This window comes from Bradyrhizobium sp. TM233, assembly GCF_036247965.1.
Lineage (GTDB): Bacteria > Pseudomonadota > Alphaproteobacteria > Rhizobiales > Xanthobacteraceae > Bradyrhizobium > Bradyrhizobium ottawaense.
Genome location: NZ_BTIG01000001.1, coordinates 1,170,216 through 1,227,768 on the forward strand (window position 1 = coordinate 1,170,216; position 57,553 = coordinate 1,227,768).

At 64.5% G+C, this 57,553-nt stretch carries 50 protein-coding genes; 22 read left to right on the forward strand and 28 right to left on the reverse strand.

Annotated elements, in window-relative coordinates; genetic code table 11:
* Nucleotides 1–8: 8 nt before the first annotated feature.
* From urtD to urtA, 4 genes are all read right to left on the reverse strand, one after another.
* Nucleotides 9–764, reverse strand: coding sequence for an urea ABC transporter ATP-binding protein UrtD (gene urtD / locus AABA86_RS05510; RefSeq protein ID WP_128928475.1), 756 nt, complete (start codon nt 762–764; stop codon nt 9–11).
* Between the two features lie 65 nt (nt 765–829).
* Nucleotides 830–1,972 carry an urea ABC transporter permease subunit UrtC gene (gene urtC, locus AABA86_RS05515; RefSeq protein WP_338306039.1) on the reverse strand — a complete coding sequence of 381 codons (1,143 nt, stop codon included), beginning with the start codon at nt 1,970–1,972 and terminating at the stop codon, nt 830–832.
* Nucleotides 1,973–1,989: 17 nt separating this feature from the next.
* Nucleotides 1,990–2,916 (reverse strand): urea ABC transporter permease subunit UrtB, encoded by a 927-nt coding sequence (gene urtB / locus AABA86_RS05520; RefSeq protein WP_212243792.1) that lies wholly within the window; start codon nt 2,914–2,916, stop codon nt 1,990–1,992.
* A 131-nt stretch (nt 2,917–3,047) separates the two neighbouring features.
* The gene (urtA, locus tag AABA86_RS05525; protein ID WP_212243791.1) at nt 3,048–4,307 is read right to left on the reverse strand and encodes an urea ABC transporter substrate-binding protein; all 1,260 of its coding nucleotides are present in this window, start codon (nt 4,305–4,307) and stop codon (nt 3,048–3,050) included.
* Nucleotides 4,308–4,477: 170 nt separating this feature from the next.
* Here urtA and AABA86_RS05530 point away from each other — a divergent pair, with 170 nt between their 5' ends.
* Nucleotides 4,478–7,849 carry a hybrid sensor histidine kinase/response regulator gene (locus AABA86_RS05530; protein ID WP_212243790.1) on the forward strand — a complete coding sequence of 1,124 codons (3,372 nt, stop codon included), beginning with the start codon at nt 4,478–4,480 and terminating at the stop codon, nt 7,847–7,849.
* The gene (locus tag AABA86_RS05535) at nt 7,833–8,759 is read left to right on the forward strand and encodes a response regulator (RefSeq protein WP_212243789.1); all 927 of its coding nucleotides are present in this window, start codon (nt 7,833–7,835) and stop codon (nt 8,757–8,759) included. Before AABA86_RS05530 ends, AABA86_RS05535 begins: the two co-directional genes overlap by 17 nt.
* A gap of 244 nt (nt 8,760–9,003) precedes the next feature.
* Here AABA86_RS05535 and AABA86_RS05540 read toward each other — a convergent pair whose 3' ends face one another.
* A complete protein-coding gene (locus AABA86_RS05540; RefSeq protein WP_212243786.1) occupies nt 9,004–10,506 on the reverse strand; it encodes a flavin-containing monooxygenase in 1,503 nt (500 codons plus the stop codon).
* A 124-nt stretch (nt 10,507–10,630) separates the two neighbouring features.
* Nucleotides 10,631–11,377: a S1 family peptidase gene (locus tag AABA86_RS05545; protein ID WP_212243785.1), complete on the reverse strand. Its 747-nt coding sequence runs from the start codon at nt 11,375–11,377 to the stop codon at nt 10,631–10,633.
* 110 nt (nt 11,378–11,487) lie between these two features.
* Between AABA86_RS05545 and AABA86_RS05550 the strand changes: the two genes are divergently transcribed.
* Nucleotides 11,488–12,123, forward strand: coding sequence for an HAD-IA family hydrolase (locus AABA86_RS05550; protein WP_338306042.1), 636 nt, complete (start codon nt 11,488–11,490; stop codon nt 12,121–12,123).
* Nucleotides 12,124–12,235: 112 nt separating this feature from the next.
* Here the strand turns inward: AABA86_RS05550 and mtnA are convergent, their stop codons facing one another.
* The 3 genes from mtnA to AABA86_RS05565 form a co-directional block, all read right to left on the reverse strand.
* The gene (gene mtnA / locus AABA86_RS05555) at nt 12,236–13,342 is read right to left on the reverse strand and encodes an S-methyl-5-thioribose-1-phosphate isomerase (protein WP_338306044.1); all 1,107 of its coding nucleotides are present in this window, start codon (nt 13,340–13,342) and stop codon (nt 12,236–12,238) included.
* Between the two features lie 18 nt (nt 13,343–13,360).
* Nucleotides 13,361–14,236: an S-methyl-5'-thioadenosine phosphorylase gene (locus AABA86_RS05560; protein WP_338306045.1), complete on the reverse strand. Its 876-nt coding sequence runs from the start codon at nt 14,234–14,236 to the stop codon at nt 13,361–13,363.
* A gap of 275 nt (nt 14,237–14,511) precedes the next feature.
* On the reverse strand, nt 14,512–14,784 hold the full coding sequence (locus tag AABA86_RS05565; protein ID WP_338306047.1) for a phosphopantetheine-binding protein: 273 nt from the start codon (nt 14,782–14,784) through the stop codon (nt 14,512–14,514).
* Nucleotides 14,785–15,141: 357 nt separating this feature from the next.
* On the opposite strand from AABA86_RS05565, the gene AABA86_RS05570 reads away from it, so the two are divergent.
* The 7 genes from AABA86_RS05570 (at nt 15,142) to AABA86_RS05600 (ending at nt 24,902) form a co-directional block, all read left to right on the forward strand.
* On the forward strand, nt 15,142–16,359 hold the full coding sequence (locus AABA86_RS05570) for an acyl-CoA dehydrogenase family protein (protein WP_338306049.1): 1,218 nt from the start codon (nt 15,142–15,144) through the stop codon (nt 16,357–16,359).
* Between the two features lie 39 nt (nt 16,360–16,398).
* Complete coding sequence (locus tag AABA86_RS05575; RefSeq protein ID WP_212243775.1) at nt 16,399–17,379, forward strand: amino acid--[acyl-carrier-protein] ligase; 981 nt, start codon at nt 16,399–16,401, stop codon at nt 17,377–17,379.
* 114 nt (nt 17,380–17,493) lie between these two features.
* Nucleotides 17,494–18,369 (forward strand): acyl-CoA acyltransferase, encoded by an 876-nt coding sequence (locus tag AABA86_RS05580; protein ID WP_212243774.1) that lies wholly within the window; start codon nt 17,494–17,496, stop codon nt 18,367–18,369.
* A 325-nt stretch (nt 18,370–18,694) separates the two neighbouring features.
* Entirely contained in the window at nt 18,695–21,562 is a 2,868-nt protein-coding gene (locus AABA86_RS05585) for a PAS-domain containing protein (protein WP_338306052.1), read from the forward strand.
* A gap of 206 nt (nt 21,563–21,768) precedes the next feature.
* Nucleotides 21,769–22,746: a tripartite tricarboxylate transporter substrate binding protein gene (locus AABA86_RS05590; RefSeq protein WP_212243772.1), complete on the forward strand. Its 978-nt coding sequence runs from the start codon at nt 21,769–21,771 to the stop codon at nt 22,744–22,746.
* 157 nt (nt 22,747–22,903) lie between these two features.
* A complete protein-coding gene (locus AABA86_RS05595) occupies nt 22,904–23,389 on the forward strand; it encodes a tripartite tricarboxylate transporter TctB family protein (RefSeq protein ID WP_338306054.1) in 486 nt (161 codons plus the stop codon).
* Between the two features lie 4 nt (nt 23,390–23,393).
* Nucleotides 23,394–24,902 carry a tripartite tricarboxylate transporter permease gene (locus AABA86_RS05600; protein WP_212243770.1) on the forward strand — a complete coding sequence of 503 codons (1,509 nt, stop codon included), beginning with the start codon at nt 23,394–23,396 and terminating at the stop codon, nt 24,900–24,902.
* A 105-nt stretch (nt 24,903–25,007) separates the two neighbouring features.
* On the opposite strand, the gene AABA86_RS05605 is transcribed toward AABA86_RS05600, so the two are convergent.
* On the reverse strand, nt 25,008–26,702 hold the full coding sequence (locus tag AABA86_RS05605) for a bifunctional diguanylate cyclase/phosphodiesterase (protein ID WP_338306056.1): 1,695 nt from the start codon (nt 26,700–26,702) through the stop codon (nt 25,008–25,010).
* Nucleotides 26,703–26,925: 223 nt separating this feature from the next.
* Here AABA86_RS05605 and AABA86_RS05610 point away from each other — a divergent pair, with 223 nt between their 5' ends.
* Nucleotides 26,926–27,186, forward strand: a complete 261-nt coding sequence (locus tag AABA86_RS05610; RefSeq protein WP_212244123.1) for a hypothetical protein — start codon at nt 26,926–26,928, stop codon at nt 27,184–27,186.
* 6 nt (nt 27,187–27,192) lie between these two features.
* Here the strand turns inward: AABA86_RS05610 and AABA86_RS05615 are convergent, their stop codons facing one another.
* The 3 genes from AABA86_RS05615 to mtgA form a co-directional block, all read right to left on the reverse strand.
* Entirely contained in the window at nt 27,193–27,837 is a 645-nt protein-coding gene (locus AABA86_RS05615) for a hypothetical protein (RefSeq protein WP_212243768.1), read from the reverse strand.
* Between the two features lie 143 nt (nt 27,838–27,980).
* Nucleotides 27,981–28,163 (reverse strand): 50S ribosomal protein L32, encoded by a 183-nt coding sequence (gene rpmF, locus AABA86_RS05620; protein ID WP_007598106.1) that lies wholly within the window; start codon nt 28,161–28,163, stop codon nt 27,981–27,983.
* A 168-nt stretch (nt 28,164–28,331) separates the two neighbouring features.
* A complete protein-coding gene (gene mtgA / locus AABA86_RS05625; RefSeq protein WP_338306058.1) occupies nt 28,332–29,006 on the reverse strand; it encodes a monofunctional biosynthetic peptidoglycan transglycosylase in 675 nt (224 codons plus the stop codon).
* A 161-nt stretch (nt 29,007–29,167) separates the two neighbouring features.
* On the opposite strand from mtgA, the gene AABA86_RS05630 reads away from it, so the two are divergent.
* Together AABA86_RS05630 and AABA86_RS05635 are read left to right on the forward strand one after the other, a co-directional pair.
* Nucleotides 29,168–30,091, forward strand: a complete 924-nt coding sequence (locus AABA86_RS05630) for a polyprenyl synthetase family protein (protein WP_097668290.1) — start codon at nt 29,168–29,170, stop codon at nt 30,089–30,091.
* A 9-nt stretch (nt 30,092–30,100) separates the two neighbouring features.
* Nucleotides 30,101–30,793: a DUF1345 domain-containing protein gene (locus AABA86_RS05635; protein WP_338306062.1), complete on the forward strand. Its 693-nt coding sequence runs from the start codon at nt 30,101–30,103 to the stop codon at nt 30,791–30,793.
* Nucleotides 30,794–30,838: 45 nt separating this feature from the next.
* Here AABA86_RS05635 and AABA86_RS05640 read toward each other — a convergent pair whose 3' ends face one another.
* Nucleotides 30,839–32,686, reverse strand: coding sequence for a caspase family protein (locus AABA86_RS05640; RefSeq protein ID WP_338306064.1), 1,848 nt, complete (start codon nt 32,684–32,686; stop codon nt 30,839–30,841).
* 162 nt (nt 32,687–32,848) lie between these two features.
* Nucleotides 32,849–33,277: a GFA family protein gene (locus AABA86_RS05645; RefSeq protein ID WP_338306065.1), complete on the reverse strand. Its 429-nt coding sequence runs from the start codon at nt 33,275–33,277 to the stop codon at nt 32,849–32,851.
* A 95-nt stretch (nt 33,278–33,372) separates the two neighbouring features.
* Here AABA86_RS05645 and AABA86_RS05650 point away from each other — a divergent pair, with 95 nt between their 5' ends.
* From AABA86_RS05650 to AABA86_RS05660, 3 genes are all read left to right on the forward strand, one after another.
* Nucleotides 33,373–33,747, forward strand: coding sequence for a nuclear transport factor 2 family protein (locus AABA86_RS05650; protein WP_212243760.1), 375 nt, complete (start codon nt 33,373–33,375; stop codon nt 33,745–33,747).
* A 170-nt stretch (nt 33,748–33,917) separates the two neighbouring features.
* The gene (bla, locus tag AABA86_RS05655) at nt 33,918–34,787 is read left to right on the forward strand and encodes a class A beta-lactamase (RefSeq protein WP_338306067.1); all 870 of its coding nucleotides are present in this window, start codon (nt 33,918–33,920) and stop codon (nt 34,785–34,787) included.
* 48 nt (nt 34,788–34,835) lie between these two features.
* A complete protein-coding gene (locus AABA86_RS05660; protein ID WP_212243757.1) occupies nt 34,836–36,443 on the forward strand; it encodes a Na+/H+ antiporter in 1,608 nt (535 codons plus the stop codon).
* 151 nt (nt 36,444–36,594) lie between these two features.
* Here AABA86_RS05660 and AABA86_RS05665 read toward each other — a convergent pair whose 3' ends face one another.
* The 3 genes from AABA86_RS05665 to AABA86_RS05675 form a co-directional block, all read right to left on the reverse strand.
* The gene (locus AABA86_RS05665) at nt 36,595–37,410 is read right to left on the reverse strand and encodes an N-acetylmuramoyl-L-alanine amidase (protein WP_338306068.1); all 816 of its coding nucleotides are present in this window, start codon (nt 37,408–37,410) and stop codon (nt 36,595–36,597) included.
* A gap of 3 nt (nt 37,411–37,413) precedes the next feature.
* On the reverse strand, nt 37,414–37,578 hold the full coding sequence (locus AABA86_RS05670) for a hypothetical protein (RefSeq protein ID WP_338306070.1): 165 nt from the start codon (nt 37,576–37,578) through the stop codon (nt 37,414–37,416).
* Between the two features lie 196 nt (nt 37,579–37,774).
* Entirely contained in the window at nt 37,775–38,671 is an 897-nt protein-coding gene (locus AABA86_RS05675) for a TauD/TfdA dioxygenase family protein (RefSeq protein ID WP_338306072.1), read from the reverse strand.
* A gap of 134 nt (nt 38,672–38,805) precedes the next feature.
* On the opposite strand from AABA86_RS05675, the gene AABA86_RS05680 reads away from it, so the two are divergent.
* Both AABA86_RS05680 and AABA86_RS05685 read left to right on the forward strand, forming a co-directional pair.
* On the forward strand, nt 38,806–39,195 hold the full coding sequence (locus tag AABA86_RS05680; RefSeq protein ID WP_338306073.1) for a DUF7662 domain-containing protein: 390 nt from the start codon (nt 38,806–38,808) through the stop codon (nt 39,193–39,195).
* Nucleotides 39,188–39,610 carry a type II toxin-antitoxin system VapC family toxin gene (locus tag AABA86_RS05685; RefSeq protein ID WP_338306074.1) on the forward strand — a complete coding sequence of 141 codons (423 nt, stop codon included), beginning with the start codon at nt 39,188–39,190 and terminating at the stop codon, nt 39,608–39,610. The genes AABA86_RS05680 and AABA86_RS05685 overlap by 8 nt, the downstream gene beginning before the upstream one ends.
* Nucleotides 39,611–39,620: 10 nt before the next feature.
* Here AABA86_RS05685 and ispG read toward each other — a convergent pair whose 3' ends face one another.
* The 3 genes from ispG to AABA86_RS05700 are packed head-to-tail and all read right to left on the reverse strand — an operon-like array spanning nt 39,621 to nt 42,400.
* Nucleotides 39,621–40,904, reverse strand: a complete 1,284-nt coding sequence (gene ispG, locus AABA86_RS05690) for a flavodoxin-dependent (E)-4-hydroxy-3-methylbut-2-enyl-diphosphate synthase (RefSeq protein ID WP_212243751.1) — start codon at nt 40,902–40,904, stop codon at nt 39,621–39,623.
* Between the two features lie 12 nt (nt 40,905–40,916).
* On the reverse strand, nt 40,917–41,870 hold the full coding sequence (locus tag AABA86_RS05695) for a DMT family transporter (RefSeq protein WP_212244121.1): 954 nt from the start codon (nt 41,868–41,870) through the stop codon (nt 40,917–40,919).
* Between the two features lie 35 nt (nt 41,871–41,905).
* Nucleotides 41,906–42,400 (reverse strand): Fur family transcriptional regulator, encoded by a 495-nt coding sequence (locus AABA86_RS05700; RefSeq protein ID WP_212243748.1) that lies wholly within the window; start codon nt 42,398–42,400, stop codon nt 41,906–41,908.
* 155 nt (nt 42,401–42,555) lie between these two features.
* Here AABA86_RS05700 and AABA86_RS05705 point away from each other — a divergent pair, with 155 nt between their 5' ends.
* The 3 genes from AABA86_RS05705 to AABA86_RS05715 are packed head-to-tail and all read left to right on the forward strand — an operon-like array spanning nt 42,556 to nt 45,768.
* Nucleotides 42,556–43,038, forward strand: a complete 483-nt coding sequence (locus AABA86_RS05705) for a MarR family winged helix-turn-helix transcriptional regulator (RefSeq protein WP_212243746.1) — start codon at nt 42,556–42,558, stop codon at nt 43,036–43,038.
* Entirely contained in the window at nt 43,031–44,194 is a 1,164-nt protein-coding gene (locus AABA86_RS05710) for an HlyD family secretion protein (RefSeq protein WP_212243744.1), read from the forward strand. Before AABA86_RS05705 ends, AABA86_RS05710 begins: the two co-directional genes overlap by 8 nt.
* A 17-nt stretch (nt 44,195–44,211) precedes the next feature.
* The gene (locus tag AABA86_RS05715) at nt 44,212–45,768 is read left to right on the forward strand and encodes an MDR family MFS transporter (protein ID WP_338306076.1); all 1,557 of its coding nucleotides are present in this window, start codon (nt 44,212–44,214) and stop codon (nt 45,766–45,768) included.
* Nucleotides 45,769–45,943: 175 nt separating this feature from the next.
* On the opposite strand, the gene AABA86_RS05720 is transcribed toward AABA86_RS05715, so the two are convergent.
* The 6 genes from AABA86_RS05720 to pcaF all read right to left on the reverse strand — a co-directional run bounded on the left by AABA86_RS05720 (nt 45,944) and on the right by pcaF (nt 52,667).
* The gene (locus tag AABA86_RS05720; protein ID WP_338306078.1) at nt 45,944–47,038 is read right to left on the reverse strand and encodes a phosphotransferase; all 1,095 of its coding nucleotides are present in this window, start codon (nt 47,036–47,038) and stop codon (nt 45,944–45,946) included.
* Between the two features lie 48 nt (nt 47,039–47,086).
* A complete protein-coding gene (locus AABA86_RS05725) occupies nt 47,087–48,775 on the reverse strand; it encodes a methyl-accepting chemotaxis protein (RefSeq protein ID WP_338306080.1) in 1,689 nt (562 codons plus the stop codon).
* Between the two features lie 255 nt (nt 48,776–49,030).
* On the reverse strand, nt 49,031–49,633 hold the full coding sequence (gene pcaG / locus AABA86_RS05730; protein ID WP_212243730.1) for a protocatechuate 3,4-dioxygenase subunit alpha: 603 nt from the start codon (nt 49,631–49,633) through the stop codon (nt 49,031–49,033).
* The gene (gene pcaH / locus AABA86_RS05735; RefSeq protein ID WP_338306083.1) at nt 49,634–50,335 is read right to left on the reverse strand and encodes a protocatechuate 3,4-dioxygenase subunit beta; all 702 of its coding nucleotides are present in this window, start codon (nt 50,333–50,335) and stop codon (nt 49,634–49,636) included. It lies immediately after the preceding gene.
* A gap of 92 nt (nt 50,336–50,427) precedes the next feature.
* Complete coding sequence (locus AABA86_RS05740) at nt 50,428–51,321, reverse strand: dioxygenase family protein (RefSeq protein ID WP_338306084.1); 894 nt, start codon at nt 51,319–51,321, stop codon at nt 50,428–50,430.
* A 137-nt stretch (nt 51,322–51,458) separates the two neighbouring features.
* Entirely contained in the window at nt 51,459–52,667 is a 1,209-nt protein-coding gene (pcaF, locus tag AABA86_RS05745) for a 3-oxoadipyl-CoA thiolase (protein WP_063199236.1), read from the reverse strand.
* Nucleotides 52,668–52,883: 216 nt separating this feature from the next.
* Here pcaF and mutS point away from each other — a divergent pair, with 216 nt between their 5' ends.
* Nucleotides 52,884–55,622 (forward strand): DNA mismatch repair protein MutS, encoded by a 2,739-nt coding sequence (gene mutS, locus AABA86_RS05750; protein WP_338306085.1) that lies wholly within the window; start codon nt 52,884–52,886, stop codon nt 55,620–55,622.
* A gap of 111 nt (nt 55,623–55,733) precedes the next feature.
* Here mutS and AABA86_RS05755 read toward each other — a convergent pair whose 3' ends face one another.
* Nucleotides 55,734–57,410, reverse strand: a complete 1,677-nt coding sequence (locus tag AABA86_RS05755) for a methyl-accepting chemotaxis protein (protein ID WP_338306087.1) — start codon at nt 57,408–57,410, stop codon at nt 55,734–55,736.
* Nucleotides 57,411–57,553: the final 143 nt, after the last annotated feature.

The following is a 57,553-nucleotide window of genomic DNA, read 5'->3' on the forward strand; positions in this document are numbered from 1 at the left end:
AGCGCTCCTTAGTGACCGAGGTACACTTCGACGACCTTGGGATCGTTCTTGACCTTCTCCATGGTGCCCTCCGAGAGGATCTGCCCCTGGTGCAACACAGTGACCTTGTGGGCGATGTCTTCGACGAACTTCATGTCGTGCTCGATCACGAGCACCGAGCGGTTCTTGATGATGCGGTTGAGCAATTCGGCGGTCTTGGCACGCTCGGACACGCTCATGCCGGCGACGGGCTCGTCGAGCATCAACAAGTCCGGATCCTGGATCAGCAGCATGCCGATCTCGAGCCATTGCTTCTGGCCGTGGCTGAGCTCGTCGGCGTAAGTATTGAGCTTGTCCTTGAGGAAGATCATCTCCGCGACCTCCTCGACCCGATCCTTCACGAGCTGGTCGCGCTGAAAGGTCAGCGAGCCGAATACGGTGCGGCCGCGTGGAAACGAGATCTCGAGGTTCTCGAACACGGTGAGATCCTCGAACACCGATGGCGTCTGGAATTTGCGCCCGACGCCGGTTTGCACGATCTCGTTCTCCTTCATCTTCGTGAGCTCCTTGCCACGAAACTGGATCGAACCCGAGGTCGCCTTGGTCTTGCCGCAGATCAGGTCGAGCACCGTGGTCTTGCCGGCGCCGTTGGGACCGATGATGACGCGGATCTCGTTCTCCTCGACGTAGAAAGAGAGATCGTTGACCGCCTTGAACCCGTCGAACGAGACGGTCAATCCGGAGACAGCGAGCAGGAATTCCTTGGGCTGATGACCGACGAGCATGATCTACCTCCTCACTGCCTGCGTGGCATCGGCATCGTGATGACCGACGAGCATGACCTATCTCCTCACTCTGCCGGTGCGCCGTCGGCGACCGAATTGTCGTTCCAGCCCGGCTTCCGCTTGCGCGAGGCGAACAGCCGATCGATGCGCGGCTGGACGTAGTCGGCCCACAGCCCGGACAGACCGTTCGGGAAGGCGAGCACGACCGCGATGAACAGCGCGCCGAGGCCGAACAGCCAGAGTTGCGGGAAGGATTCCGACAGGCTGGTCTTGGCGAAATTCACCAGGATAGCGCCCCATATCGCGCCGAAGATCGACATCCGCCCGCCGACCGCGGTGTAGATCACCATCTCGATCGACGGCACGATGCCGACGAAGGACGGCGACATGAAACCGACATTGAGCGCGAACATGGCGCCGCCGATCGCGGCGAACACCGCCGCCATGCAGAAGGCAAAGATCTTGAAGTTGGCGACGCTGTAGCCGGAGAAGCGGACGCGGTCCTCCTGTTCGCGCATCGCCACCAGGATGCGGCCGAGCTTGGTCAGCCGGATGAACTGCGCGATGCCGATGCAGGCGAACAGCAGCACCACCTCGACGAAGTACAGGATGACCTTGGCGTGGTCGGGCCGGATGTCCCAGCCCTTGAGGGTGCGCAGATCGGTCATGCCGTTGATGCCGCCAGTATAGCCCTGCTGCCCGACGATCAGGATGGTGAGGATGGCGGCGACGGCCTGGGTGATGATCGCGAAATAGGTGCCGCCGACACGGCGCTTGAACATCGCGGTGCCGATGATCAGGGCGAAGATGCCGGGGACCAGGATGATGGCGAGGATGGTGAAGGTGAGGCTGTGAAATGGCTGCCAGAACAGCGGCAGCGACGTGATCTGATTCCAGTCCATGAAATCGGGGATGCCGGGCGTCGACTGGATCTTCGTGTTCTCGACGCTGGAAGCCTCCAGCTTCAGGAACATCGCCATGCAGTAGCCGCCGAGACCGAAAAACACGCCCTGGCCGAGGCTCAAGATGCCGCCATAGCCCCAGCACAGCACGAGGCCGAGCGCGACAAAGGCGTAGGTGAGGTATTTCGCGACCAGGTTGAGGCGGAACACATCCAGCGACAGCGGCAGGATCACGAACAGCACGGCGGCCAGAACGATGAAGCCGATGAGCTCGGACCGGTTGAAGAAGCGTGAGTTGATGATCATGACTTGCCTGCTTCTCGTTACTTGCGGACTTTGAGGGCGAAGAGACCCTGCGGCCGCAGCATCAGGATGCCCACGACAGCGAGCAGCGTCAGGACCTTGGCCATCGAGCCCGACATGAAGAATTCGAGCGTCGATTGCGTCTGCGAGATCGAGAACGCGGAGGCGATGGTGCCGAGCAGGCTCGCGGCGCCGCCGAATACGACGACCAGGAACGTGTCCACGATGTAGAGCTGTCCGGAGGTCGGCCCGGTCGAGCCGATCATGGTGAAGGCGCTTCCGGCGATCCCGGCGATGCCGCACCCGAGCCCGAACGTGTAGCGGTCGACCTTCTCGGTGTTGATGCCGACTGCGCCGGCCATGATGCGGTTCTGCACCACCGCACGGACCTGGCGGCCCCAGCGCGACATGTACATGACGTAAGCGACCGAGAGCGTGATCAGCACGGTGAGACACATCACGAAGACGCCGTTGATCGGCACTTCGATGCTGTCAGTGACGTGCAGCGATCCCAGCATCCATTGCGGCAACTCGACGCCGACCTCACGCGCGCCGAACACGGAACGATAGGCCTGCTGCAGCATCAGGCTGAGGCCCCAGGTGGCGAGCAGCGTATCGAGCGGGCGCTTGTAGAGATGCCGTATCAGCACCCATTCCACCAGCATCCCCAATGCGCCGGATGCGACAAAGGCCAGGATCATCGCAAGGAAGAAATACCCGCTGAAGAAGCCAGGCAAATAGGACTGGAAGACATTCGAGGTCATCCAGGTGACGTAGGCCCCCAGGATCATGAACTCACCATGGGCCATGTTGATGACACCCATCTGGCCGAAGATGATGGCAAGCCCGAGCGCCATCAGGACGTAGACCGAGAACAGGATCAGTCCTGCAAAGCCTTGCATGACGAAGATGGAGCCAAGGTCACCAAGCGAATAGTCGCCGAACATCGATGTTCTCCGTCAGGGAAAGGGTCCCGCGTCGCGAGCAGGTTCGCGACGCGGGGGTCTTGGGCGTGGATTTGCTGTCCACGCCAGGGAGAGGCTTGGTGTTTGGAAGAAAGCGCGACTGCGAGCGCTTCCTACTGGTAGCCCTTCGGGAACGGATCCGGCTCGACGAGATCGGCGGTCTCGTAGATCAGCTCGAACTGACCATCGAGCTTGGCGCGTCCCACCCGGGTCTTCGACCAGAGGTGATGGTTCTCGTGGATGCGCACATAGCCTTCCGGCGCGCCCTTGAACTCGACGCCGGGCGAAGCCGCTGCGATCTTGTCGACATCGAAGGAACCCGCCTTCTCCACCGTCAACTTCCACAGCCACGGGCCGAGATAGGCAGCCTGGGTGACGTCTCCAATCACCGTCTTCTCGCCCCACGCCTTCTTGAACGCCGGCACGAATGCCTTGTTGTTCGCATTGTCGAGCGACTGGAAGTACTTCATGCAGGCATAGGCGCCCGCGATGTTCTCGCCGCCGATGCCGTCGATCTCGTCCTCGGTCACCGAGATCGTCAGCAGCGCCTGCTTGGAGAGGTCGATGCCGGCGGCCTTGAGCTGCTTGTAGAAGGCGACGTTCGAGCCGCCCACGACGTCGGTGAAGATGACGTCGGGCTTGGTCAGCTTGATCTTGTTGATGACCGAGTTGAACTGGGTGTTGCCGAGCGGATAGTATTCCTCGCCGACCACCTTGCCCTTCAGCACGTTCTCGACGTGCTTGCGCGCGATCTTGTTCGAGGTACGCGGCCAGATGTAGTCGGAGCCGATGAAGAAGAACGACTTCGCGCCCTTTTCCTTGGCGATCCAGTTCAGGCCCGCGAGAATCTGCTGGGTCGCTTCCTGCCCGGTGTAGATGACGTTCTTGGACTGCTCGAGGCCTTCGTAGAAGGTCGGGTAATAGAGCATGCCGTTATACTGCTCCATGACGGGCAGCACGGCCTTGCGCGAGGCCGAGGTCCAGCAACCCATGATCGCCGCGACCTTGTCGTTGACCAGCAGCTTCTTGGCCTTTTCGGCGAAGGTCGGCCAATCGCTGGCGCCGTCTTCCTGGATGAACTTGATCTTGCGCCCGAGCACGCCGCCGGCGGCATTGATCTGCTCGATGGCAAGCTTTTCGGCCTCGATCGACCCGGTCTCGGAGATGGCCATGGTGCCGGTCGCCGAATGCAGGATGCCGACCGTGACCTCGGTGTCGGTGACCGCAAGGCCCGTGGTGTTGACCGCCGAGGTTGCCGGAGCCTGCGCAAAAGACGCCCGCGGCAGCATCGTGATGGCCGGCACGGCGGCCATCCCCATCAATAGTTTGCGCCGGAGCGGCGACAAAAGGCCCTTGGTTGGTTCGTCTGACATGAGCACCCCACTTTTGTTCGAGGACACGCGATTGGTGCCGTGAGGATGGCTCGGATCTGGGCGGCGGAAGCATACGCAAGATCGCGTATACTGCACCGCAAAATGCCGACGTAGGCTTTTGGTACGGAATTTGCGAGGGATCCGGGTTCGTATCGGGAGTGGGGTAAAGCGTGGCAGGGCGGCAGCGAATAGACCGCGTCAGGCGCCAGTACAACCAGTGGGTCGCCAACCAGACGCTGGAGGACTATGCGCTGCGATTCACGGCCAAGAGCGCGCGCCGCTGGTCCGCCGCCCGGGTCGCCAACACGGCGCTGGGCGCGATCTCGTTCCTGGCGATGGAGGCGATCGGGGGCACCATCACCCTGAACTATGGCGTCACCAACGCGGCCGCCGCCATCCTCGTGGTCTCGACCATCATCTTCTGCTGTGGCGTGCCAATCGCCTACTATGCCGCCAAATGCGGCATCGACATCGACCTGCTCACGCGCGGCGCCGGCTTCGGCTACATCGGCTCCACCGTCACCTCGCTAATCTACGCGTCCTTTACTTTCATCTTCTTTGCGATCGAAGCCGTGATTCTCGCCTCCGCGCTCGAGATGTGCTTCGGGATTCCGCGGCCGATCGGCTACCTCATCAGCGCCGTCGTCATCATCCCGCTGGTGGCCTACGGCATCACGCTGATCAGCCGCTTCCAATTGTGGACGCAGCCGCTGTGGATCGTGCTTCACATCATTCCGTTCGCGGCGATCGCCTGGCACAACCCGCATTCCTTTACGGAATGGCGCAAGTTCTCAGGCGAGCACGGCGACCTCAACGGGCATTTCGACCTGTTGCTGTTCGGGGTTGCGGCCTCGGTGGTGTTCTCGCTGGTGGCGCAGATCGGCGAGCAGGTCGACTTCCTGCGATTTTTGCCGCGCGACCGGCGCGCCTCCAGGGCGTCGTGGTGGGTGGCGATGATGAGCGCAGGGCCAGGCTGGATCGTGCTTGGCGCCCTGAAGCTCCTCGCGGGTTCGTTCCTCGCCTTCTTCGCGCTCAGCCACGGCGTGCCGCCCGAGGAGGCGGCCGAGCCCGCGCATATGTATCTCGAAGCGTTCCGCTATGTGCTGTCGCAGCCTGACCTCGCGCTGGCATTGACCGGCACGTTCGTGATCCTGTCCCAGGTCAAGATCAACGTCACCAACGCCTATGCCGGCTCGATCGCCTGGTCGAACTTCTTCTCGCGCCTGACCCACAGCCATCCCGGCCGCGTCGTCTGGCTGGTCTTCAACGTCATCGTGGCACTGCTGTTGATGGAGATCGGCGTCTACAAGGCCCTGGAGCAGACGCTGGCTCTGTATTCGAACGTCGCGATCGCCTGGGTCGGCGCGCTGGTCGCCGATCTCGTCGTCAACAAGCCGCTTGGATTGCGGCCACAGCAGATCGAATTCAAGCGCGCGCATCTCTACGACGTCAATCCGGTCGGCGTGGGTGCGATGACGATCGCGACCATTGTCTCCATCAGTGCCTTTTACGGCCTGTTCGGGCCGACCGCGAAGGCGCTGTCGGCCTTCATAGCGCTGGCCGTTGCCTTCCTCACCGCACCGTTGATCGCGTGGGCCACCGACGGCAAATACTACATCGCACGCAAGCCGAAGCGGAGCTGGCAGAACATCGAGTCGATCCAGTGCTGCATCTGCGAGCACGCGTTCGAGCCGGAGGACATGGCCTCCTGCCCTGCTTACGCCGGGCCGATCTGCTCGTTGTGCTGTTCGCTGGATGCCCGCTGCCACGATCTCTGCAAGCCGCACGCGCGGATCCAGGCGCAGGTGTCGGAGACGTTGGGCAAGCTGATGCCGCAGCCGATCTACGCACGGATCAACTCGCAGCTCGGCCACTATATCGGCGTGTTCGCGGTCTCCGCCGGCCTCGTCGCGCTGGTGCTGGGCCTGATCTATCTGCAGACCTCGGCGAGCGTGCACGGCGAGAACACGCTCGTCTCCGACGTGCTCTGGAAGGTGTTCTTCTCCCTCAGCATCATCATCGGCGTGGTGGCGTGGCTGTTCGTGCTGGCGCAGCAGAGCCGCCGCGCCGCCGAGGAGGAGACGCGGCGGCAGACCGCGCTGCTGATCCAGGAGATCGACGCGCACAAGCGTACCGACGCCGAGCTGCAGCGCGCCAAGGAGGTTGCCGAATCCGCCAACCTCGCCAAGAGCCGTTATGTCGTCGGCCTGAGCCACGAGCTGCGCTCACCGCTGAATGCGATCAGCGGCTATGCCCAGCTGCTGGAGCAGGATACGACGCTGAGCACGAAGCCGCGCGACCAGGTTCGCGTCGTCCGCCGCAGCGCCGACCACCTCTCCGGCCTGATCGACGGCATTCTGGACATCTCCAAGATCGAGGCGGGACGGCTGTATCTGTCGCGCGACGAGGTGCGCCTCAGCGAGTTCCTCGACCAGCTTGTCGGCATGTTCCGCCTTCAGGCCGCTGCCAAGGGCATCGACTTCGTGTTCAGGCGGCCGGCGTATCTGCCGCTGGTGGTCTATGCCGACGAGAAACGGCTGCGCCAGGTGTTGATCAATTTGCTCTCCAACGCCATCAAATTCACTCAGACCGGCAGCGTGCAGTTCGTCGTGCACTATCGCAGTCCCGTTGCCGAGTTCGAGGTGATCGACACCGGTCCCGGCATCCAGGGCGACGATCTCGAACGCATCTTCGCGCCCTTCGAGCGCGGTGCGCTCGGCGTCTCGCAGCCGCAAACCGGAACGGGACTCGGCCTGACCATCAGCCGGCTGCTCGCCGGCGTGATGGGCGGCGACATCAGGGTGATGAGCACGGTCGGTACCGGCTCAACGTTCAAGGTCAAGATCCTGCTCTCGGAGGTCACCAATCCCCAGCGCATCGCGCCGGTGGAGGCTCCCATCTCCGGCTATCACGGCGCGCGCAAGACCATTCTCATCACCGACGATGATCCCGTCCATCGCGATCTCTTGCGCGAGGTGCTGACGCCGCTCGGCTTCATCCTGCTGAGCGCCCCCGACGGCCCCGGCTGCCTCGCGCTGGCTCAGCATTGCCGGCCCGATTTGTTCCTGCTCGATATCTCGATGCCCGCCATGGACGGCTGGGCCGTCGCGGAGGCCCTGCGCGCGAGCGGCCATCACCAGGCGCGCATCCTGATGGTATCGGCCAGCGCGATCGAGGCCCACGGCGCGCCGCTGGCGCAACCTTTCCACGACGGCTATTTGATGAAGCCGATCGACATCCCGAGGATTCTGGAGACGATCCGCCAGCTCCTCAGGATCGAATGGCAATATGGCTCGGACGAGATTCCCGTGTCATTCTGGCGCCCCGAAAGCGGATCGAGGCCGCCGGCGCGGCACATCGAGGCCCTGATCGGGCTCGGCCGGATCGGCTACGTCAAGGGCATCCAGTTGAAGCTGGACGAGATCGGCAGCGAGCATCCGGAACATGCCGATTTCGTCGCGCAGATGCGGTCGCTGGTCGACCGCTTCGATCTCGAGCAGTACATGGCCACATTGAAGACGTTGCATGCGCATGAACATTGAGTCGAAAAAGCGCGACGTCGCGCTCGTTGTCGATGACTCTCCCGAGACGCTGCGGCTGCTCACCGACGCGCTCGACGGCGCCGGCATGACGGTGATGGTGGCGCTCGACGGCGCGGCGGCAATACGCATCATCGACCAGATCACGCCCGACATCGTTCTGCTCGATGCCGTGATGCCCGGCATCGACGGCTTCGAGACCTGCCGCCGGCTCAAGCGCGATGCGGGACTTGCCAATGTCCCTGTGATCTTCATGACAGGGCTCGCTGAAACCGAGCATATCGTTCGCGGGCTCGAGGCCGGCGGCGTCGATTACGTGACAAAGCCGATCGTGATCGAGGAGATGCTGGCGCGCATCCGCGTCCATCTCGGCAATGCCCGCCTGACCCAGAGCGCGCGCGCAGCGCTCGACGTCTCCGGCCGCTTCCTGTTCGCGGTCGATCGCCAGGGCCATGTGCTGTGGGCGACGCCGCAGGCGCAGAAGCTGCTGTCCGATCATCACGGCGCACAGGCCGACGACTTCGTCCTCCCGCCATCGCTACTGCAATGGCTGGAGCAGGCCAGAGCCAAGGGCAGCTCGAAGTCCCAGGCGGCTTCCTTACCCGACAACCTCCAGCTTCGGCTCTATTACATGGGCGAAACCGCGCCGAACGAGTTTTTGTTGCGGCTCTCCAGGGAGTCCGGCACCGCGCTGCCTCCGGAATTCACCAGCGAGCTCGGCCTCACCACCCGCGAGGGCGAGGTGCTGGCCTGGCTCAGCAAGGGCAAGACCAACCGCGACATCGCGCAAATCCTGGGCCTCAGCCCGCGCACGGTCGACAAGCATCTCGAGCAGATCTACGCCAAGCTCGGCGTGGAAAACCGCACGGCCGCCGCGGCGATTGCGGCGAATGCGACGCGAAGGAATTCGTGAGCTGCGGTGTGGATGAGTTGGCGCGCCGTTGATCCAACAATCGATGTCGTCCCGGACAAGCGAAGCGCCGATCCGGGGCCCATAACCACAGGAAGATGTTTGGCGCAGACTTGGAGTTACCTGCTCGCTCCATAACCACTCCCTGTGGTTATGGATCCCGGGTTCGCTTCGCGCCCCGGGACGACGGCGGAGTGTGGTGTGAGCGTCGCCGCCCCCTCACATGAACCCGCACCCACGAACTTCCTCACCCGTACACAAACGCCTTGTCATCCAGATCCGTCTTCGGGATCTCGTCCTTTTCGGTCCAGTAATCCTGGCTGTGCTGCCATTCCGGCTTGTCGCCGCGCTTGGGCAGCAGGTTCATGTTTCGCATCATGTAGCCGGGATTGAAGTTTTCCGGATCGATCCAGGGCAGGATCGGCATGTTGTGGTCTTCGGGTCGCAGCTTGACCTCGACCTTCTTCGCGCCTTTGTCCTTCATGTGGCCGAGCAGCCGGCAGACGAAGTCGGCGACGAGATCGACGCGCAGCGTCCAGCTGGCGCGGAAATAGCCGAACACCCAGACCATGTTCGGAACGCCCGTGAACATCATGCCGCGATAGGTCACGGTGTCGCCGAAGGCGAGCGGCTTGCCGTCGATCTCGAAGGCGATGTCGCCGAGCGCCGCGAGATTGAAGCCGGTCGCGGTGACGACGACATCGGCTTCGAGCAGCTTGCCGGATTTGAGCTGAATGCCGTTCTCGACGAAGCATTCGATCTCGTCGGTGACGACGGAGGCCTTGCCGCTGGCGATACCCTTGAACAGATCGGCATCGGGCACGAAGGCGATGCGCTGCCGCCACGGCCGGTAAGTCGGCGTGAAATGCGTCTCGACGTCGTAGTCGGGACCGAGCACCGCGCTGATCTGGCCGATCAGGTCCTTCTTGACCTGTTCTGGCTTGGACACGCAGAGTTTCGTGAAGGCATCCTGCTCGAACAGGATCTTGCGCCGAACGATCTCGTGGATCCAGGCCTCGTCGACCTGAAGCCGGCGCAGCTCCTCGGCGATCTCGATGGCATTGCGGCCGAGGCGAAAGTAGGTCGGCGAACGCTGCAGCATGGTGACATGCGCGCAACTGTCCGCGATGTTCGGGACCAGCGTTGCCGCGGTGGCGCCCGAGCCGATCACGACGACCTTCTTGTTCGTGAGGTCGAGATCTCCAGGCCATGTCTGCGGATGGACGATGCGGCCCTCGAAGCGATCGGTGCCCTTCCATTCCGGCGTGTAGCCCTCCGAATGGCGGTAATAGCCCTGGCACATCCAGAGGAAGTTCGCGGTGAACGTCTTTGCTTCACCGGTATCGGTCGTCGTTGCCTCGATGGTCCAGAGATTCTGCTCGCTCGACCAGCTGGCGGAATTGATCTTGTGCCCGTAGCGGATGTGCCGGGCGATATCGTTGTCGTCGATCACCTCGTTCATGTAGGCGAGGATCTCTTCGGCAGTCGCGATCGGCGGGCCGACCCAGGGCTTGAAGCTGTAGCCGAACGTGTGGAGGTCGCTGTCGGAGCGGATGCCGGGATAACGATGCGTGCTCCAGGTGCCGCCGAACGTCGCCTGCGTTTCCAGGATCACGTAACTCGTGCCCGGAAGTTGCTTGTTGATGTGATAGGCGCTGCCGATGCCGGAGATGCCGGCGCCGACGATCAGCACGTCGAAATGTTCCGAAGCCTGTTTGGCCGTGGCGTGACTGCGAACAGCGACATTCATTGTTGCTTCTATGCCTTGCTTGTTTTTGTGGCCGCCCTTGGTGGACGACGCGTTTCCTCCGCGGCAGGCATGATCACCCGCCGCGCTTCCGCTTCAAAATGACATAGATCAAGTCGCGGTCAAATCACAGTGCCGCACCCCAGCTCCGCGCGGTCTGCAAGATCCAGTCGCGGTAGAGCGTGAGCGGCGTGACGCCGGTCAAACCGCCGCAGCCATCGCCGGCGTTCGGTCCCGTCGCCCAGCTGATGACACCGACAAGCACGGTGCCGTTCGGCTTGTCCTCGAACACGGGACCGCCGGAATCGCCGGTACAAGCGCCAATTCCGTCGCGAACACCGTTGGTTACGGGATCGACCAGGCGGATCTGAAGCATGCCGGGCTGGCCCGTGACGACAAGGCCCGCGACGCGCGTGGCCCCGCCGCTCCTGCCATCACCGCGCACGGTGACACCGGTACCGGCAATGACGAAACGGCTACCGACCTGGATTGGAATATTCGGCGCGCCGATCGGTACCGTCGATTTTCCCTTGAGTGGAATTTCCAGTTGCAACAGCGCCACGTCTGCGCCGGCGCGATGGACCTGCGCCTTGTAGCCCGGATGGATCGCGATGGTGCGCACGTTCAGCAATTGCGGTGCGCCACCGCTGCGATCGACGATCTTGTAGTCCGCGCCCGGCGGCACGCAGTGAGCGCCGGTCAATACGATCCTGGGCGCGATCAGAGTGCCGGTGCAGGAATTGCCGCGCGAGCCGACGATGGTGACGACGGCAAGTGCCACGCCATCGGCCTGCGGCGTGCCGCCGCCAACGATGGCATGAGCGGGCGTGGCGAGTAGCAGAGTGACCGCGGCGAATGTCGCGATTGCCTTCATAGGGAACATATCTTGTCAGCCGGTTCGGGGAGCGCCTGATTTGCTTCGGACTGGTCCTTGCCGATAGCGCATGCTAGCCCTCTTGGAAAGGAATTGACGAGGGCAGGATAGTGGCGATCGAAGCTGTGATCTTTGATTTTGGCGGCGTGCTGACGAGCTCGCCGTTCGAGGCTTTCGCGCGGTTCGAGACCGAGCGTGGCCTGCCGGTCGACATCATCCGGCGCACCAACGCCGCCAACCACCTGGAAAACGCCTGGGCCAAGTTCGAGCGGGCCGAGGTCGATATCGACACATTCGACGAATTGTTCGCCGCGGAATCGCTCGCACTCGGCGCGGAGGTGCGCGGCCGCGACGTGCTGCCGCTGCTGCAGGGCGATCTGCGCCCCGAGATGGTCGAGGCATTGAAGCGCATCAAGGCGCAATTCAAGACCGGCTGCATCACCAACAATCTGCCTGCCAACGCCATCGGCAGCCTCACCGGGCGCTCCCTCTACATCGCCGAGGTGATGGTGCTGTTCGATCATGTCATCGAGTCCGCCAAGATCGGCTTGCGCAAGCCCGATCCACGCATCTACCGGCTGATGGTCGAGACGTTGAAGGTCGATCCGAACAATTGCGTCTATCTCGACGATCTCGGCGTCAATCTGAAGCCCGCGCGCGAGATGGGCATGACCACGATCAAGGTGACGAGCGGCGCTCAGGCGATCGCCGAGCTCGAGAAGGCGACGGGGCTGAAGCTGATATAGTTCGCAAATGCCGCAGGGTGGGCAAAGCGAAAGCGTGCCCACCAAAACTGGCGCGGCGGAGATGAAGGTCGTGGGCACGGCGCTTTCGCGCCTTTGCCCACCCTACGAGCGCCTACTTTGCCGCCGCCGCGATCCGCTCCGGAAACGCTGCCGCCAGCTCGTCGCGATCCGGCTTGAGCACGCCGCGCTCGGTGATGAGGCCGGTCACGAGTCGCGCCGGCGTGACATCGAAGGCGTAGTTCGCGACCGGCGATCCCTCAGGCACGATCCGCACCGTCTCCAGCCTTCCATCGGCGGTGCGGCCGGTCATGTCGGTGACCTCAACGCCGCTGCGCTGCTCGATCGGGATGTCGCGGATGCCGTCATGGACGGCAAAATCGATCGTCGGCGACGGCAGCGCGACATAGAACGGCACGCCGTTGTCGTGGGCGGCGAGCGCCTTCAGGTAGGTGCCGATCTTGTTGCAGACATCGCCATTGGCGGCGACGCGGTCGGTGCCGACGATGGCAAGATCGACCATGCCGTGCTGCATCAGGTGCCCGCCGGTGTTGTCGGGGATCACCGTGTGCGGCACGCCGTGATGGCCGAGCTCCCAGGCGGTGAGCGAGGCGCCCTGGTTGCGCGGACGGGTCTCGTCGACCCAGACATGGATCTTGATGCCGCGCTCATGCGCAAGATAGATCGGCGCCGTCGCCGTGCCCCAGTCGACGGTCGCGAGCCAACCGGCGTTGCAATGGGTCAACACGTTGACGACCTCGCCCCGCTTCTTCGATGCGATTGCCTCGATCAGCTTCAAGCCGTTGCCGGCGATGCCGCGGTTGATCTCGACATCCTGCTCGACGATCTCGTCGGCACGCGCATAGGCCGCTTCCGCCCGTTCGATCGGGTCGATCGGCGCGAGCGCCATGCGCATCTCGTCCAGCGCCCATTTCAGATTGATCGCGGTCGGCCGCGCTACTATGAGCGTGTCGTAAGCGCGCTTCAGGCCGGCGTCGGAGGCGTCCTCGCGCATGGCGAGCGCCATGCCATAGGCCGCGGTGGCACCGATCAGCGGCGCGCCCCGCACCAGCATGTCGCGGATGGCGACGGCTGCGTCTTCGGACGATGTCAGCTTCGCGACGACGAACTCATGCGGCAGGCGGCGCTGGTCGATCGCACCGATGGACCAGCCGTCATGCTCGCGCCAGATGCTGCGAAAATGCTTGCCGTCGACCTTCATGGCATTCTGCCTTTCACTTCACGCGCGCAGGATGCGCCCGGCCACCGCGTCGAGCTTCTTCAGAAGCTCGGGATCGCGCGCCTCGGGGGCCGTGATGAGCGCGGTGTCGAGCGCGCGATCCGAGCCGATCGGACAGGGCTCATGCTCGCGCGGAAAGTCCTTTGCCAGCCGCGCCACCAGCGCCTTCGCCTTGTCGGCGTTCGAGGTCAGCACGCGGATGATGTCCTGCACGGTGACGGCATCGTGGTCGGGATGCCAGCAATCGAAATCCGTCACCATCGCCACGGTCGCGTAACAGAGCTCCGCCTCACGCGCGAGCTTCGCCTCCGGCATGTTGGTCATGCCGATCACGGAATAGCCCTGCGTCTTGTAGGTCATGCTCTCCGCATAGGTGGAGAATTGCGGCCCCTCCATGCAGACATAGGTGCCGCCGCGCGCGATTGCGATGCTCTCGGCTTCAGCGGCCGCGGCAAGATGAATGCGCAAACGTGGAGAGACCGGATGCGCCATCGACACATGCGCGACACAGCCCCGCCCGAAGAACGAGCTTTCGCGCTTGTGGGTGCGGTCGACGAACTGATCGACGAGAACGAAGGTGCCCGGCGGCAGTTCCTCCCTGAAGGAGCCGCAGGCCGACAGCGAGATGAGGTCGGTAACGCCGGCCCGCTTCAAGACGTCGATATTGGCGCGGTAATTGATGTCGGAGGGCGACAGCCGGTGCCCCTTGTCGTGACGCGGCAGGAATACGATCGGCAGCCCAGCGATGGTTCCGCGGCGCACGGGTGCCGACGGCTCGCCCCAGGGGCTCTCGATCACCTCTTCGCGCGCACCCTCGAGGCCCGGCAAGTCGTAGATGCCCGAGCCACCGATGATGCCCAATACCGCCTGCGTCATGCCTGCTCCACCCTGTTCGCCACGTGCGACATGGTTAAGCTATGCCAGTTTTACGGCGGTTTTGGAACGGGGTGCGCGGTGATGCCGGTGCTGTGAGGCGCAAAATGCTCAACTCACACTCGACGTCGTCACGGCGAACGCCGGGACCCATACCGCGGAATCTATCTAGGATGGCCGGTCGCAATCCCGAACGACCAGTCTTCGCACAACTACGGCCTGGGGTTATGGGCCCCTGCGTTCGCAGGGGCGACCCGTGGAAAATTTGCTGCGCCTGACTAAGCCGCGGTCGCCAGCTGCAGCTGGGTCGCCACCATCCGCTCCAGCGTCTCGACGGACTGGAAGTTCTCCGGCGTGATCTCGGCTTGCGGGATGGTGAAGTCGAACTCGGCTTCGACGCCGAGCATCAGATTGACCATGTCCATCGAGGTCAGACCGACATCGACGAGCTTGGCGGACGGCGAGACGTCAGCGACGAGCGAATTCTGCTCGAGGATGCCCTTCACCAGCTTGATGATGCGATTGCGTACGTCGGTATCAAAGGCTTGCATCGGCAAATTCCCGTCTGTCTGTCAAAGGTCGGACCGGCTTGCCGCTACGATGGGCACGGCCTGCCGGTCCCGCAATGGGCGACACCAATACTTCGCGTTTCTTAGTAAACGATGACTCAGATTGTCTGGAATTCGGGCTTCTTCCAGATTCCTAACGCGATGCCGGAAAAGCGGGTGATGCAAACAACCGGACCTTAACTGTTCGTTCGGAATTGGGCTTTGTTTACCCTCTATTTCATCGACGAATTTGAATTAAATCCGTAGCCTCGTCTCACAAGCAAAGATGGCCGGAGGATCGCTTACGCGCATCGCGAATGATGCGGGCGATCTCGAACGGCAAACCGGAGGCGGACGAGTATGAACGTGCGTGAAGCAGTCCTCACTGTCGATGAAACGCAGACGGGCCTCCTCGAGCAGGGTCCCTCCCTGATTGAGCGCGCCGCCCGGACCGCCGCAGCTGCCGCGTCCGAAGCAGACGCGGTCGATCGCGACGCTCGTTTCCCGCACAAGGCATTCGAGGTCGCACGCGAGCAGAAGCTGCTCGGCGTCATGATCCCGGTCGAGTTCGGCGGCTTCGGTGCCTCCATCTACGACGTTACCGACATCTGCTACACGCTCGGGCGCGCCTGCGCCTCGACCGCAATGATTTACGCGATGCACCAGACCAAGGTTGCCTGCATCATCAGGCACGGCCACGGCATCCCCTGGATGGAAACCATGATGCGGCGGGTCGCCCGCGACCAGTGGCTGCTCGCCTCCTCTACCACCGAAGGTCAGAACGGCGGCAACATACGGGCCAGCGCCGCTGCCGTCGACCACGCTGGCGATACCGTTTCGCTGGTGCGCGACGCCACCGTGATCTCCTACGGCGCGGAAGCCGACGGCCTCGTCACCATCGCCCGCCGCGCCACCGAGGCCGCCGCCTCCGACCAGGTTCTGCTGGCGCTCGCCAAGGACGATTATTCGCTGAAGCGGACGCTGGGCTGGGAAACGCTCGGCATGCGCGGCACCTGCTCGACCGGTTTCGAGCTGAAGGTCGATTGCCCCGCCGACCGCGTCTTCCCGGAATCCTATGACAAGATCCACGCCCAGACCATGACGCCGTTCGCGCATCTGTGCTGGTCGTCGGCCTGGGCCGGCATCGCCGCCGCAGCCGTGACCCGCGCGCAGGCCTTCATCCGCAAGGCGGCCCGCACCTCCGGCGGCCAGATGCCGCCGGCCGCGGCGCATTTCACCGCCGCCAAGATGTCGCTGGCGAAGCTGCGCGCGCTGCTGTCGGCCAATATCGACGCCTTTGCCCGCGCCGAGCATGACGAGCGCGCGCTCGGCTCACTCGACTTCCAGTCCTCGATCACGCTGCTGAAGGTGCAGGCTTCCGAGCTCGCGGTCGAGACCGTGATGCATGCGATGCGCACGGCCGGCCTCTCCGGCTACCGCAACGACGGCGAGTTCACCATGGGCCGGCACCTCCGCGACGTGCTGTCGTCCCCGATCATGATCAACAACGACCGTATTCTGGCCAATGCCGCGACATCGACGCTGATGAGCGGCGTGCCGACAAGCCTTCACGACTGAATCAACAATAACAATTTTGAGATAGCAGGACATCGCGCCATGAATATTGCCATCCTTCCCGACTCACCCGCGACCGCGCCGCAGATGATCGATCCGCTCGATCATCTCGCCGACAAGCTGTTCCACCGCATGGGCGCCGACGGCGTCTACGCCCGCACCGGGCTGTATGAAGGCGTCGTCGAGAAGCTCGCCGCGCTGATCACGAGCCATCGCGAGAGCGGCACCGAGGTGATGCGCTTCCCGCCGGTGATGAGCCGGGCTCAGCTGGAGAAATCCGGCTACCTCAAGAGCTTTCCGAACCTGCTCGGCTGCGTTTGCGGCCTGCACGGGACCGAGCGCGAGATCAACGCCGCGGTGAGCCGCTTCGATGCCGGCGGCGACTGGACCACCTCGCTGTCTCCCGCCGACCTCGTGCTGTCGCCCGCCGCCTGCTATCCGGTCTATCCGATTGCGGCGAGCCGCGGGCCGTTGCCGAAGGGCGGCCTGCGCTTCGACGTTGCCGCCGACTGCTTCCGCCGCGAGCCGTCGAAGCATCTCGACCGGCTGCAATCGTTCCGGATGCGCGAATATGTCTGCATCGGCAGCCCCGACGACGTCGCCGATTTCCGCGAGCGCTGGATGGTGCGCGCGCAGAAGATCGCGACCGACCTCGGCCTGACCTTCCGCGTCGACTATGCCAGCGATCCCTTCTTCGGCCGCGTCGGCCAGATGAAGGCGGTGAGCCAGAAGCAGCAGCAGCTCAAGTTCGAGCTGCTCATTCCGCTGCGCTCGGAAGAGCAGCCGACCGCCTGCATGAGCTTCAACTATCACCGCGAGCATTTCGGCACGACCTGGGGAATTCAGGATGCCGGCGGCGAGCCGGCCCACACCGGCTGCGTCGCCTTCGGCATGGACCGGCTGGCTGTCGCCATGTTCCACACCCACGGCACCGACCTTTCCGCCTGGCCCGCCAGGGTGCGGGACGTCCTGGGCCTGCAGCCGCAGGTCACGGCCGACGCCCATGTCGAAGGCTGGCGCTAGCAGCATGATCCCGATCCGAAGGACCGAGTCAGCGAAAAGTGCGAAGCGGTCTTCCGAAAACATGCTGAAGCAATAGACCAAACGAGGCCTGTCATTTCCACGGGTAAGACGAGCGTGATTCACACCAAGGTGCGATGCCGCGAGATCACCGAGTCCGACGCCGAAGCGGTCGCGGACCTGCTGACGCGCGGCTTCGTCGGCCGCTCGCGGAACTATTGGATTCAGGGTCTGCGCCGGCAGGCCTTCCGGTCTGTCCCGGAGGGCTATCCGCGCTTCGGCTACATGCTCGAGAGTGACGGCACGCCGGTCGGCGTGCTGCTGCTGATCTACACGGCGCGGAAGGACGGCGCGGAGACCGCCATCCAGTGCAATCTGTCGAGCTGGTATGTCGATCCGGCCTACCGCAACTATGCCCCACTGCTGACCAAGATCGCGCAGCGGCACAAGGACGTGACCTATTTCAACATCAGCCCGGCGCCGTGGACCTGGCCGATCATCGAGACGCAGGGCTTTCGCGCCTATTGCCGCGGCATATTCTTCTCGGTGCCTGCCCTGGCGCGCCCCCCGCGCTGGAGCGAGATCGAGGTCATCTCGCCTCACGCCAAGACGATCGAGGGGCTTTCCGAAGCCGAGACCGAGCTTCTGACGCGGCATGCGCGCTACAATTGCCTCAGCCTCGTCTGCCGCACACCGAAGGGAACATTCCCCTTCATCCTGCAACCGGTCCGCATCCGCCGCGGCTTCCTTGCGCCCCCGGCGATGAAGCTGATCTATTGCCGGAACGCCGCGGAATACGCCGCCTGCGCAGGCCGCATCGGCCGGCTGCTGCTTCGGCTCGGCAAGATCGCGGTGGCGATCGATTCCAATGGGCCGATTCCCGGCCTTGTAGGTATTTATACCGAGCGGCGCGGTCGCAAATACTTCAAGGGCCCGCACCGGCCGCAGCTCGGCGATCTCACCGACACGGAACTCGTGTTGTACGGACCGTAATAGGACCCGCAGCCAGCATTCCAGCACCGTCATCCTGAGGTGCTCGCCGCGCGCAGCGTGGTGAGCCTCGAAGGATGAACGGCCGGGATGCAGCCGGGCCGTCGTCCTTCGAGGCCTTCTTCGCTCCGGCACCTCAGGACGACGGTGAAAGGGTCGGGGCCTGGGATTGGGCCCCACCGTGCAGATCGCGACACACACATCTCTCCGTCGCCAGTCACCCTCCGTAAACTACTGCGCTTAAGGGAATTTTCCGGCCTCTTCGCTACCCTCGGTGGCTGAATTAGGTTGCGTTAAGTCTATTGCTCGCCGAGATCCCGCCGATCCCATGATTTCGACCCGCGACAACGAGCTTGGTGCACGCCGCGAGCAGGGCCCGGAGGCCCTGGTCGCGCTGAGCCAGCTTGCGCTCGACCACATGGAACAGGGTGTCTGCGTCTACGATGCCGACAACCGGATCGTGCTGGTCAACCAGCGTTATTTGAGCCTGTTCAACATGTCGGCCGAGATCGTGCGGATCGGCACGAGCTATCGCGACGTGCTCGCTCACAGCGCCTCGCTCGGCAACTTCCCGGTGAGCGAGATCGAGACGCTCTACACCAGGCGCGTGGAGCAGATCGCAGGGGGAAAGCCGTTCCGGACCGAGCAGCAGCTTGCGACCGGCCTCGTCATGTCGCTCGAACTGAAACCGCTTCCCGGCGGCGGCTGGATGACGATCTGCGACGATGTCAGCCGCCTCGCCCGGCTCGAGGCGGAATTGCGCGTGCAGACCGAGCGCAGCCAGCACGCGCTCTCCAACATGTCGCACGGCCTCATCATGTACGATGCCGACAGCCGTGTCGTCGTCTGCAACGAACGGTTCCTGAACCTCTACAATCTCGACCCCGAGATCGTGAAGCCTGGGGTCTCGCATTGCACGGTGATCGACCATTGGGTGTCACGCGGCAATTTGCCGGGCATGGCGGCCGACGAATTCCAGAACTCCAGGTTGGAGGACGTGCGGGCCAGAAAGGCGAAATCCCTGCTGGTGATGCGTTATGACGGACGCATGGTGCAGGCGGTCTCCCGCTTCCTGCCCGACGGCGGCTGGGTGACCGTGCATGAGGACGTCACGGAGCGGCTGCAATACGAGGAAACGCTGAGGCAGCAGAACTTCATCCTCGATGCGGCGCTGGAGAATATGGCGCATGGGCTTGCCTTCTACGACAGCGACATGCGCCTTCGCGTCTGCAACACCACCTACCGCAAGATCTACCGGCTGTCCCCGGAGGAGACCAGGCCCGGCACGCATCTCGCCGAGCTGATCGAGCGCTCGATGACGAACGGCGCGTTCTCTTCCGAATACAGCCCGCAACAGCTGCTGGAAGCCGCCAGTGCGAGGATCGCCAATCACGACGCCTCCCCAATGCGCCGACGGATGTCGAACGACACCGTGATTTCGGTCAGGTACTGCGCTCTGGCCCAGGGCGGCTTCGTCGCCACTTACGAGGACATCACCGAACGCGAGCATGCGATCGAGGAGCTGAGCGAGCAGTATCGCCGCTTCGACGCGGCGCTGAACAACATGAGCCAGGGCCTGTGCATGCTCGATGCGAGCCTGCGCGTCATCGTGTGCAATCGCCGCTACATCGAGATGTACGGCCTGTCGCCGGATGTCGTGAAGCCCGGCATCTCGATGCGCGAGATCATGGAGCATAGCTGCGAGCTCGGCATCCATCAGAACACCACAGCCGCGCGGCTCTATGCCGACTACGTCGAGCGGCTGCGCGAGGGCGAGCATACGCTGCACCGCCATTTGAGCGACGGCCGCATCATCAAGCTCAATCACAAGCGGATGGAGCATGGCGGCTGGGTCGTCACCTACGAGGACGTCACCGAGCGCCACAAGGCCCAGGCGCGCGTCGCGCACATGGCCCGGCACGATTCGTTGACCGACCTGCCCAACCGCACGCTGTTCCGCGAGAAAATGGGCGAGGGACTGAACCAGGTCGCGATCGCCGGCGGCGCCATGGCCGTGCTGTGCTTCGACCTCGACAATTTCAAGACCGTCAATGACCGCCTCGGCCACGCCGCCGGCGACCGGCTGCTGCGCTGGGTCGCCGCGCGACTGAAGGAGAATGTCGGCGAGCACGACACCGTCGCGCGCCTCGGCGGCGACGAGTTCGCCGTCCTCCAGCGCGGCCCGCAGCCGCAATCGGCGGAAAAGCTGGCCCGGCGCCTGGTCGAGGTCATCGGTCATCCGCCGCCGCTGGAAAGCCAGTCGATCCATGTCGGCGTCTCCGTTGGCATCGCGATCGCGCCCGACCACGGGCTCGATGCCGACGAGTTGATGAAATGCGCCGATCTTGCGCTGTACCAGGCCAAGGCCAAGGGGCGCGGCGCCTTTCAGCTGTTCGAGCCCGAGATGGAGGAAGAGGCGCGCAGCCGGCACGCGCTGGAGCACGATCTGCGCGGCGCGCCCGAGGCGCGTGAATTCCATCTGGTGTTCCAGCCGCAGGTGCGGCTCGATTCGTCCGAGCTCACCGGGTTCGAGGCGCTGCTGCGCTGGAAACATCCCTCGCGCGGCTTCGTCTCGCCGGCCGAGTTCATTCCGATCGCCGAAGAGACCGGGTTGATCGTTCCGATCGGCGAATGGGTGCTGCGCAGCGCCTGTGCGACCGCCGTGTCCTGGCCAAATGTCACCGTCGCGGTAAACCTGTCGCCGGTGCAGTTCCGCTCGCGCGGGCTGGTGGCAATGGTCACGAGCGCACTTGCCGAAGCCGGCCTGCCGCCGCAACGGCTCGAGCTCGAGGTCACCGAAACGGCGCTGCTCGACGACAGCGAGGCGACGATCGAGATCCTGCACCAGCTTCGCGCGCTAGGGGTGCGCGTCAGCCTCGACGATTTCGGCGTCGGCTATTCCTCGCTGAGCTATTTGCGCAAATTTCCATTCGACCGCATCAAGATCGATCGCTCTTTCGTCGGCACGCTCGGCGAAAGCCCGGAGAGCGTTGCCATCGTCCGCACCATCGCGAGCCTCGGCTCCGTGCTCGGCGTCGAGACGACCGCGGAGGGTGTGGAGACCGAGGAGCAACTCGACTTCGTCCGCGAATGCGGCTGCACCGCCGTGCAGGGCTATTATTTCGGCAGGCCGTGCCCCGCATCGGAGGTCGGCCGCACCATCGAAACGCTGAGCACGGTCCGGCGCGTGGCATAACGGCTTCGGCTCCCTCAAATTCCGCCTCTCGGCACACGACCAAACGACGAATTGTCGCATGTGCCGCCTCAAGAGGGATTGCCGCACCGCCCGGCGCCCGCAGTCCGCGCAACGCGCTTTTCTTCTCCCTCGATTTCAGGAACAATCGCCTCGCAAGAACGAAAGACGGCGGCCCGCGAAGAGGCCGCCGCGAGGGAGGAGTTTCGATGCCGCGATACGGGCTGAAGACGATCGCATTTGCCGCGATGCATGCTGTCATGGGCGCATTGCTCTCGACTGCCGCCAGTGCGCAGGACTATCCCAGCAAGCCGATCACGCTGATCGTGCCGTGGCCGGCCGGCGGATCGACCGATATCTCGATGCGCGCCATCGCCGACAGCGCCTCGAAGGTGCTGGGGCAGCCGATCGTGATCGACAACAAGGCCGGCGGCGGCGGCACGGTGGGACCTGCGACCATGGCGGCGGCCGCGAAGCCGGACGGCTACACCATCGCACAGATCCCGATCACCGTCTTCCGCCTGCCCTTGATGCAGGAAGTGTCGTGGGATCCGGCCAAGGATTTCAGCTACATCATCCATCTCACCGGCTACACCTTCGGCGTGACCACCAGCGCGGAGTCGCAGTTCAAGAGCTGGAAGGACGTGGTGGAGTTCGCAAAGGCGAACCCGGGCAAGGTGACCTATGCCACGCCTGGCGCCGGCACCTCGCTGCATATCGGCATGGAGCAGATCGCCGCGATGTCCGGCATCAAGCTGACGCAAGTCCCTTTCAAGGGCGGCGCGGAGACCAACGCTGCGGTGCTGGGACAGCACACCATGCTTCAGGCTGATTCCACGGGATGGCGGCCGCTGGTCGACGCCGGCAAGCTGCGGCTGCTGATGGTGTGGACCGGTGCACGCTCGCCGAACTATCCCGACGCGCCGACGCTGAAGGAGCTCGGCTATCCCATGGTCTACGATTCCCCGTTCGGCATCGCCGGCCCGAAAGGCATGGATCCAAAGATCGTCGCCAAGCTGCACGATGCCTTCAAGAAGGCGGTCGAGGACCCGGCGGTCGTCGCGACACTCGCCAAATACGACATGGTGCCGAACTACAAGAATACCGAGGACTACAAGAAGTTCGTCGTCGAGGTCACGGAGTCCGAGCGCAAGGTGATCGAGACCCTCGGGCTCGCGAAGAAGTAGGGCTGAGCCAGTTCCGTGCCTCGGACGCGGTGCAGCGCTTCTTCAGCGGTGCACCGCAGAGCCGGGACCCACCTTTTGCCACGAACCTATGGGCCCCGGCTCTGCAGCGCACCGCTTCGCGCTGCGCAGCGTCCGGGGAACGGCCGAGAGAGCGCCGATGAACAACCAAACCAACGTCAAGCTCCGCCTCAGCAACTCCGAGCTCTGGGGCGGGCTGATCGGGCTCGCGCTCGGCGGCTTCGTGATCTGGTCCGGCATGAAGCTCAAGCTCGGCACCATCAACGATCCCGGCTCCGGCTATGTGCTATTCTACACGGGCATCCTGATGTGCGTGTTCGCAGGCGCCATCATCGTTTCGGCCGTCACCGAGGGCGCCCCGACGCTGGCCTCGCGCTGGGAGAACGTGCGCTGGAGCAAGCCGCTCCTGCTGACCGCCTGTCTCGTGGCATTCTCCATTGCACTGGAACCACTCGGCTTCCTGCTGTCGTCGATCCCCTTGGTGCTGCTGCTGTTGCGGCTGATCGATCCCGTTCGCTGGACGCTGGCGATCCCGATCGCCGTGCTGGTGCCATCGGGCATGTGGTGGGTGCTCAAGCGGCTGCTGTTGATCCAGCTGCCCTCTGGCCTGTTCGGAATCGGTTGACCCCATGGATACGCTTGTCAATGTCGCCCATGGCTTCGGCGTCGCGCTGCTGCCGATCAACCTGCTCTATTGCTTCATCGGCGTCTTCATCGGCACGCTGGTCGGTGTGCTGCCGGGCATCGGGCCGATCTCGGCGATGTCGCTGCTGCTGCCCGTGACGCTGTCGGGCACGCCGGAATCCGGCATCATCATGATGGCCGGCATCTATTACGGCTCGATGTATGGCGGCTCGACCACCTCGATCCTGGTCAACATTCCCGGCGAGGCAGCTTCCGTCGTCACCTGCATCGACGGCCACCAGATGGCGAAGCAGGGACGCGCTGGCCCTGCACTCGGCATTTCCGCCTTCGGCTCCTTCATTGCCGGCACGTTCGCGCTGATCGCCTTGATGCTGGTCGCGCCGAAGCTTGCCAGCGTCGCCATCGCGTTCGGCCCGGCCGAATATTTCAGCCTGATGGTGCTCGGCCTCGTGGTGCTCACCTTCCTCACCCAGGGTTCGATGCCGAAAGCATTGCTGATGGCGTGCATCGGCGTCGTGCTCGGATTGATCGGGCTCGACAGCATCACGGCACAGCCGCGTCTGACCTTCGGCCGCATGGAGCTGATCGACGGCATCGGGCTCGTGCCTGTCGTGATGGGCCTGTTCGGCGTTGCCGAGGTACTGCTCAACACCGAGCAGGCGATCAAGCGCGACATCATCAACACCAGGATCACCCATCTCTTGCCCACCAGGGAGGACTGGAAGGCGAGTGCAGGTCCGGTCGGCCGCGGCACCATCCTCGGCTTCTTCCTGGGCATTCTGCCGGGCGGCGGCGCGGTCGTGGCGTCCTTCGCCTCCTACGCGCTGGAGAAGCGGCTATCGAAGACGCCCGAGCGTTTCGGCCATGGCGCGATCGAAGGCGTTGCGGGGCCGGAATCGGCGAACAACGCCGCGGCGGGCGGCGCATTCATTCCGCTGATGACGCTCGGCATTCCGCCGAACGTGGTGATGGCGCTGCTGCTCGGCGCGTTCGTCATTCACGGTCTGCAGCCGGGGCCGCTGCTGATCACGCAAAACCCCGGCCTGTTCTGGGGCATCGTCGCCAGCATGTATATCGGCAACGTCATGCTGCTGATCCTGAACCTGCCGATGATCGGCATGTGGGTGCAACTGCTCAAGCTGCCCTACAACATCCTGTTTCCCCTGATCATCCTGTTCACGATCCTGGGCGTCTACTGCTCCAGCAACAACGTGTTCGATGTCTATGTGATGATCGCGTTCGGCATCATCGGCTATTTCATGCGCAAGCTCGGCTACGAGCCGGCACCGCTGGTGCTGGCCTTCGTGCTGGGACCGATGATGGAGAACAATCTGCGCAAGTCGCTGATCCTGTCGCAGGGCGACCTCTGGACCTTTTTGCAGCGGCCGATCTCCGCGGTGTGCCTGGCATTCGCAATGGTGCTGCTGATCGCGCCGCTATTGCCGTCGCTACGCAAGAAGCGCGAGCTGGTGGCGCTGGATGAGGGAGCGTGAAGGCTTCGTAGGATGGGCAAAGCGAAGCGTGCCCACCATTCGCGCCGAATTGTTGGAGAGATGGTGGGCACGGCGCAAGTGCGCCTTTGCCCACCCTACGAGATCTCAGCTCGCTGCAGGCAGCGCGTTATCCGGCGGGGCGCCCCACGGGCGTTCCGCTGATGCCAGCCCGATCAACCTGCCCTGGATGTAGTCGCAGCCCCAGTCGCGCAGCATGTTGGCGGCCTCCTCGTCCTGCACCCATTCGGCCACCGTCTTGATGTCGAGGCGGCGGGCGAGATCGATCAGGGTCTGCACGAAGGCGCGATCGTCGGCGGAATGTGTGATGTTCTGCACGAACGCACCGTCGATCTTGACGATGTCGACGCCGAGCTTGCGCAAGTTTCGGAACGAGGTATAGCCGGCGCCGAAGTCGTCGATAGCGATGCGGCTGCCGAAATGCTTGAGGCGGCCGACGAAGGCGCGGACGTCATCGATGTCCTGGATCGCGACCGTCTCGGTGATCTCGACGATCAGCCGCTCGGCAACACCCGGATGGGCCTGCATCAGCGATTCGATTCCCGCCCACCAGTCCGGATCCATGGTGGTATCGGGCGAGATGTTGAGGCTGAGGCAGATGTCGGGCGCGGCGGCGAGCTCGGCGACCACGAGCTCGAGCACGCGGTGATCGACCAGGCGAATGAGGCCGAGCCGCTCGGCGACTGGCACGATGTCGGGCGCGAGCAGCACCTGACCGTCGCCCTGGTCCATCCGCACCAGGCATTCATGGAATGCGCGCTCGCGCGAGCCGGCCGACACCACCGGCTCATAGGCGAGCTTGATGCGGCGCTCGTTCAGTGCGGTGACGATCTCGTCGGTGACGCGGATGTTGACGCGGCGCTGCGCATCGCGTGTGGCATCCGGACGCCATGCCGCGAACGAGCCGACGCGGCGGCGCTTGGCGGCATCCAGCGTCTCATGGGCGCGGTTGACGGCCTCGTCGGTGTTGCGGGCATAGCGCGGTACGCTGACCGCGCCGATCGAGGCGGTGACCGAGACCGGACCGGATTTGGTCGGCACCACCTCGTCACGGATGCCGGCAAGGAAACGCTCGGCGGCGACATTCATGTCATCGACGGTGCAGTTCTTCAGGATCAGGCCGAACTTGTTGCCGGAGAAGCGGCCGAGCACGTCGCCGCCACGCAGGCGCGAGCGGATGCGCTTGGCGACGTCGAGGATCACGGCGTCGGCAACGTCGAAGCCGAAGGCGTCGTTGACGCGGGCGAGATGGTCGATGCCGACCAGCATGAAGGCCGCGGTCGAGCGGAAGCGGGTCGTCTCCTCGATCGCCTCGGCCAGCGCGGCAATCAGATGAGAGCGATTGAGCTCGCCGGTCAGCGGATCGAGCCGGGCCAGCTTGGTCAGCTCCTCGTCGCGGGCGTGGCGTTCATTGTTGATTCGGACCGAGCCGATCGCGCGCACCGGGCGGCCGTCGGGGCCGGCGAACCAGCGGCCGGTCTCCTCGATCCAGATCACGGGATCGGCGGCGCTCATGCGCACGCCGTACTCGACCCGGTAGGGCGTGCCGTCGGCACCATGCACGGCATAGGCTTGCGCCAGCGCGGCGGTCCGCAGCGATGGCGCGGGCTCGATCAGCTTGGCAAATTCGGCGCCCGTCGCCAGCCGCTCGGCGGGAATGCCGGGAAAGACGCTGGCGACCTGGTCGCCCCAGACCATCGCGTCACTGCCGATATCCCAGGCAAATACGGCCTGGCCGAGGGCGGCCAGGATGTCGGAGGCTTGCGGTAATGCGGGGGTCAAAATCGCCTCGTTTCGGGACAGCGGGAAAGTCCTGAGCTGACACAGGATAGAGCCAGATTCGTCCCCAACCCTAGGCAAAGTTGATAAACAATTTGGAAACCACGTTTCTACAGGCCGGGGGAACCAAACCGGCCCATCCGGCATAGGCCTTGCGAGTACTGACACGCACCCGGCACCAGCGTCCCGAGACGCGACAGGCTCTGCCGGATCAACGGTGATGGCGATGTTGAGTACCGATCGATCGGACGCGGCGGACAACGGCACGGGCACGGCCCTGGTGCCGGTGCTTCCGATTTTGCAATGGGTCCACAAGACGCCGTTGCCGCGCCCCGATCCGAGCTTCGTCGCCCAGTTGATCGCGAATGCCGAACATCTGCCCCAGGCGAGCCGGCTGCGTCGCGCCTCTTCCGAAGATGCGCAGACGGCCTATGGCGGCAAGCGCCCGCTGCAGAGCGTCAGCGCGCGCACGCGGCAGGTGGCTTGAGATCGATCAGCGCGGCGGCGTGTCGGGGGACGGAGACGTGCCGTCGCCCGGCTGCAAATGCGGCGAGGGGACTTCCGGCGAGGGCGTGCTCTGCACCGGCTTCGGCGCGGGAGGATCCATCAGCACGGATTCGGCGACCGACTGTGCCGAGGGCGCGGGCGGTGCTGCGAGCGGCGAGGACACCGGCTCGAACTTGGGCTCGGCCACGGCATCTCCCGCCGGAGCTTCCACCTGACGCTTGGCCTTGCGTGGCGCCGGCACCGTTGTCTCGGCGACATAGGTGACGCGGCGGCGCGTGCGCTGGGCAATGCCGCCGAGGAAATCCGCCATCGCGAGCAGCACCAGCAGGAAAAAGGTCGAGTTGCCAAATTTGGGCCACATCACGAATTCGGCAGCGGCCGCGCCGAACAGGATCAGTGACAGCAGATGATCCATCAGGAATTTCGAGCCGGGCCGCGCGCCCTTAACCACTTCGAGCAGCAGCAGCACGATACCGAGCGCCAGCATCACGTCGGCGAGCGTGACCGGCCAGGTCTCGCCTGACACCATCGGCACCTTGAACAGCACATCCGTGAAGGACACGCTCGGCATCAGGAAGGCGATGATGTTGTAGACCGCGAGCGGAATCAGAAGCAGCGGGAAACCGACCATCGGCGAAATGCCTTCTCGATCAAGATATCCAGACAGGACAATGCGGCGGCGAAGCATTAGCTCCGCCGCCGTCACTGTCATATCTCATGGGTTGGCCGAAATCAGGCAGGCCCGATTATCCTGCCTGGAGAAAGGTCCTTAACTCAGGACTCTTTCTTCTTCAGGACCTGACGGCCCTTGTACATGCCGGTCTTGAGGTCGAGATGGTGCGGACGACGGAGCTCGCCAGAGTCCTTGTCTTCCACATAGGTCGGCTTCTTGATGGCGTCTGCCGAGCGGCGCATGCCACGGCGCGACGGCGAGGTTTTTCTTCTCGGAACGGCCATTTCAATATCCTCTAGGGATTGGTGTTATCAGGGCATCGTCCGCGAGGGACGGCTCAGCACCCGCAATCCGAGGCGAGCTGAATGCCGATCAAGGCCGCGCTTATAGAGGAAGGCTGGCCGCAAAGCTAGGCTCTTGGGCCGGAAAATACGCCCGGAAAGGGCCCAAAATCAGCGATTTTCCCGCCAGCAGGTCGTAAGCGAAGAGGCCTGCGCCCTTGCCACATAGGTCCCGGCCAGCCGCCGGACGCCCGGACCGGGGGTTTTAGCGCTGCGTTTGACCGGATTCGGCAGGATCGAGGCCAGAAGGGCCGCCTCCCGGGGGGAGAGGCCGGCGGCCGATTTGCCGAAGGCATAGGCGCTGGCCGCCCCCACCCCGAACTGGCCCTGCGGGCCGAGCTCGGCGATGTTGAGGTAAATCTCCAGGATCCGCGACTTGGGCAGGACGAGATCGATCCAGAGCGCCAGCGGGAGTTCGAGTGCCTTGCGGACAAAATCCCGGCCCTGCCAGAGGAACAGATTCTTCGCGACCTGCTGGGTGATCGTGGAGGCGCCCCGGAACGGCATACCATCCTCCTGCGCGTCGTCGATCGCCTCGCGTAGCGCGCCCCAATCGATGCCGTGATGCTTGCAGAAATGGGCATCCTCGGCCGCAACCACCGATCGCGGCAGCGAGGGCGACATCGCCGCCAGATCGATCCATTCCCGCTGCATCGGCGCGCCGCGAAGCGAGCGCCACGCCATCAGCGTCGAAACCGGATGGCCGGTGCGGTAGAACGGCGCGATCACATAGGGCGCGAGAATGACGACCGCGAGCGCTACCAGCAGGATTTTGACGATGCGCAAATCGACCTTTCCGGCACGGAACGAAACGCGGCCACGGCTCTCCCCATTAAGTCTGTGATAATCCGGGCCTTTTCCAGCACTTTTTAGGCCTTCCAAACGATTGACTGGGGCGGGCGCATAAAGGATTGTCCCGCCGAATTTTAGTTCTGGAGCCCTTCTTGATGACCGGCACGTCCCCGTCCGATTTCGCCAAGCGTCTGGACAAGACCGCTGATGACACCGAGGCCCTGCTCGGGCGCCTGTTGTCGGACGACATCCTGCACGATGAGATCGCCCGGCCCAAGCGACTGATGGACGCAATGCGCTATTCGAGCCTGAACGGCGGCAAGCGTCTGCGCCCGTTCCTGGTGGTCGAGAGCGCGGCTGTGTTCGGTGTTCCCCGTGAAGCCGCACTGCTGGTCGGCGCCGCGCTCGAATGCATCCACTGCTATTCGCTGATCCATGACGATCTGCCCGCCATGGACAATTCCGACCTGCGCCGCGGCCGCCCGACCTTGCACAAGCAGACCGATGACGCCACCGCGATCCTCGCCGGCGACGGCCTCTTGACGCTCGCCTTCGACATCGTCACCCGCGACGAGATCCATCGCGACGCCAATGTGCGGCTACTGCTGACACGCGCGCTGGCGCGCTGCGCCGGCATCGGCGGCATGGTCGGCGGCCAGATCCTCGATCTCGCCGGCGAAGGCCGCTTCGGCGGCAACGAGCCGATCGATGTCGCCCGCATTCAGCAGATGAAGACCGGCGCACTGCTGCGTTACGGCTGCATCGCCGGCGCGATCCTCGGCCAGGCCACGAAAAAGGAATATCAGGCGCTCGACGATTACGGCCGCGCGCTCGGCGAAGCCTTCCAGATCGCCGACGATCTGCTCGACGTCGAAGGCGATGCGGCTGCGCTCGGCAAGCCGGCCGGCGCCGATGCCGCACTCGGCAAGACCACCTTCGTCACCCAGCTCGGCATCGAAGGCGCCAAGCAGCGCGTGCGCGACCTGCTCGCGCGGGCCGACAGCGCGGTCTCGATCTTCGGTGAGCGCGCCGCCGTGCTGCAAGCGGCCGCGCGCTTCGTCGCCGAGCGGAAGAGCTGACACGCATCGATGGCGGCCGAGGGCAAAGAAGACCCCGTCCTCGCCCGCTTCCGCCAGATGTCGCGGCCGATGCGGCTGATCTATGCGCGGCCGCGGACATTCATCGCGCTCGCGGCTGGCGTCCTGGTCTGCCTGCTCTTGCCGGGCTCACACCGGCTGGTGACACGGCTCCTGTTCGGCTGGGATGCACTGATCGCGGTCTATCTCGTGCTGGTCTACGCAATGATGCTTTGCAACGACCATCAGCACATCCGCCGCGCCGCCGCGATGCAGGACGACGGCCGTTTCGTGATCCTGCTGGTGACGGCGATCGGCGCCTTCGCCAGCATCGCCGCGATCGTCTCGGAACTCGGCACACCGCACCGGGGCGTGTTGGAGCTGACCATCGCAATCAGCACCATCGCGCTGTCATGGGCCGCCGTGCACACGACCTTCGCGCTGCATTACGCGCATGATTTTTATCGGAGCGCCAAGCCGGGCGGCCTGCAGTTTCCGAGCGGCGACAAGGAAGACCACGCCGACTATTGGGACTTCGTCTATTTCTCGTTCGTGATCGGCATGACCGCGCAGGTCTCCGACGTCGGCATTACCGACAAGACGATCCGCCGCACGGCCACGGCGCACGGGATCGTGTCGTTCATCTACAACACGGCCTTGCTGGCACTGACGGTCAACATCGCGGCGAGTGCGATTGCGACCTGACGTCGTCCCGGCCTTTTGGGACGACGATCTGGATCATGCGCACCCTCAACGACACACTTCGGCATTGGCGTCGTTGCCGGGGCCGCCGCCGCCGCGATATTCGAGGTGACAACCGCGGCTGACCGGGCGGCAGCCAGTGCTATTGCAGATGACTTGCCCGCCACCTGCGGCGCGACCGGCGCCCGTGGCAGCCGCAATGCCGGCTGCGGCACCCAGGCCGTCCGCAGCTCCGACAGCCGCACCGCCGGCCTGGCGACGCTGCCGCGCCGGACGATCCTCGCTGTCGTCGCGCCGCGAGGTTGCGGGCTTGGAAGCTGCGGGCTTGGAAGCCGTGGGCTTGGCGGCGCGCTTCTTCTCGCACTCATTGTCGTCGTTCAGCGCATAACCGTCGCCGCAGACGATCCTGGTGCACTTGTCGCCATCGGCCTTGAAGCCGTGCTCGCAGACCAGCGGGCAGACGCGCGACGGCTTGGCCTTGACCGCATCCAGCGCGTCAGTGCTCGCTACCTTCACGTCGAGCTTGGTGCCGGCATAGCGGTTGAACTGCGACAGCGAGCGTTGCGAGGACGTACTCCAAGTGCCATCGGCAGCGCCCGAGAAGCAGCCAACGCGGCCGAGCTCGGTCTGCACCGAGCGGCTGAGATCGGCCGGCGCGGTCGCCGGCGTCAGGGTGGCAACATTGGTGCCTGCAGGGCTCGCCGTGCTGGCCGGCGCCGCGCTCGGGGCCGCAGCGGCGAGGTTGACGCGCTGCTGCTCGGCGGCAGCTGCCTGCTGCTGCGCCTGCTCCTTGGCCTTCTGCGCGGCGAGCTGCGCCTGCTCGGCGGCCTTCGCATCGGCCGCGGCCTTGGCCTGTGCATCCTTCTGCGCGCCAAGCGCGGCGAGACGATCACGTTCCGCCTCGGCCTGTTTCGCCTTCTCGGTGGCAGCCGCATGGGCCTGCTCGGCACCAATTTTCTCGACCTGAAGCTTGGCGAGGCTGGCATAGAAGCCATCGGGATGCTGGGCGAGGAAGGCGGCCCACGCCGCCTTGTTACCGACCTGGAGGGCGAGCTCGTAATCGCGGCGGATGTCGGCCTGCGGGTTCGGTGCAGGCGCAACTGTTGCTGCGGCCGTCACCTTGACCGGAACCAGCGGCACGTCCTCACCACCGAGCGAGCCGTAGACGAACGGCTCCTGTTTGTTACCGGTCGACTTGAGCACGTCGTCGCGCACGAAGCCGAAGGCGCGGCGGACGTCGAGGCCCGGCGTCGTCAGATGCTTCGACAGCGCGACCGTAAAGGGACTGTTGGCCCCGTCGCCGTCCTGGGCGGTGAAGCCGGCCTTCGCCGAATAGGCGATCAGCGTGTTGGGGCTGGTCGGCTCGACCTGGGCAAGCCCCCGGCCGATACCGCGCGCGGCCACCGTGCGCTTCATGGTCTTGCCGAACGGATTATCGCGGCAGGCGTCCAGGATCACCAGCCGAAGCTGTTTTGCCGGTTCGACGGCGACCAGGACGCGGTCGAGCGAGAGCGCCTCGTCGTAGACGTCGGTGTCGCGCTCGAGCTTGGCGTCGACGGGGATCAGATAATTCGAGCCCTCGACCTCGATGCCGTGACCGGCATAATAGACCACGGCGATGTCCGCATTGCGGGTCGCATCGGCAAACTCGCGCAGCACGCGCCGCGTATCCAGGGCCGACAGGTCGTGGCGGAAATCGACGCTGCTGAAACCGGCCTCCTTCAGCGTCTTCGCCATCACGGCACCGTCGTTGACGGGATTGGCGAGCGACGGCGCGTGCTGATAGGCCGAGTTGGCGATCACCAGCGCGACGCGGTTGCCGGCAAAGGCGGGATCCGTGCCGAACAGCAGCACGGCGGCGAGGAGGAGCGGGCAGAGTCTGAGCAGGTTGCGCATGACACAACTTCCGAAGTTCGGGACGTTTCGGTCCCCTTTGGACCGCTTTAGCAGGATCCGGTGCCGGCGCTTGTGATGGAGGTCACCAAGGCCGCTCCGGCGACAGCCCGAAGGACCCCCTTTGTTTGTCGCGCCAGCGCGGTCGTGGTTCGCCGAATTCCCTTAGGCATCACCGATATGCCCCCGATATTGCGGCAGATTGTCCGTAATGTCGTGCCAGGGCGCCTTCGAGGCCACGAAGATATGGGCATTCGGCCGGATCGAGGGGGCATCAACCAGGGTTCCCATGGCGACATGGACCCATTGTCCTTCACGCACCCGGGAATAAAGCAGCGAGCCGCACCGGGCACAATGGGCGTCATGGGTGGTGTCGTCGCCGAAAATCATCCGCAGATCTCCTCCCCGGACGATGCGAAGCTTGTCCTGCGCGATGCCGGCGAACGGCTTGAAGGCGGAGCCGGTGGTGCGACGGCAGTTCGAGCAGTGGCAGTTCATCGCATAGGAGAACGCGTCGACCACCTCAAAGCGCACGGCGCGGCAGTAGCATTCGCCGATCAGGATACGAGCGTTCGAAGTTTCTGATCCGGTCATTCCAACACCCTCGCGCTATTAGCGAGAGACACCCATAGCGCATTTCGACGTGTACGACTAAGTTCCGCCCAAGCCATCATTCAAAGGGATGACCCATGAGCCAGAACCGTTCGAGTGTCGAAGCCGTCGTGCAATCCTATTTCGACGGGCTCTACGAGGGCGACGCCGAGAAGCTCGGCACCATCTTCCATCCCTCCGCTGACTTGCGCTGGGTCGAGAAGGGCGAGCTCCAGGTCCTGACCGTGCCCGACTGGCTCGACCGCGTCCGCAAGCGTGCCTCCGCCAAGGCCGAAGGCAAGCCGCGCGAGGATTTCATCGTCACCATCGACCGTTCGGACGACAAGACCGCCTTCATCAAGGTCCGTTGCCAACTGCCTCCGCGTTTCTTCACCGATTATCTGGTGGCGATGAAGCTCGCCGACGGCTGGCAGATCGTGTCGAAGTCGTATCGGTATGACCTGAAGGAGTGAGGAGACAAAGCCTTCCACTGTCCGACTTGGGAGGCACTCTCTTCTTCTCTTCGTCAGTACGAGCCCAACTCTCGCCACACGTCATTGCGAGGAGCTCTTGCGACGAAGCAATGACGGCGCAAATAGCGCGTCCATTTCAACCCCACCTCCGGCTCCCCTGAAAGCCTGCGATGCCTCTCGACCGCCGTTCCCTGCTCGCCTCGCTCGCCTGGATGGCTGCGTCTCCGGCGCTTGCCGCGGAGGCGCCGCCCGAACTCGAATCCTATGAGCGCGAGAGCGGTGGTCGGATCGGGGTCTATGCAGAGAACCTCGCGACCGGCAAGAAGCTCGCCTGGCGCGCCGACGAGCGCTTCGTCATGTGCTCGACCTTCAAGGCCTCGCTCGCGGCCTGCGTGCTGGCCCGGGTCGATCGCGGCGAGGAGCAGCTTGCGGCGATGATTCCTTACAGCAAGGCCGACCTCTTGGACTACGCGCCGGTTGCCAAACAGAATCTTGCGGCCGGCGCGATGTCGGTCAGCGACATGTGCAAGGCGATCGTCGAGCTCAGCGACAATACCTGCGCCAATCTGCTGCTGGCGCGGATCGGCGGCCCCGCCACGCTCACCGCCTTCTGGCGATCGCTCGGCGACGGCATTTCGCGGCTCGACCACAACGAGCCCGAGCTGAACCGTTCGCCGCCCGGCGATCCCCTTGACACCACGACCCCAGCGGCGATGGCCGGCAATCTGCGGCGTCTGGTTACGGGTGAGGCGCTGTCGCCGGCCTCGCGTGCCCTGCTCACGGACTGGATGGTGAACTGCAAGACCGGCGCGAACCGGCTGCGCGGCGGCCTGCCCGCAGGCTGGACCATCGGCGACAAGACCGGCAACAACGGCAAGGATGCCTCGGGCGATATCGCGGTGGTCTGGCCCAAGTTCGACAACAAGCCCGGGGCGCCGATCCTGATCGCGGCCTATACCCAGGGCGGCACGCCGAATGCGGCGCAGATCGAAGCCGCCTTTGCACGCATCGGGCGGATGGTGGCCGAGCGGCTGGCGTAAGCCGCGCGCATTGACGGAGCAGTCGCTTCCGGGTCAAGACAGACCATCATGGAAGCGAAGTTTCAGACCTTTCTCATCCTGCTCGCCGTACTGGCAAGCGTGGCGCTGGCCGCACGCCGCTTCAACGTCGCCCCCGCCATCCTGCTGATGCTGGCCGGCGTCGGCCTCGCCTTCGTGCCCGGCATGCCTCCGGTGGAATTGCCGCCGGAACTGGTGCTGCTGATGGTGCTGCCGCCTTTGATCTACTCGGCGAGCGTCGCCATGAGCTGGCGCGAATTCAAGAACAATTTGCGCCCGATCGTGCTGCTCGCGGTCGGCGCGGTGATCTTCACCGCAGCAATGGTGGCGGCCGCCACGCATTATCTGATCGGCCTGCCCTGGACCATCGGCTTCCTGCTCGGGGCCATCGTCGCGCCGCCCGACGTGGTGGCTCCGCTCGCGATCGCACGCCGGCTCAACATGCCGCGCCGGCTCCTGGTCATCCTGGAGGGCGAAGGGCTCGCCAATGATGCCACTGCGCTGATCTTGTACCGCTTCGCGCTGGCCGCCATCATGGTCGGGCATTTCTCGCTGCCGCTCGCGGCCGGAGAATTCCTCCTCATCGTCGCCAGCGAGATCGCCTTCGGTATCGGCGTCGGCTGGCTCTCCCTTCGCTTCCGCAAATGGTCCGGGGATCCGCAGGTCGAGCTGACGCTGTCGCTGATCACCCCCTACGTGTCCTACTGGCTGCCCGAGCATCTCGGCGGCTCCGGGGTGATCGCGACGGTGGCCTGCGGTCTCTATGTGAGCTGGAACGGCCCGTTGCTGATCTCGTCGGCAACACGTCTCCAGGGCATCTTCTTCTGGGACCTCGTGATCTACCTGATCGAGGGCCTGCTGTTCCTGCTCACCGGCTTCCAGATGCGCGCGCTCTACGAGAAGTCGAAGGCATTCCCGCTCGACGACATTCTGATCGCGACCGCCGTGGTCGTGGTGATCGTCGTGGTCGCGCGCTTCGCCTGGCTCTATCCCGCAACCTATCTGCCGCGGATACTCAGCAGGTCGTTGCGCGCGCGCGATCCGTCGCCGCCCTGGCAGTGGCCGTTCGTGCTTGCCTTCACCGGCGTGCGCGGCGCGGTGTCGCTGGCGGCGGCGCTGGCGCTGCCGTTCACGCTGCCCGACGGCGAGGCGTTTCCGTATCGCGACCTGATCCTGTTCGTGGCCTTCGGCGTCATCTTCGTCACGCTGATCGGCGTCGGGCTGACACTGCCGCCGGTGGTGCGGTGGCTCGGCGTCGCCGAGGCCGGCCGTAACGAGCATGCCGCCGAGCACGAGGCCGAGATCGCCGCACGCCGCCAGGCGCTCGATGCAGCACTGAAATCACTCGACGCGCTCACCGAGCAGAAGGACGTTTCCGACGAGGTCATGCGGCTGCTGCGCGCCCGCCACGACATCCGTGTCAACCAGCTGCCTGATTCACTGGACCCCACCCACCACGACGTCTCTGCCGCCGGCACCGCGCTGACCCGCGACCTCATTGCCGCCGAACGAAAATTCATCCACGATCTCCTGCGCGACGGCCAGATCACCGACGAGACGCGCCGCCGGATCGAGCGCGATCTGGATCTGGAGGAAGCCAGCCTGGCGAATCGGGAGTATCGGCGGACGCCGCTGTAGGCGGCCCGTCATTGCGAGGAGCCCTTGCGACGAAGCAATCCAGACTGCCGCCGCGGAGAGATTCTGGATTGCTTCGCGGAGCTTGTCATCGGGCCGCTCTACGCGCGGATTCGGTGGCTTTCAATGGCGGCTGTTGAAGCAGCGGAGCAATCTACCGCCTTGCGCAAAAGTCTCCTATTGCCGCCGCCACGGCCGCGGCAATCGTCTCATGCCGCTCCGGCGAGTTCATCATCATCTCCTCGTCGCGGTTGATGATGGAGCCGGCCTCGAGCAGCACTGCGGCACTGCTTGTCCGCGAGAGGACGACGAGCCCGTCATAGCGGTAGACGCCGAAATCCTTGTCGAGCAACTGGCGCCGGTAACGGCCCATCAGCGGCAAGGTGTATTGACTGGCATAGCGCAGGCCTTGCTCTTTCAACTGTCTGCCGATCATCCGGGCCAGCATCAGGCTGGTGGCGAAATGCGAATTCTGTTGCGACACGAACAGCGAGTGCCCCGAAAAGCGGTCGCTGAAATAGCTCTTTGCGCCGTCGAATTCCCACGTCTCGAGCAGCTTGTCCGGCACCGAATCGTGATGGATCGACAGGAAGAGATCGGCCCGGCCGTCATTAGCGGCACTGACCCGCTTGAACAGGCTCGGCCGCGCCTTGCCGTCCGTGACGAGCAGGCGGGTTGCCGCAAAGCCTTCGGACTTGAGCTTGGCCGTGATGCGCTTTGCGAGAACGAAATTGAAGCCGAACTCCGGATCGTTGCGCGCGCTGAGTGCGCCGTAGGAGTCCGGCGTATGCCCGACATCCACGACGATCCGGAATTTCGGCATCTCACATTTGGCCGATGATTGCGGCTGCTTCGGCCCGGCCTTCGCAACCTTTCGCGCAGCAGCGGCCTCACTGCGACTGGCGGGCGCGAGCGACGACAGCAGGATCGCGGCGACAAGTCCCGCGAAGATGTTGCGCGATTGCCCCAAGCGTTACTCCGCTGCCGCGACGCGTGGCCGGCCAACGAAGCCCGCGACATCGCCGAATCGTTCGAGCATCACCGCGGGCAGATCCTTGGACTTGCCGGTGACGCAGGCGCCCAAGCGCAGATGCGAGGACGGCAGCAGCGCCATTTCAAGCTCGGGCATGCGGAGCATGGCTGATCCTCCCGATCTGTTTCGGGAAGATTGGCGCGAGAGTGCGAGGACGTCAACGCAAGAACGGCTGGCGTGTCCCGGCCGCGTCGCGGCATGAAATGACGCGACGCAGAGCCGGGACCCGGTCTGGCCGCAAAATAGGCCCCGGCTAGCGCATCACTACGTGCTTGCGCTGCGTCCGGGGCACGAGAGCAGCCTAAACCGGCCTCTCCCCCTTCACCGTCACCCGCGTGCCCGAGCGCGTATGCGGCCAGTAGTCCCACATCGCGCGGTGCTGGGTGCAGCGGTTGTCCCAGAAGGCGATGGCGTTCTCGGTCCAGCGGAAGCGGCACTGGAACAGCGGATTTTCGGCGTGCTGGTAGAGATAGGCGAGCATCGCATCGCTCTCGTCGCGCGGGATGCCGTTGATGTGGCGGGTGAAGCCGCGGTTGACGTAGAGCGCCTTCTTGCCCGTGACCGGATGCGTGCGCACCACGGGATGCTCGGCGTGCGGATAGGAGGGGCGGTCGGCGACACCATAGTTCGCGTAGAGCCCGCGATAGATCGGCTCGCCGTCATGCAGCGCCGTGAGCCCATCGAGATAGGTCTTCATGCGGTCCGACAGTGCTTCATAGGCCGCATACATGTTGGCGAACAGCGTATCGCCGCCGCGCGGCGGGCACTGCCTGATGTAGAGGATCGAGCCCATCGGCGGCTCGAGGTCGCATGACACGTCGGAATGCCAGCCCTCGCCGTTCGCGCGCGGCGAGTTCTTGTCGGCGTAGATCTTCATCAACGCAGGGTCTTCGTCCTCATGCGGCGCGGCGGGATGGAAATGCAGCTCGCCGAATTTGCGGCCGAAGGCGAGATGCTGCTGCGGCGTGATCTGCTGGTCGCGGAAGAAGATGACGAGGTTCTCGGCGAGCGCACGGTGGATCTCGTCCATCTGCCGGTTGGAGCGGGCATCGCCATCGACGAGCGAACCGATGTCGACGCCGGAGATTTCCGCACCGATGACGGGTGTGAGCTTTTCGACCGCGATCGTCTCGTAAGGTGCGCCGTCCTCGGCCGCGTGGCGGTAGCGCGGACCCTGCTTGCCGGCGAGTGAGCTCATGGCGTGTCTCCCGATCGTTGTTAGTTGGAGACATCGTAGGCCCCGAGAGCGCGGACGCAAAGAGTGGGAGCCTCGAGTGACGATTGACACACTTATGAAGCTTTAGTAGTGTTTTCGTCTATGGAGCCTTTGCGATGGGCAAATACGATCGACTCGGTGAATTTCTGAAGTCCCGACGGACCAAGGAAATCCCCATGACCTTCGCCGAAATCGAGCGGGTCATCGGAGACAAGCTCCCCCCTAACTCACCTCAATATCCGGCTTGGTGGAGCAACAATCCGACGAACAACGTCATGACCAAGGTATGGCTGGCCGCTGGATTTCGGACTGAACAGGTCGATACGAAAGCCCGCAAGGTCGTGTTTCGGCGGGTTGAGCCGAGTTCCGCGGAGCCGCCGCCCTCGCGCGCCAAGAAGACTGGCCGCCATCCGCTGTTCGGCGCACTCAAAGGATTGGCACATATCCCGTCGGGCGTGGACTTGACGGAGCCGGCAGACCCCGATTGGGGCAAAGTCTATGAGTGAGCCAGCGCCGCTCTTGCTCGATACGCATGCCGCGATTTGGATTGTTGAGGACAAGCCCATCGCCTCGGAAGCAAAGGAAGCGATCGAGGCCGCCTATCGGGCAGGAACCGCAGTCTTCGTGTCCGCGATTACCGCATGGGAAATAGGCTTGCTCGTTGCACGCAACCGGCTGGGCCTTTCCACAAGACCAGAGCGCTGGTTTCAGCGATTGCTTGCCGTCGAAGGAATACGGCTTGCCGAACTCACGCCCGATATCATGATCGCGTCGTCATTCCTGCCGGGTGAACCGCCACGCGACCCCGCGGATCGAATCATCATTGCGACCGCTCGCGATCTTGGCGCGAGCGTGATTACGCGGGATGGCCTGCTGCTCAGATATGGTGAGACAGGCCAAGTCAGCACGATTACATGCTGACCTGAAGAAATCACTCCGCCGCGGTCACCGGCACCTTGGCGCCCTGGCCGTAACGCTGCTCGATGTAGTCGATCACCAGCGCCTTGAAGTCGGCGGAGATGGTCGGCCCGCGCAGGGTGCGGAACTTCTTGCCGTCGACGAACACGGGCGCGGCCGGCGCTTCGCCGGTGCCGGGCAGCGAGATGCCGATATTGGCGTGCTTGGATTCGCCGGGACCGTTGACGATGCAGCCCATCACCGCGACGTTGAGCTCTTCGACGCCCGGATATTTCGTCTTCCAGGTCGGCATCTCGTCGCGGATGAAATCCTGGATCGAGCGCGCCAGCTCCTGGAATGTGGTCGAGGTGGTGCGGCCGCAGCCGGGGCACGCGGCAACCAGCGGCACGAAGGTGCGGAAGCCCATGGTCTGCAGCAGCTCCTGGCCGACCTGCACCTCGCGGGTGCGGTCGCCGCCGGGCTCCGGCGTCAGCGAGATGCGGATGGTGTCGCCGATGCCCTGCTGCAGCAGGATGCCCAGCGCGGCTGAGGAGGCGACGATACCCTTGGTGCCCATGCCGGCTTCGGTGAGACCGAGATGGATGGCGTAGTCGGAACGCGACGCGAGATCCTGATACACGGCGATGAGATCCTGCACCGCCGAGACCTTCGCGGAGAGGATGATGCGATCCTTGGGCATGCCGAGCTCTTCGGCGCGCGCGGCCGAGAGCAGCGCGGACTGCACCATGGCCTCGCGCGTCACGGCGCGCACGTCGCGCGGATTGGCCGAGGCGGCGTTCTCGTCCATCAGCTTGGTCAGCAGCTCCTGGTCGAGCGATCCCCAATTGGCGCCGATGCGGACCGGCTTGCTGTTCTTGTTGGCGATCTCGATGATGTCGGCGAACTGGGTGTCGCGCTTGTCCTTGAAGCCGACATTGCCGGGATTGATGCGGTACTTGGCGAGCGCCTCGGCGCAGGCCGGATAGGCCGCGAGCAGCTTGTGGCCGATATAGTGGAAGTCGCCGATCAGCGGCGTGGTGATACCGCGCTTGGCGAGGCCGTCGCGAATGTGCGGAACGGCGGCAGCGGCTTCCTCGCGGTCCACGGTGATGCGGACCATTTCGGAGCCGGCGCGCGCGAGCGCTGCGACCTGGGCAATGGTACCGTCGATGTCGGCGGTGTCGGTGTTGGTCATCGACTGCACGACGATCGGCGCACCGCCGCCGACGGCGACGTCACCGACCTTGACCTGGGTGGTATGATGGCGCGGCGCAGGCCCCGCGATGTCGGAATCGATGGTGGTTTCGGGCTTGTTCATGGGGTCCAAATATCAGGTTTTGGTGACGTTCAGCAATGCATCGCGCGGCGCCGTAGCGACTTGGCTCGGACGGTTAACCAGAAAAAGCCCAGCAATTACAAGGACGGCTGCCGCCCCGAAGGCCAGGCTTAGGGTGTCGTGCATGATGAAATAGCTACCCACCACGCCAAACAAAGGGGTGATGAAGGTAAAAGCCGACAATTTGCTGGCCGAGTAGGCCTTTACCAGGGCGAACCAAAGCGTGAACGTGGTTCCAACCACCCAGATCGCCTGGAAGGCCATCAGGCCGAGCGACAGCGGCGCCGGGGTGTGCGTGATGGTCTCGCCGAACAGCCAGGCCGCCAGCCCCAGGATCGGGATCGAGATCGCCACCTGATAACCCAGCGCCTTCTCGGGCGCGGCGAACCGCAACCTCGTGCCTTTGGCAACCAGTGTCGTCGCCGCCCACAGCGCGGCGCCACCGACGATCATGAGGTCGCCGAGCAGGACATGCGAATCGACATTGGGCTGCGGCACGCCGATCGCGAGGGCGACGCCGGCAAAGCTGATGGCAAGGCCCAGCCATTGCGAAGCGCCAAGCCGCTCGCCAAGCACCTGGTAGGACCCGAGCGCAACGAAGAACGGCGCAGTATAGAGGAACACCACCGCGCGCGAGGCTGAGGTAAGGCGCAGCCCCTGGAAGATCAGCACGAATTCGATGCCGAACATCAGCCCGGCAACCAGGCCCGGCTTCCACGTGTCGTCATTCTCGAAGAATTTGACGCCGCGAAGCGTGCCGATCAGGAACAGCACCGGCAGCGCACCGGCCGACCGGATCGTGGCCTGCAGCATCGGCGGAATGTCCGGCAGCACCAGCTTCACCGCGATCTGGTTGAACCCCCAGGTCAGGCACAGCATGAGCATCAGGGCGATGGCGCCGGCACTGAGGGGACGTGCGGCGGAATTTATGGCTTGTGGTGAGGACATCTCTTCCCGATTACCGGCTTTGCGCCGTTGTTGCTTTATGCAGCTTTCTGACAATGGGTGCAGACGCCCGTGATCTCCACCACCGACAATTTAGGCGCAAAGCCCGAGCTGCGCGCCGCGGCATTGAGGTCCCCGGCGAAGGAGGCCGACGGAATCTCGCCGACCAGGCCGCAGCGCTCGCAGATCAGGAACGCCACCGCCGAGGTCGCATCGTGGTCGTGAGCGGCACAGGCAAGGTAGGCATTGCGGCTTTCGATGCGGTGCACGAGGCCGTTGGCCATCAGGAAATCGAGCGCGCGATAAACCGTGATCGGCGCCGGCCGCGACATCGATTTGGCAAGCTCGTCGATCACCTCATAGGCGCCGAGCGGGCGGTGGCTGGAGAGCAGCGCTGCCAGCACGTGGCGGCGGATCGGCGTGAATTTCTGCGCGCGTTGCTCGCAGACCTCCTCGGCATGCGCCAGCGCGTCCGCGGTGCAGCGGCCATGATCGTGATCGGGCGCGGGAAATGCCGGCTTTGCGAGGGTCATGCGGCCATGTTCTAGCATTTGGGCCCGGGAACCCAAAGCACGACCCTGCGAACTTTTGCCAGCCATGCTCGCGTTGCGGGACAGCATCCTGTTAATCGGCCATGGAATAATCATAAGCTTGCTTATTATATCCGAAGCTTATGGAGACCAAGCTTATGACCCGCGGGTCCGTCGACCAGAACTTCCTTTTCACGCTCGGTGAGCTCTACCGCCTCTTGCGCGTCTATGCCGACAAGGAGGCATCGCGGTTCGGCATCACCCGCGCGCAATGGGCGGTGCTGGCCAAGGTCGAGCGCAGCGAGGGCATGAAGCAGTCGGAACTCGCCGAGCTGCTCGAGATGCAGCCGATCACGCTGACCCGCCTGATCGACAAGCTCTGCGACAGCGACTGGATCGAGCGCCGCAACGATCCTTCAGACCGCCGCGTCAAGCGGCTGTATCTGAAGAAGGCTGGCCGGCAATTGCTGGGCCGGATGAGCGGGCTGAAGTCCGAGCTGACGGCCAACGCGCTCGACAGCATCACGCCGGCGGACGCCCATCGTCTCCTGACCCAGCTCGAAACCATCAAGGAAAACGTGCGTACCGCGATCCAGACCAGCGGCGCGGAACAGGCGCGCAAGGAGCAGCGCTATGGCTGATCAAGTCCTCAAGTTCCAGCCCGAGCAGAAGACCGACAGCGGCAAACCCACCAGGAAAGCCGGCACCGATCCGCGCCGCCGCCTGGTCGCTGCCTTGCGGCGTTACCGCCGCTTCCTGCTCCTGGTCGTGCTGCCTGTCATCGCCGCCATCGGCGGCATCACCTTCTACCTGCATGGCGGCCGCTATGTCGGCACCGACGACGCCTATGTCGGCGCGCAGAAGGTGCTGGTGACACCCGACATCTCCGGCAAGATCCAGAAGGTCGTCGTGAAGGAAGGCCAGTCCGTCAAGCAGGGCGACGAGCTGTTCGAGATCGACCCCGCTCCGTTTCGCCACGCAGTGGACGAAGCCAAGGCGCAGCTCGCGCAGGCCCGCACGACCTACGACAACCTCGTCGCCAACATCAAGATCTATGGCGACATGCTGGGCCTCGCCCAGCAAGGCATCGATTTGAAGCAGCGCGATGTCGAGCGCAAGCAGGCGCTGGTGAAGAACAATTACGGCTCGCAGCTCGATCTCGACAACGCCTCGAATGCGCTGGTCACCGCCGGCGCGCAGGCGCAATACATCAAGCAACAGCTCTCCAACGCCAAGACGCAGCTGCTCGGCGACCCCGAACTGCCGCTGGAGCAATTTCCGCCCTACGCCCAGGCGAAAGCCAAGCTGGACGATGCCCAGCGCAACCTCGACCATACCGTGCTGCGCGCGCCGATGGACGGCGTGGCGACGCAGGTCGAGCAGATCCAGCTCGGCCGCTATGTCGCCGCCGGCACGCCGGTGTTTTCCATCATCGACGTCGCCCACCCCTGGGTCGACGCCAATCCGAAGGAGAGCGATCTCACCCACGTCACCGAAGGCCAGCCCGTCACGCTTGAGGTCGACGCGTTTCCGAACCACGTCTTCAAGGGCAAGATCGGCTCGCTTTCGCCCGGCACCGGCGCGCAATTCGCGATCCTGCCGCCGCAGAACGCCACCGGCAATTTCGTCAAGGTGGTGCAGCGCGTGCCGATCAGGATCTATTTCGACGAGACCGACAGATATGTGCGGAAGCTGAAAGCCGGCATGAGCGTCTACGCCACCATCGACACCGGCCATCAGCGCTCGCTCGCCGGCCTGCTCGGCCTGTCGGCGACAGCGAGCCAGGATAAAGACTGAGCGCAAGGACTGATCCGATGTCCGGTCCCAATGCCAATTTGATGGTCCCCGGCCTGCGCCGGAACATGGTGACAATCTGCGCCATGACCGCGACCATCATGCAGGCGCTGGACACCACCATCGCCAACGTTGCCCTGCCCTACATGCAGGGCACGCTGTCGGCCTCGCAGGACCAGATCAACTGGGTGCTGACCTCCTACATCGTCGCCGCCGCGATCATGACGGCGCCGGTGGGCTGGATCGCCAACCGCTTCGGCCGCAAGCGCATCTTCATCATCTGCTCCGCCGGCTTCACCATGGCCTCGGTGCTGTGCGGCCTCGCCCAGGACATCAACCAGATGGTGCTGTTCCGCCTGCTGCAAGGCGTGTTCGGCGCCGCCTTGGTGCCGTTGTCGCAATCGGTGATGCTCGACTATTACACGCTCCAGGAACGCGCCAAGGCGATGTCGATCTGGGGCATGGGCGTGATGATGGGTCCGATCATGGGTCCCTCGCTGGGGGCCTGGCTGACCGAGACCTATTCCTGGCATTGGGTGTTCTTCGTCAACCTGCCGTTCGGCTTCATCACCGTGCTCGGGCTGATCGTTTTCATGGACGAGACGGACAGGAATCTCAGCCTCAAATTCGACTGGTTCGGCTTCGCCGCGCTGGCGGTTGCGATCGGCTCGCTGCAGCTCGCGCTCGACCGCGGCGAGCAATTGGGCTGGCTGGAATCCAATGAGATCCTCGCAGAGTTCATCGTATCGGCCGTCGCCTTCTACTTCTTCCTTGCGCACTCCTTCACGACCTCGACGCCGTTCATCCGCTTCGCGCTGTTCCGGGATCGCAACTTCGTCACGGGTTGCATGTTCATGATCGTAATGGGGCTCGTGCTGTTCTCGACCATGGCGCTGGCCTCGCCCTACATGCAGAACGTGATCGGCTATCCCATCATCACCGCCGGCCTGCTGCTGGCGAGCCGCGGCTTCGGCACCTTCTTCGCCATGATGCTGGTCGGCCGCATGATGCGTCATTTCGAGGCGCGCACGCTGATCATCACAGGCCTGACGCTGACCGCGGGCTCGCTATTCCAGATGACCGGCTGGACCGACCTCACCCAGGTGCCGGAGATCGTGACGGTCAGCATCATCCAGGGCTTTGGCTTCGGCCTCGTCTTCGTGCCGCTCTCGACCGTGGCATTCCTGACGTTATCGAACGATCTGCGGACCGACGGCACCGCGATGCTGACCTTGATGCGCAACGTGGCGAGCTCGGTTGGCATTTCCGTCGTCATCGCCGAGCTGACCCAGGGAACGCGGCGGACCTATGCGATCCTGTCCGAGCACATGAACCCGTTCAACCACGCGCTCCAGATGCCCAGCGTCAGCGGCATGATCAACCTGTCCACCGACGTCGGACGCGCCATGGCCGACAGGATGGTCAGCGTGCAGGCGCAGATCATCGCCTTCGCCTACGACTATCAGCTGGTGATGTTCTTCATCCTCTGCACCATCCCGCTCGCCTTGCTGATCGGCTCGACCAAGGCCACGCTGCGCAAGCAGGCGGCGGGACCGGAACATGCGGTGATGGAGTAAAGGCTCGGTCTCCCAATCTCCGCTGTCGTCCCGGACAAGCGAAGCGCAGATCCGGGATCCATAACCACAGGGAGACGCTTTGCGAAGACCCGGAGCTACCAGTCTCGCGCCAAACGTCTCCCTGTGGTTATGGGTCCCTGCGTTCGCAGGGACGACACCGAAATTGTGGCGCGATCTACCCCAACAACTCCTCACACCCCAGATCCTCGACCGCCGCGAACACCCGCTCCAGATTGTTCCACCAGATCACCGGAGGGATGTTGATGCTCCACTGCCAGACCGGCTTGGCGATGTGCCAGAGCACCGACCGACGATAGTCCTGGTCAAGTGCGCCGCGCGTGTAGCCGCTGACACCGCACTGTATCAGCGTCTCGTGATAGAGATTGAGCAGCGAGCGTTCGAGCGCCTGCCGGCGCTCCGGATACCAATGCATTGCCATCATGTAGGCGAGGTCGTGGGTTGGAACGTTGATGCTCCACAGGTCGAAATCGAAGACGCGCACGGTATCGGCAACGCCTGCGCGCGGAAGCAGAAAATTCCAGACATGAGCATCGCCATGGGTGATGCTCAGATGACGGCGGGAATGGTAACGCTGAGAGAGCCGGTCCGACTGATCGATAAGGCGTCGATAGAGGGTGCGCCGCTCCTCGCTGAGGCGGTCACCGAGAGAATCGGCGAAGCGATCGTAATGGCCCGCGAACATCTCCATGCGCTCCGCGCTGTCCTCAGGGCTCGCCCAGGTGCCGATGGTGTCGCCGAGGCTCGGATGGTCCCACCACGCCGCGTGCCAGCGTGCGAGCGTGGTCACGATCGCGATCGTCTGATCGCGCGATGGCGGCAGCGGCCAGGCTGCCGCGATGTCGTGGCTGTCCGTGAGGTCCTCGAGCAGGAGATGCCAGGTGAGGCTGTCCTCGTCGAAATGTCCGTCGAAGCAGCGGGGCACCAGTCCCGGCGGCATGCTCGGCGTCAGTTCCGTGTAATAGGCGACCTCCTGCCGACCGCCATTGGCAAGCTTCTCGGCGAACGCTGCGTTCGCCGTTTTCAGGATCAGCGATTGCGGGGCCCCGGCGGCCTCGCCGACATAGCGCAGGCCGAGACGCACGATATGTGACACGACGGTGTCGCGCTGATGCAGCACCTTCACCTCGCGCACGGCGCCGGCGTCGAGCACGCCGCCCCTGCGCAGCGCCGCCGTCAGTCGGGCTGGCTCAACGACATCAGGCAGTTGTGGAGGTGTCATGAAGTTCACGATGCCCCTGTCCCGCGCCATACTGCACGATCGCAACCCCACGCACCAGCGGCCGAACCCATGCCGCGCTCAAGCCGCCGCGGTCGAGTCCCGCACGGTCCGCACCACGACCGAGCGGAGCTGCTCGAGATTGGCCGCCATGCCGGCGATCGCCTGCCTGACCTCGGCGGCGCGCTCGTTCACGGACGCGGCGTCGCGGCTGACATTGCCGATCTTGGCCGAGACCTCCTTCGCCGCCGACGCCGATTCGGAAATCGACCGCGTGATCTCCCGCGTCGCGGCGTCCTGCTGCTCCATCGCGGCGGCAACCGAGGTCGCCACGCCGTCGATCTCGACGATGTGCCCTCCCATCGTCTCGACGGCATCGACCGCGGCTTGCGTCGAGGTCTGGATCTCGGCGATCAGCCGCGTGATCTCCTCGGTGGATTTGGCGGTCTGGTCGGACAAGGACTTCACTTCGGCGGCAACCACGGCGAAGCCGCGGCCGGCCTCGCCGGCGCGGGCGGCCTCGATCGTGGCGTTGAGTGCCAGAAGGTTGGTCTGGCCGGCGATACCGCCGATGAGGTCGGAGACCTCGGCGATCTTCTTCACCGATCCGGCCAATGCCTGGATGGTCGAACGCGCCTGCTCGCGGCCGGCGACCGCCGATTTTGTGACGGTGCTGGTCCGCACGACCTGGCTTGCGATCTCGCGGATCGAGGCGCTCAGTTCTTCGGCCGCGGCCGAGACGGTCTGCGAGCTGCCGAGGGCCTGGGTGGAGGCCGCCGCGACAGCCTGCGACTGAGCGGAGAGCGACCTTGCGATCTCGGACAGGCTGGAGGCGGCCCGCTCGACGCCTTGCGTCGCCGCTCCTGCCGTGTCGACCGATCGGCCGGTCTCGCGCTCGACGGTCTCGGCCATCTGGTGCAGGGCGGAGCGCTTGGCGAGCGCCGCCTCCTGCTCCTGCCGCAACTGCTCCTCGCGCAGGCGGGAATTCTCGACCGCCGCCCGCTTGAACACCCCAAGCGCCCCCGCCATCGAGCCGACCTCGTCCTTACGGTCAGCGAAAGGAATGTCGGCGGCGAGATCGCCGGTCGCAAGCTTCTGCATCGTATCCGTCATGCGCACGATCGGGCGCACCACGCCGAGGGCGACACCGAGCAGGCCCGCGGCAACGAAGGCGAGGACAGCGGCGGAGACGCCGAGGAGGATATAAAGCATCGAGCTGTCGCGGTCCGCCGCCAGCTTCTCCATGGCGGCATTCTGCTTGTTGGCGCTCTCAACGATGCTGTCGATCACGGCGCGATGCGCGGTGTAGGCGTCCTTGAGCTGCGCATAGGCGCGCTCGGAAGCGGCCGCGTCCTTGGCCTTGAGGGCTGGCAGGAGCTGGTCGGACGCCGTCCAGAACTTCTGCACCTCGGCGTCGGACTTGGACACCAGCGCGGTCTTCAGGTCGGCCGAGAGGCTGGAGGTGACCCAGAACGCCTTGCGCTCGTCGTAGTCCTTGCGGAGCTGGACCAGGCGTTCGCCGTGAGCCGCCAGCTGGTCCGGCTCGCGCATGGCCAGCGTCGCCTCGAGATAGGCCTCGATGACATATTCCGGCGGCGGCAGAATGTCCGCGATGAGGTCGTTGCCGAGCTTGATGTCGGAGTAGAGCGGACCGCCGACCTTGAGCTCTTTCAAGGCGTACAGGCTGGTCGAAACCACGGCGGCAAAACCGATGGCGAGAACGATGCCGAACGCGACAATCGCAGAGGACAACGACAGACGAAATTTCATGAAACAATCCGGGGCGGTGTCGAAACTGCGGCCACCCTAGACGAATACGGTAAATACGGGATTGCTTCGCGCTGGAATTGTATCGCGCGAACCCCGCACAACTACGGGAATTTAACGTCAAGCCATCGGTATTTGGGTCAGAGAGGCTGACGCACACACGTGCGGGAGAATCGTTTCGGCCATTGGCAGCCTCGGCTGCGATGCGCCAGATGAGACATGCGTGCCGAGGATCTAACCTCCCCGGCACGCATTGCCTCACACGTCGAAGAACACCGTCTCGTTGTCGCCCTGAAGCCGCAGGTCGAGCCGGTAGGCCGGCTTGCCGGCCTCGCGCACCGCGGTCAGCGTGGCGCGGCGCTCGGTGGGCACCAGCGCCAGCACCGGATCGGCGGCGTTGCCGGCCTCGTCGCTGAAATAGATCCGGGTGTAGAGATGTCGCAGCATGCCGCGGCCGAACACCGCGAGGAGGATGTGCGGCGCCTGCGGCTTGCCGTCGGGATCCGGCACCGCGCCCGGCTTGATGGTCTCGAACGCGTAATTGCCGTCCTTGTCGGTGCCGCAACGGGCAAAGCCGCGGAAGCTCGCATTCGGCAGCGCACGCTTGTCCTGCGGGTCGGCGAAGCGGCCCTGCGCGTCCGCCTGCCAGATCTCCAGCATGCAATCCGGCACGGCAACGCCGTCACCGTCGAACACACGCCCCTCGATGCGGATGCGCTCGCCGGTGACGTCCGGCGTCAGCGTCGAGTTGGTGAACGCGTCGTTCCAGGCGTATTCGCCGTTCGGCGTCAGGCCGTATTTGAAGAACGGACCGACCGTCTGTGATGGGGTGATCCCGTCGGGCGTCACAGAATCCTGCACTTAGTGATTCTCCATGGGGGTGGCGTTCTTGCCGCGCAGCACGACGTCAAAGCGGTAGCACAGCGCCCATTCGGGCTGGGTGTTCTCGAGATCGAACGAGGAGACCATCCGCGCCCGCGCCTTCTCGTCCGGCACCGAGTTGAAGATCGGATCGAACGGGAACAGCGGATCGTTCGGAAAATACATCTGCGTCACGAGGCGCGTGACGAAGGAATGGCCGAACACCGACAGATGGATGTGCGCGGGACGCCACGCATTGTGGTGATTGCCCCAGGGGTAGGCACCCGGCTTGATGGTGACGAAGCGGTAGTAGCCGGCAGCATCGCTCGCGGCGCGGCCGGCCCCCGTGAAATTCGGATCGAGCGGTGCCGGATGCTGGTCGCGGACATGGACGTAGCGGCCGCAGGAATTGGCCTGCCAGATCTCGACCAGCGAGTTCGGCACGCCGCGGCCGTCCTCGTCGCGCACATGGCCGTGCACGATGATGCGCTCGCCGATCGGCTCGCCCTTGTGCTGGGTGGTAAGGTCGTTGTCGCCCTCGCGCACGGTCTCGTGGCCGTAGACCGGACCGGTCAGCTCCGACAACGTGTGGCGCATCGGGATCAAGGGCTTGTTCGGCGCACGCTTGATCGAGCTCTTGTAGTCGGGCGACAGCGGCAGCGGATGCGCCTTGTTGCTGTCAGTGGGATAGATGAATGTCATGGGCGAACTCCTCCCCGGCCATTGTGGCCCGGCCGGACAACTTCCGCCAATCATTATAGGATATAACTAATTGGGGGAAGCGGGTTTGAGCCCTATTTGATCGGCGGACGCGGCAGCACGGCTTCCCCGACTTCGAGCCGGTAGACATGGTCGAGCGAATACCAAGGCGTCGCAATATCGCGTTCGGTCGGATGTGGCGCGTCATGCCGCAGGAACTTGCCGATCAGCGCCTGCGTCACGCCGAACTGCACGTCGCTGTCGATATGGGGATCGTTGGGATCGTAGACCTGCGAGATCAGGACCTTGAAGCCCGGCTTGAAGATCAGGGCATGCAGATGCGCGGGGCGATAGGGATGGCGGCTCTGCGCCTCCAGCAGGCGGCCGACCACGCCGTTGGTCGGAATGGGATAGCCGATCATCATTACCGAACGAAACGAGAAGCGCCCATCCTGGTCGGTCGCGAACTTGCCGCGCAGGTTCATGTCGGCCTGGTCGGGATCCTGGTTCTCGTAAAGGCCCACCGGAGAAGCGTGCCAGACATCGACCTCGGCGCCGACGACCGGACGGCCGTCCTTGTCCACGACGCGGCCGCTCACGAACAGTGGCGCGCCGGGGGTCTCGGAGCGGACGATCGATCCGCCATTCTCGACCCGCGGCGAGTTCAACCGCCAGAACGGCCCGAGCAGCGACTGATCGGTTTCGGTATTGCCCTGATCGCCGTTGTTGAGCAGGCACACCAGCGGCGAGACGCCGAGCGAGCCCGCCATCAGCACCACTTCGTTGTGCGTGTCGGTGGTCAGCTTGCCTAGCTCGGCGATGACAGCGGTGGCATCGCGAAACTCCTTCTCGGTCAGGCGGACGTCGCGCACGAAGCCGTGCAAATGCTTGACCAGCGAGATCATGATCTGACGGAGCCGCGGATCCGATGTCCGCTCCATCACCGCCAGTGCCGCGGCCGTGACGTCCTGCTCGCGCTCGATGATCATGGGACGGTCCTTGAAGCGACCCGCGTAACGCCAACACTGTCATTCCGGGATGGTCCGAAGGACCAGGCCCGGAATCTCGAGATCCCGGGTTCAGCCCTTTCGGGCTGCCCCGGGATGACGGGACGCGTAGCGTCCCGTCAGTTCAGCTTCTCGATCGCGACCGCCACGCCCTGGCCGACGCCGACGCACATGGTGGCGAGCGCGAGCTTGCCGCCGCGCTTCTCCATGCCGTGGACGGCGGTGAGCGCGAGGCGCGCGCCGCTCATGCCGAGGGGATGGCCGAGCGCGATGGCGCCGCCATGCGGATTGACGAAATCCGCATCGTCAGCGACGCCGAGCTGGCGCATGCAGGCAATGCCCTGCGAGGCGAAGGCCTCGTTGAGCTCGATCAGGTCGAAATCGCTGATCTTCTTGCCAAGACGCTCCATCAGCTTGCGGGTCGCGGGCACGGGACCGATGCCCATGATGCGCGGCGGCACGCCGGCCGAGGCGAGGCCGAGGATGCGCGCACGGGGCGTCAGGCCGTGCTTCTTCACCGCGGCTTCGGATGCCAGGATCATGGCCGCGGCGCCGTCATTGACGCCGGAGGCGTTGCCGGCGGTGACCGTGCCGGGATTGCGCACGATCGGCTTCAGTTTTGCCAAACCTTCCAGCGTGGTCTCGGGACGCGGATGCTCGTCCTTGTCGACCGTGATCGGGCCAGCCTTGCCGCCGGGAATGGTGATCGGGATGATCTCTTCCGCAAAATAGCCGGCGGCGATCGCCTTGCCTGCGCGCTGCTGCGAGCGGATGGCGAAGGCGTCCTGGTCGGCGCGCGAGACCTGGAATTCCTCGGCGACGTTCTCGCCGGTCTCCGGCATGGCATCGACGCCGTACTGCGCCTTCAGCAGCGGATTGATGAAGCGCCAGCCGATGGTGGTGTCGAAGATCTCGGCCGAACGCGAGAAGGCTTCCTGCGCCTTGCCCATCACGAAGGGCGCGCGGGTCATGGATTCGACGCCGCCGGCAATGGCGAGCTCGATCTCGCCGGAGCGGATGGCGCGACCGGCCGCACCGACCGCATCCAGGCCGGAGGCGCAGAGCCGGTTGAGCGTCTGGCCGGGAACCGAGTCCGGCAGACCTGCGAGCAGCAGCGCCATGCGGGCGACGTTGCGGTTGTCCTCGCCGGCCTGGTTGGCACAGCCGAAGAAGACTTCGTCCACCTGCGCCCAGTCGAGATTGGGGTGTTTTGCCATCAGCGCCTTGATCGGGGCCGCCGCAAGATCGTCGGCACGCACTTTGGCGAGCGAGCCGCCGAAACGGCCGATCGGGGTCCGCACGGCATCGCAGATAAAGACGTCACGCATCGCTGTTCTCCCTGAATGCCGCGGTTCGGCCAGAATTCTTCAATGACGGCGGAGTTTTAGGAGGGCGCCCGCAGCAGGTCAATTGACCGATACACGCGTGTTCCGAGGGGGCCACACGCCGGCCACGCATGCCGCGATGCGGACAACGTGGAAAACCCGCTCCTCCCGGCCAAAGCGATAGGAGCAGGAGGCGAAATTTTGTAGGTTGCGCCGCCCATGACAGTACAACAGCCGATACCCGTGCCGCCCCCCGACGAAGTGCCCGCCTCGCCGGCGGAAGCCATCGCGCGCGTGACGCCGATGATGGAACAGTACCTGGAGATCAAGGCGGCGCATCGGGGCCTGCTGCTGTTCTACCGGATGGGCGATTTTTACGAATTGTTCTTCGAGGACGCCGAGATCGCCTCCAGAACGCTCGGCATCGTCTTGACCAAGCGCGGCAAGCATCAAGGCGCGGACATCCCGATGTGCGGCGTGCCGGTCGAGCGCTCCGAGGATTATCTGCACCGCCTGATCTCGGCCGGCCACCGCGTCGCGGTGTGCGAGCAGACCGAGGATCCTGCGGCCGCGAAAGCGCGCGGCAACAAGAGCGTGGTCCGCCGCGGCGTGGTGCGGCTGGTCACGCCGGGCACGCTGACCGAGGACACGCTGCTCGATGCCCGCGCCAACAATTATCTGCTCGCGATCGCGCGCGCCCGCTCCTCTGCCGGCGGCGACCGCTTCGGCCTCGCCTGGATCGACATCTCGACCGCCGAGTTCACCGTGATGGAATGCTCGGGCGGCGAGCTCGCCGCAACGCTGGCGCGCATCAACCCGAACGAGGCCATCGTCACCGACGCGCTCTATAACGACAACGAGCTCGGACAGACCTTGCGCGAGCTGCCGGCCGTGACACCGCTGACCCGCGACGTCTTCGACGGCGCCACCGCCGAGAAGCGTCTCTGCGACTACTTTGCCGTCGCGACCATGGACGGGCTGGCGCAGCTGACGCGGCTGGAGGCTACCGCAGCCGCAGCAGCCGTCACCTATGTCGACCGCACTCAGGTCGGCAAGCATCCGCCGCTGTCGCCGCCCGCGCGCGAAGCCTCGGGCGCAACGATGGCGATCGACCCGGCCACGCGCGCCAATCTGGAACTGACGCGAACGCTCGCCGGCGAACGCCGCGGCTCGCTGCTCGATGCGATCGACTGCACGGTAACCTCGGCGGGCTCGCGCCTGCTTGCCCAACGCCTGGCCGCGCCGCTGACGGATGCGCCGGCGATCGCGCGTCGGCTCGATGCGGTCAGCGTCTTCGTCGCCGATTCAGCTGCGCGCGAAGACATCCGCAGCATCCTGCGCGGTGCGCCCGACATGTCGCGGGCGCTGGCGCGTCTATCGGTCGGCCGCGGCGGCCCGCGCGATCTCGCGGGGCTCCGCGACGGCATCATCGCCGCCGACCAGGTGCTGGCGCGGCTTGGCGAACTCGATCAGCCGCCGCAGGAGATCGCGGCGGTGATGGCGGCCTTGCAGCGACCGTCGCGCGAGCTCGCATCCGAATTCGCCAGCGCGCTCGACGAGCAGCTGCCGCTGATCAAGCGCGACGGCGGCTTCGTTCGACAGGGCTATGAGCCCGCGCTCGATGAAGCCCGAAACCTGCGCGATGCCTCGCGTCTCGTCGTCGCCTCGATGCAGGCGCGCTACGCCGACATGACGTCCGTGAAAGGCCTCAAGATCCGGCACAACAACGTGCTCGGCTATTTCGTCGAGGTCACCGCGCAGCACGGCGACAAGCTGATGTCGGCGCCGCTGAACGCCACCTTCATCCACCGCCAGACGCTGGCGGGGCAGGTGCGTTTCACCACCTCGGAACTCGGCGAGATCGAAGCCAAGATCGCCAATGCCGGCGACCGCGCCCTCGGGCTCGAGCTCGAGATTTTCGAGCGGCTGTCAGCCAAGGCCATGGCGATCAGCGACGATCTGCGCGCCGCCGCCCACGCCTTCGCCTTGCTCGACGTTGCGACATCACTGGCAAAACTCGCGGTCGACGACAATTATGTGCGGCCGGACGTGGACGACTCGCTCGGCTTTGCGATCGAGGCCGGCCGCCATCCGGTGGTGGAGCAGGCCTTGAAGCGCAATGGCGAGCCGTTCATCGCCAATGCGTGCGACCTCTCGCCAAGCCCTGCGCAAAAGTCCGGCCAGCTCTGGCTGCTCACCGGTCCCAACATGGCCGGTAAATCGACCTTCCTGCGCCAGAACGCGCTGATTGCCCTTCTTGCCCAGATCGGCAGCTTCGTGCCGGCCACGCGGGCGCGGATCGGCATCATCGACCGCCTGTTCTCCCGCGTCGGCGCCGCCGACGATCTCGCCCGCGGCCGCTCCACCTTCATGGTGGAGATGGTCGAGACCGCGGCGATCCTGAACCAGGCCGGCGAGCGCTCGCTCGTGATCCTCGACGAGATCGGCCGCGGCACCGCGACCTTCGACGGCCTCTCGATCGCCTGGGCCGCGATCGAGCATCTGCACGAAAGCAATCGCTGCCGCACGCTGTTCGCCACGCATTATCACGAGCTGACCGCGCTCTCGGCCAAGCTGCCGCGGATGTTCAACGCCACCGTGCGGGTGAAGGAATGGCAGGGCAATGTCGTGTTCCTGCACGAGGTCCTGCCGGGCTCGGCCGATCGCTCCTACGGCATCCAGGTGGCCAAGCTCGCCGGCCTGCCGCCGGCGGTGATCACGCGCGCGAAGTCGGTGCTCTCCAAGCTGGAGGCGCAGGACCGCGGCCAGACCGCGCGGGCGCTGGTGGACGACCTGCCTCTGTTCGCCGTGCCCTCGCGCGCGGCGGCCGAAGCCGCTCCGCCGAGCGAGGCGGACCTCTTGATGGATGCCGTGAAGGCGCTGCATCCGGACGAGATGTCGCCACGCGAGGCGCTGGATGCGCTCTATGCCTTGAAGGCCAAGCTGCCGAAGCAGTGAAGGTGCAGCAGGGTGGGTTAGCCGAAGGCGTAACCCACCACGTCCGTCACCGCAGAAACTGAAGAGGTGGGTTACGCTGCGCTAACCCACCCTACGCTTCCGAGCGTTTGCCTACGCCCTCGCCGCGATCGCCGCGGCCTCGGCGGCCGCGCGCTGCATGCTGGTCGACATCTCGTTCGTCACCGTGCTCTGCTCTTCGACGGCAGCTGCCGTCGAGGTGACGTATTCGCTGACATTGTTGATCGCCTGCTTGATCGAGCCGAGCGCGCTGACGACGTCGCCGGAGATGCCGTTGAGGCTGCCGATCTCCTGGCCGATCTTGTCGGTGGCCTGCTTGGCCTGATTGGCGAGGCTCTTCACTTCGGAGGCGACCACGGCAAAGCCGCGGCCGGCTTCGCCGGCCCGGGCGGATTCGATCGTGGCGTTCAGCGCCAAGAGGTTGATCTGGCCGGTGATGCTGTTGATCATCTCGACGATGCCGCTCATCGACTGCGCCGCCTCGGTGAGGCGCTGGGCCTGAGCGTCGGCGGAGGCGACCTGCTCCACCGCGCTCATCGCGGTCTCGCGGGACTTGGTCATCGCCTCGGAGATCTCCCGCACCGACGCGTTCAGCTCCTCCGAACCGGCGGCGACGGATTCCATCATGCCGCGCACGCGCTCGTTGCCCATGCGGACCAGCACCTGCTTCGTGGTGTCGGTGGCATATTTCACGACCTTGAACGGCCTGCCGTTGAGGTCGAGGATCGGGTTGTAGGAGGCCTGGATGTAGACCTCCTTGCCGCCCTTGCCGATGCGCTTGTATTCGGCCGCCTGGTATTGACCGCGGTTGAGCGCGGCCCAGAACTCGCGATAGGCGGCGCCGTCGCGCTCCGAGGGCTCGACGAACATGCTGTGGTGCTTGCCCTTGATCTCGGCCAGCGAGTAGCCGAGCGTGCCGAGGAAGTTGGCGTTGGCGGTGATGATCGTGCCGTCCATGTTGAACTCGATCACGGCCTGCGCCTTGTCGATGGCCGCGATCTGACCGGCGAGATCGGCGTTCTTCAGCTTCTCCGCAGTCACCTCGGTCGCGAATTTGACGACACCGTACGGCTTGCCCGTCTCGTCGAGCAGCGGATTGTAGGACGCGAGAATCCAGACCTCGCGGCCGCCCTTGCCGATCCGCTTGAATTCACCGGCCTGGTAGTCGCCGCGGTTGAGTGCGGCCCAGAACTCGCGATAGGCCGCGCCGTTGCGGTCGGCCTCGGCCACGAACAGGCTATGATGCTTGCCCTCGATCTCGACCAACGAATAGCCGAGCGCCTTGCAGAAATTCTCGTTGGCGGTGACGATGGTGCCGTCGAGCCTGAACTCGATCACGGCCTGGGCGCGGCTGATGGCGGCGATCTTCGAAGCATCCGTCATGCTCCGCATCTTCTTCGCGGTGATGTCGGTCGCGATCTTGGCGACCATCACCGTCTTACCATTGCCGTCGAGCACCGGATTGTAGGCTGCTTCGATCCAGACTTCGCGGCCGCCCTTCGCGATCCGCTTGAACTCGCGGGCCTGACACTCGCCACGGTTCAACGCAGCCCAGAACGCCTTGTACTCGGCGCTGTCGCGCTGGTCGGCCGGCAAGAACATGGAATGATGCTTGCCCTGGATCTCGTCAAGCTGATAGCCGAGGGCGTCGAGAAAGTTCTTGTTGGCCGTGATAATCGTGCCATCCAGATTGAATTCGATCATGGCCTGGGAGCGGCCGATCGCATCGAGCCGTGCTTGTGCATCAATCTGGGACTTGCGACCGAACATCAAAGAATCTCCATCTCGAAATTACGTGGACAGCTCGTAGGGGAAGTGACCGTCGCGGCGAAACAGCCGTACTCAAATAACAATTCCCGCGAGTCCCGGCACTCGGATGCAGCTGGGACGAGTTCGCGCCGATGACAGCGGAG

Coding starts and splice junctions, on each gene's coding strand:
- urtD (WP_128928475.1), bottom strand. CDS start 764: ATGCTCGTCGGTCATCAGCCCAAGGAATTCCTGCTCGCTGTCTCCGGA.
- urtC (WP_338306039.1), bottom strand. CDS start 1,972: ATGATCATCAACTCACGCTTCTTCAACCGGTCCGAGCTCATCGGCTTC.
- urtB (WP_212243792.1), bottom strand. CDS start 2,916: ATGTTCGGCGACTATTCGCTTGGTGACCTTGGCTCCATCTTCGTCATG.
- urtA (WP_212243791.1), bottom strand. CDS start 4,307: ATGTCAGACGAACCAACCAAGGGCCTTTTGTCGCCGCTCCGGCGCAAA.
- AABA86_RS05535 (WP_212243789.1), top strand. CDS start 7,833: ATGCGCATGAACATTGAGTCGAAAAAGCGCGACGTCGCGCTCGTTGTC.
- AABA86_RS05540 (WP_212243786.1), bottom strand. CDS start 10,506: ATGAATGTCGCTGTTCGCAGTCACGCCACGGCCAAACAGGCTTCGGAA.
- AABA86_RS05545 (WP_212243785.1), bottom strand. CDS start 11,377: ATGAAGGCAATCGCGACATTCGCCGCGGTCACTCTGCTACTCGCCACG.
- mtnA (WP_338306044.1), bottom strand. CDS start 13,342: ATGAAGGTCGACGGCAAGCATTTTCGCAGCATCTGGCGCGAGCATGAC.
- AABA86_RS05560 (WP_338306045.1), bottom strand. CDS start 14,236: ATGACGCAGGCGGTATTGGGCATCATCGGTGGCTCGGGCATCTACGAC.
- AABA86_RS05565 (WP_338306047.1), bottom strand. CDS start 14,784: ATGCAAGCCTTTGATACCGACGTACGCAATCGCATCATCAAGCTGGTG.
- AABA86_RS05570 (WP_338306049.1), top strand. CDS start 15,142: ATGAACGTGCGTGAAGCAGTCCTCACTGTCGATGAAACGCAGACGGGC.
- AABA86_RS05575 (WP_212243775.1), top strand. CDS start 16,399: ATGAATATTGCCATCCTTCCCGACTCACCCGCGACCGCGCCGCAGATG.
- AABA86_RS05585 (WP_338306052.1), top strand. CDS start 18,695: ATGATTTCGACCCGCGACAACGAGCTTGGTGCACGCCGCGAGCAGGGC.
- AABA86_RS05590 (WP_212243772.1), top strand. CDS start 21,769: ATGCCGCGATACGGGCTGAAGACGATCGCATTTGCCGCGATGCATGCT.
- AABA86_RS05595 (WP_338306054.1), top strand. CDS start 22,904: ATGAACAACCAAACCAACGTCAAGCTCCGCCTCAGCAACTCCGAGCTC.
- AABA86_RS05600 (WP_212243770.1), top strand. CDS start 23,394: ATGGATACGCTTGTCAATGTCGCCCATGGCTTCGGCGTCGCGCTGCTG.
- AABA86_RS05610 (WP_212244123.1), top strand. CDS start 26,926: ATGTTGAGTACCGATCGATCGGACGCGGCGGACAACGGCACGGGCACG.
- AABA86_RS05615 (WP_212243768.1), bottom strand. CDS start 27,837: ATGGTCGGTTTCCCGCTGCTTCTGATTCCGCTCGCGGTCTACAACATC.
- rpmF (WP_007598106.1), bottom strand. CDS start 28,163: ATGGCCGTTCCGAGAAGAAAAACCTCGCCGTCGCGCCGTGGCATGCGC.
- AABA86_RS05630 (WP_097668290.1), top strand. CDS start 29,168: ATGACCGGCACGTCCCCGTCCGATTTCGCCAAGCGTCTGGACAAGACC.
- AABA86_RS05635 (WP_338306062.1), top strand. CDS start 30,101: ATGGCGGCCGAGGGCAAAGAAGACCCCGTCCTCGCCCGCTTCCGCCAG.
- AABA86_RS05640 (WP_338306064.1), bottom strand. CDS start 32,686: ATGCGCAACCTGCTCAGACTCTGCCCGCTCCTCCTCGCCGCCGTGCTG.
- AABA86_RS05645 (WP_338306065.1), bottom strand. CDS start 33,277: ATGACCGGATCAGAAACTTCGAACGCTCGTATCCTGATCGGCGAATGC.
- AABA86_RS05650 (WP_212243760.1), top strand. CDS start 33,373: ATGAGCCAGAACCGTTCGAGTGTCGAAGCCGTCGTGCAATCCTATTTC.
- bla (WP_338306067.1), top strand. CDS start 33,918: ATGCCTCTCGACCGCCGTTCCCTGCTCGCCTCGCTCGCCTGGATGGCT.
- AABA86_RS05660 (WP_212243757.1), top strand. CDS start 34,836: ATGGAAGCGAAGTTTCAGACCTTTCTCATCCTGCTCGCCGTACTGGCA.
- AABA86_RS05670 (WP_338306070.1), bottom strand. CDS start 37,578: ATGCTCCGCATGCCCGAGCTTGAAATGGCGCTGCTGCCGTCCTCGCAT.
- AABA86_RS05675 (WP_338306072.1), bottom strand. CDS start 38,671: ATGAGCTCACTCGCCGGCAAGCAGGGTCCGCGCTACCGCCACGCGGCC.
- AABA86_RS05680 (WP_338306073.1), top strand. CDS start 38,806: ATGGGCAAATACGATCGACTCGGTGAATTTCTGAAGTCCCGACGGACC.
- AABA86_RS05685 (WP_338306074.1), top strand. CDS start 39,188: ATGAGTGAGCCAGCGCCGCTCTTGCTCGATACGCATGCCGCGATTTGG.
- ispG (WP_212243751.1), bottom strand. CDS start 40,904: ATGAACAAGCCCGAAACCACCATCGATTCCGACATCGCGGGGCCTGCG.
- AABA86_RS05695 (WP_212244121.1), bottom strand. CDS start 41,870: ATGTCCTCACCACAAGCCATAAATTCCGCCGCACGTCCCCTCAGTGCC.
- AABA86_RS05700 (WP_212243748.1), bottom strand. CDS start 42,400: ATGACCCTCGCAAAGCCGGCATTTCCCGCGCCCGATCACGATCATGGC.
- AABA86_RS05705 (WP_212243746.1), top strand. CDS start 42,556: ATGACCCGCGGGTCCGTCGACCAGAACTTCCTTTTCACGCTCGGTGAG.
- AABA86_RS05710 (WP_212243744.1), top strand. CDS start 43,031: ATGGCTGATCAAGTCCTCAAGTTCCAGCCCGAGCAGAAGACCGACAGC.
- AABA86_RS05715 (WP_338306076.1), top strand. CDS start 44,212: ATGTCCGGTCCCAATGCCAATTTGATGGTCCCCGGCCTGCGCCGGAAC.
- AABA86_RS05720 (WP_338306078.1), bottom strand. CDS start 47,038: ATGGCGCGGGACAGGGGCATCGTGAACTTCATGACACCTCCACAACTG.
- AABA86_RS05725 (WP_338306080.1), bottom strand. CDS start 48,775: ATGAAATTTCGTCTGTCGTTGTCCTCTGCGATTGTCGCGTTCGGCATC.
- pcaH (WP_338306083.1), bottom strand. CDS start 50,335: ATGACATTCATCTATCCCACTGACAGCAACAAGGCGCATCCGCTGCCG.
- AABA86_RS05740 (WP_338306084.1), bottom strand. CDS start 51,321: ATGATCATCGAGCGCGAGCAGGACGTCACGGCCGCGGCACTGGCGGTG.
- pcaF (WP_063199236.1), bottom strand. CDS start 52,667: ATGCGTGACGTCTTTATCTGCGATGCCGTGCGGACCCCGATCGGCCGT.
- mutS (WP_338306085.1), top strand. CDS start 52,884: ATGACAGTACAACAGCCGATACCCGTGCCGCCCCCCGACGAAGTGCCC.
- AABA86_RS05755 (WP_338306087.1), bottom strand. CDS start 57,410: ATGTTCGGTCGCAAGTCCCAGATTGATGCACAAGCACGGCTCGATGCG.